Below are 57273 nucleotides of genomic sequence, written 5' to 3' on the forward strand. Positions count from 1 at the left end.
AAAGATCCACTAAATACGATTAGTGGAGTGCCATACCATCACAGACCGTTATCAGAGTACATCAATAAACTAGTTGAATCTGGTTTCGCTATTGATGGCTTTGACGAAACCTATCCAGAAGATGATATACAACTAAAATATGGAGCCAAATGGGAGTCGCCACGATATTGTGTGTTTACCTGCAGAAAGCTCTAACAAGCGCATGTTGTCGGACTTGGACTTCCCCCACTCCAGTATCCACTGCATCGGGGGGACGTCCAGGCCATGCAGGCGTCAAAGATTAAGCCCCGGATCGTCCGACGGCAGCTTGTCATCACGCGGGCGAGAAACCTCTTTCTGATCGATGCTGCCGAGCAAGGCAACAATAAGGATCGCAGCTGCGGCAAGGGAGAAGACGAATAGCGGGACCATCGACCAACTGGCCGCGCCAGCGATGCCGCCCGCGACGGCCGGGCCGACCATGAGCCCAATGTTATTTCCCTGCATGGCGAAGCCGAGCGTGACTCCGAGCAGTTCGGGGCGCGGGGCGTAGCGTGGCGCTGCGTCGAAGACGATCACTGGAATCAGCCCGCTTGCGAACGCGAAGACGACGCATAAGCCGTAGGAAACCGCACCGGGTAAGGTTTCAGAGAGAATGCCTACGCTGGCAAAGGCCAAGACCCCGAAGCTCGTAACCAGTAGCCGCAACGGTCGATAGCCACGCGCCAGTAACTGTCCACAGGCCAGATTGCCAACCCCGCTTATGGCGACGGCAACGGCAGTTAAAATGCTGGCGGTTTCCAGGCTCACACCCAATCGGTCCGAAAGTATCGACGGCAGAAAGCCGAATATGGCGAAAAACGCTGCGGAGAATGCCGCGAAGATCCCCCCCAAGAGCCACGGGCCGGGAGAAACCAATGCTTGCTTCATGTCGGTGCGGATACTGCGCCGCTCCGTGGCAGCCGGGCCAAGGCCTCGCGTGCCACGACCAGCGAGAACCGCATAGCCGAATAGAATCCCCGCGTTGAGCAACCAGAAACCGCGCCACTCGAGCGAGGCCAATAGCGGTGCGGCAAGCATAACCAGAGTCATACCTACCGGCATGAACGTCGCCCAGACCGCGACCGCGCGGTCCCGGGCTTGCGTCGGCGCCACGGCAACGATCAAAGCCGGTGCGGCAACGATCACCGCAAGAAATCCCACCCCCTCAAGGGCTCGCGTTGTTAGAAGTGCAGGAGCGCTCGTTGCGAGCGCCCCGAGCGCGGAGCCCGCCGCCTGCAGCAGCAGGCCTCCAACGACCATGCGCCTGGCACCGATGTGATCGACGGCAAGCCCGGCGGGAGCGCCGGCGACCGCGCCAATAAGCGCGAACGCCGAGATCAGCCAGGCCGCCGTCGCGAGGCTGATAGCAAGATCCGCCTGTATGGCGGCCAGTGCCATTGGGGCCTTTCCAACCTGAAAGGCCGACACGACACCTGCGCCAACCAGGAGCAGAACGGCAAACCAGCGTGAGTTGCCGGCGTGTTGGGCTGACGCTGTCGCAGGCGGACGGCGATGGGCGATCTTCATTCAGTCTTTTCCGCTTGCAGATGCCGCCGGCCATGGACCAATGCCATCGCAAGCTCGGCAACGTGCCTGCCCTGAAAGCGGGCCCCGTCGAGTTCGTTGTCGCTAGGTTGGCGATCGCCGCCATCGGCGTCTTCGGCCAAGGTAGATGCGCCATACGGCGAACCGCCGGTAATCTCGTCCATCCGCAGCTGGCCCTTGAAGGTGTAGGGAAGGCCGACGATCACCATTCCCAGGTGCATAAGCACGATGTGCGTCGAGAGAATGGTCGACTCCTGGCCGCCATGCTGGCTCCCGGTCGAGGTGAAGACACTTGCGATCTTGCCGACGAGCTTGTCTCGGAACCAGAGCCCGCCTGCTTGATCGAGAAAGTTCTTCATCTGTGCGGCCATATTCCCGAAGCGGGTTGGCGTGCCGATGATGATCGCATCGTAATCCGCCAGTTCGGCAACGGTCGCGACCGGCGCCGCCTGTGCCAGCCCGTATCCCGATTCCCTGGCTACCTCGTCGCTAACAAGCTCCGGCACCTGCTTCACCGACACGTTGGCGCCGGCTTGCCGGACGCCGTCGGCCACTGCCGACGCCATGGCCTCGATATGGCCGTAGGACGAGTAGTAGAGCACGAGCACGTTGGTCATATGAAAATCCTTTTATCTGCGGCCCGCCGGCGGCGGGACTACTGGAAACCCATGCTGACACCTTGAATTGATCAGTACAATTGAGAAATAATTCATTAAGTTGATCGATGAGATAGATCATGCTAGACGCACTAACCTTGGACCAGATGCGCATCTTCGTTGCCGTTGTGGAAGCCGGCAGTTTTCGTGGCGCCGCCAGCCGCCTGTTACGTGTTCAATCGGCGGTGAGCCACTCAATCGCGAATCTTGAGGCGCAACTCGGCGTTACTCTCTTCGACCGCTCCGGCCACCGCCCAACCCTCACGCGCGAAGGGCAGGCACTGCTGGCTGACGCGCGCGCCATCCTACTGAAAGTCGACAGCATGCGTGCCCGAGCCCGCGGACTGGGCGAAGGCGTTGAACTTGAGCTGCCTATCGTCGTCGACACTCTGTTCCCCATTGCTACGGTTGCGGCTGCACTGCGCCACATGCGTAAGGCCTATCCATCAGTAGGCGTTCGGCTATCCATCGCTGCGCTGGGTGGCCCGCTCACGGCCTTGATGGAGAGACGCTGCACGCTGGGGATCATGGTAGGGGAGGATTTTCGCGATCCGCGCATCGAGCTTGAAGCGCTCTCGTCCTTTCCTCTCATTGCGGTTGCAGCTAGCGACCATCCATTGGCTGTGCGCGCCGAAACCGAGAACCTGAGTGGAGACGAGTTGATGGAGCACCTGCAGATCGTTCAGCAGGATCCGACTCCGCTATCGGAGGGACGTGACTTCGGGGTACTGTCCCCAGGAACCTGGCGGGTGAGCAGCCAGGAAGCCAAACATGCCCTGATTCTCGGCGGGCTCGGCTGGGGGCGGCTGCCCTTGTGGTTGGTCGAGCGCGATCTGGCCGAGAGACGCCTGGTTCGGCTGCCCGCGGCCGCCTTGGGCCCGCGCGGAGAGGCGCCGGTACACGCTTATCTTGCGCGTCGCATCGATGAACCGCTGGGCCCCGCCGGAAGAGTCTTGCGCGAAGCGCTGCTTGGGTGCGCCGGCGGAGCGTTACCCGGATTTCTGCCGTAGCCACGGTGATCAACCCGACCACGGCAGAGTTGTGCCGGTTGACTCAGGCAGGTTCCATGGACGGAGTGTGAGTGCTGGGCGCCAGGCTCAGCCAGCGCGGCGGCCTTGTCTGCTGAACTGTTCCAGACGGTTTCCTTCAAGCCATGCTTCAACGTGACAACAACGGCCATCGAGTCGTTACCACCCTCGTCGCTGAATACAAAACCCTATAGATGCTGCATGATCAGCTTGTGTCAGCCGCTGGAGCTTCTTTCCAAATCTTGCGGCGTGAGTAAAAAAGGAATAATTTGTACTCATGGATGAATTTGAGTTCGACGAAACCAAAAGTCAGACCAATCTGGATAAGCACGGTATTGATTTCTTTACTGCCCAAGGGTTGTGGAAAGATCCGTATCTGCTGGAAGTCCGTGCAAAATCAGAGGGTGAGCCGAGGTTTTTGCTGATAGGCAAGATTGGTGAAAAGCACTGGTCGGCTGTCGTCACATACAGGGATGCTCGTATTCGCCTTATTTCGGTAAGGCGTTCCCGCAAGAAGGAGGTTGAGCTCTATGAAGGCTAAAGACTTCGATAAAAAATTTGAGGAAGATCAGGAAGATGTAATTGATGACCTTGATCTTTCCTCTGCGCGGCGTGTCAATCTGGAGCAAAAGCGAATTAACGTCGATTTCCCGGCTTGGGTCGTAGAGTCGTTGGATCGCGAGGCTGCGCGTATTGGGGTTACCCGCCAATCTATCATCAAGGTGTGGTTGGTGGAGCGGCTGCAAGCAGAGTCTGCTAAAAAGCCGTTTAACGGTGACGCTGAGCTTCCTCGCTAATAGACATCCCGGCAGCATAAAAAAATCCGACACCAGTCGCCCGGTATCGGATTTCTCAGAACCCCGCGCGAAGGCGGGGTTGCTTATCGGGTCTGACCCTTACAGCTGAGCGACCGGGATGGACGCTGCGGCTTTCTGGTAGGACTCGATTTCGTTGAAGTTCATGTAGCGATAGATATCGCCAGCCATGCTGTCGATTTCGGCAGCGTAGCTCATGTATTCCTCAACGCTCGGCAGGCGGCCCAGGATGGACGCTACCGAGGCCAGTTCGGCGGAGGCCAGGTACACGTCGGCGCCATCGCCCAGGCGGTTCGGGAAGTTCCGCGTGGAAGTGGAGACAACGGTGGACTTGGCAGCTACGCGGGCCTGGTTACCCATGCACAGCGAGCAGCCCGGCATTTCCATACGAGCGCCGGCCTTGCCGTAGATGCCGTAGTAGCCTTCTTCGGTCAGCTGGTACTGATCCATCTTGGTCGGCGGAGCCAGCCACAGACGGGTCGGGATGGCACCCTTGTTCTTCTCCAGCAGTTTACCGGCGGCGCGGAAGTGACCGATGTTGGTCATGCACGAGCCGATGAAGACTTCGTCGATCTTGTCACCAGCTACCTGCGACAGCAGGCGGGCGTCGTCCGGATCGTTCGGGGCGCACAGTACCGGCTCCTTGACGTCGGCCAGATCGATTTCGATCACGGCGGCGTATTCGGCGTCGGCGTCGGCCTGCATCAGGCTCGGGTTGGCCAGCCAGGCTTCCATGGCTTGGGCGCGACGCTCCAGGGTGCGGGCGTCCTGGTAGCCGTTGGCGATCATCCAGCGCAGCAGGACGATGTTCGACTTCAGGTACTCGGCAACCGACTCTTCGCTCAGCTTGATGGTACAGCCGGCAGCGGAACGCTCGGCGGAGGCGTCAGACAGCTCGAACGCTTGCTCGGCGGTCAGGTGCTCCAGGCCTTCGATCTCGAGGATGCGGCCAGAGAAGATGTTCTTCTTGCCTTTCTTCTCGACGGTCAGCAGGCCTTGCTGGATGGCGTAGTAGGGGATGGCATGAACCAGGTCGCGCAGGGTGATGCCGGGTTGCATTTTGCCCTTGAAGCGCACCAGTACCGATTCGGGCATGTCCAGCGGCATAACGCCGGTGGCAGCAGCGAAGGCGACCAGACCGGAACCAGCCGGGAACGAGATGCCCAGCGGGAAGCGGGTGTGCGAGTCACCACCGGTACCGACGGTGTCAGGCAGCAGCATGCGGTTCAGCCAGCTGTGGATGATGCCGTCACCCGGACGCAGCGCGACACCACCACGGGTGTGGATGAAGTCGGGCAGGGTGTGGTGGGTGGTGACGTCGATCGGCTTCGGATAGGCCGCAGTGTGGCAGAAAGACTGCATGACCAGATCAGCGGAGAAGCCCAGGCAGGCCAGGTCTTTCAGCTCGTCACGGGTCATCGGGCCAGTGGTGTCCTGGGAACCGACGGTGGTCATCTTCGGCTCGCAGTAGGTGCCGGGGCGGATGCCTTCGACGCCACAGGCTTTGCCGACCATCTTCTGCGCCAGGGTGAAGCCCTTGGTGCTGGCGGCCGGTACGTCAGGCTTGCGGAACAGGTCAGAGTGACCCAGACCCAGTTCGGCACGGGCCTTCTCGGTCAGACCGCGGCCGATGATCAGCGGAATACGGCCACCGGCGCGTACTTCGTCGAGCAGCACCTGGGTCTTCAGTTCGAAGGTGGTGATGACTTCATCGGTGCCGTGTTTGCAGACCTTGCCTTCGTAGGGGTAGACGTCGATGGCGTCGCCCATGTTCAGGTTGCTGCAATCGAATTCGATCGGCAGAGCGCCGGCATCTTCCATGGTGTTGTAGAAGATCGGGGCGATCTTGGTGCCGAAGCAGAAACCACCGGCACGCTTGTTCGGAACGTAGGGGATGTCGTCGCCGAAGAACCACAGCACCGAGTTGGTGGCGGACTTGCGCGAGGAACCGGTACCAACCACGTCACCTACGTAGGCAACCGGCAGGCCTTTGGCTTTCATGGCTTCGATCTGGTTCAGCGGGCCAATGGCGCCAGGCTCGACCGGCTCGATGCCGTCACGGGCCATTTTCAGCATGGCCAGGGCGTGCAGCGGGATGTCCGGGCGCGACCAGGCGTCAGGAGCCGGCGACAGGTCGTCGGTGTTGGTTTCGCCAGGAACCTTGAACACGGTCAGGGAGATTTTTTCGGCGACAGCCGGGCGCTTGGTGAACCACTCGCCATCAGCCCAGGACTGCAGCACGGCTTTGGCGTTGGCGTTGCCAGCCTTGGCCTTGCCGGCTACGTCGTGGAAGGCATCAAACATCAGCAGGGTGTGCTTGAGCTGTTCGGCGGCGACAGCGGCCAGTTCGGCGTTGTCGAGCAGTTCGACCATGGTGGCGATGTTGTAGCCGCCCTGCATGGTGCCCAGCAGTTCAACGGCACGCTCTTTGGTCAGCAGCGGGGAGGTGGCTTCACCCTTGGCGACTGCAGACAGGAAACCAGCCTTGACGTAGGCGGCTTCGTCAACCCCCGGGGGGACGCGGTTGGTCAGCAGATCAAGCAGGAATTCTTCTTCACCGGCCGGCGGGTTTTTCAATAGTTCTATGAGACCGGCGGTTTGTTCGGCGTTCAGCGGCTGAGGCACAACGCCTTGGGCGGCGCGTTCTTCAACGTGTTTGCGATAGGCTTCAAGCACAGTAATTACCCTCATCAGTCTGTTCCGCTTGTGACGGAACGGTCATCCTCACGGACCAGGGAAGCACTGAATAATCGCCTTCAGCCTAAGTAAACTATTCAGTGCTCCCCAACATGCCGGGAAGGCTGGGGTACAAACGCAAGCCCGTTTCTGAGTGGACAACCTGGGTAACTGGGTTGGCAGATACGAATCGGGTTGCGGGCAAACGCCTGACACACAGCCCTAACGGCGGGCCGATTCTACAGTAGTTGCCGGGTAAAGTTAAGTTGCAGAGCTGTTTGACCTTCGTATGAGACAATACCGGCGGTCCGATTGCCGGACCGGGTCACTTTTGCGGGAAACCCTGAGAAATGGGCGGGATATCACTTCATGGTTGCTAGTTATACCGACAAGACACCGTGCGTAGGGCGTTGTTCGACGGTGTTCGGGGACACGGTCTGCCGTGGTTGCAAACGTTTCAGTCATGAAATCATCGACTGGAACCGCTATAGCGCCGAGCAGCGGGCGGCGATCTGGCGGCGGCTGGAGCAGTTGCTTGGGCAGGTGCTGACGGCGCGCCTGGCTTTGGACTCGGTGTTGGCGCTGGAGCAGGCGCTGGAGCGCTGGCGGGTGGCTTGTGACCCAGGTCAGCCGTGGACCAGCAAGGCCTACCAGTTGCTGGTGCGCGCTGGCGACGAGGCGCTGAGTGGATGTGGTTTGAAAGTGTTGCCGAGCAGGCTGGGACTAAGTGCGCGGCAGTTGCGCGATGAAATCGATCATGACTTTCAGGCTTTGTCGCAAGCCTATTACGAGCGACACACAATTTTGCCGGGGATGCCTGGCGCGCCCTTGGGCGGTCAGTGACTCATGGCATGGGGAGGCGGGAGCTGGGCTCCCGCTTCCGGTTCCTTGGTTATTTTTCCAGCAGTTCTTCCAGGTGGGCGATCATGTCGTCTGGCTTGAGCACCAGCACGTCGCTTTCCAGTTGGTCGAGAATCACCTCGGCAGTGTTGCCGATCAGGGCGCCGGAGATCCCTTTGCGCGCGACGGTGCCGATGACCGTGACACTGGCGCCGACCTGCTTGGCGACCTTGGGAATCAGGGTGTCGGCTGGGCCTTCGTCGATATGCAGGCGTTCGTTGTCCAGTTCGTACTGGTCGATGTACTTGCGTGCTTCTTCGACATAACGGGCGGCAATGTTTTCGCGCAACTGATAGACCGGGTCGGCAGCCGACAGCATGGGTGCCGGGTGGGCGCTGACCAGATGAAGCTCGCCGTTGATCATCTCGACGATATCGGCTGCGTGGCTGACGATGGTGTCATGCAGTATGTGGTGCTGGTCGTCATGGTTGCCGAGATCTACGGCAGCCAGTACTGCGCCGCGCATCCAGGACTCGGTGGTCTTGACCATCAGCACCGGGGCAGGGCAGTAGCGCAGGATTTTCCAGTCATCCGGGGTCAGCAGTGCTTTTTTCAGCGGGTTGTCTGGTAGATGTTGCTTGATCACCAGGCCGCAGCCTTGTGCACTGGTGGCTTGAACGATGGTATCGGTCAGGTTGCCGTGCCAGGATTGCGAGGCGGAGGCTTTGAAACCAGCTGCTTCCAGTTCGGTGCAGAACTTGTCGAGCAGCGGCTTGTGATCCTGGCGGTTTTCGCAAACCAGCAGATGCAGCTCCGATTCGATGACTCCGGCAATCAGCTTGGCACGATTCAAAGCCAGTTGTTCGGTCTGGCTTGGGTCGATGATAACCAGAATACGTTTGATGGCCTGCATGGCGTTCTCCCTATGGCGGTTTTGCTGTTCTACTTTCAATGTAGCTGGTTTTTTGGGGCCTGCTGTTGATATGGGTCAAGGTGCTAGAGCGCTGATATATCCGTATAATTTGCGCTCATTGATTGCTAACGCCACGTGATTCCATGACCTTGCCGCAAGAACTGCTCGATTTTCTCCGCTGCTCAACGCCTGATGCCTGGGTTGCCCAAGCGCTGGAGCACCCTGAAGAGCTGCTGATCGATCACGCCAACTGTGAAAAGAAAGCCGCCTCGACAGCACTTAATCTGATGTTTCGCTATACCGACAAGCCCGATTTGCTGCAGAAAATGTCGCGTTTGGCCCGTGAGGAGTTGCGTCATTTCGAGCAGGTGACTGCACTGATGCAGCGACGCGGGGTTGTTTATCGTGGCTTGTCCGCCAGCCAATATGCTCAGCGTTTGCGTCAACATGTGCGTACTACCGAGCCTGGGCGGTTGATTGACACTCTGATTGTCGGGGCGTTTATCGAGGCGCGCTCGTGTGAGCGCTTCGCCAAGCTGGCACCGCATCTGGATGCTGAACTGGGCGATTTTTACCGTTCGCTGCTCAAGTCCGAGGCCCGGCATTACCAGGATTACCTGAAGCTGGCGGGCAAGTATGCCCAAGGTCCGATTGATGAGCGGGTAGCGTTCTTTGCCGAGGTAGAGGCCGAGGCCGTGATGGCCGACGATTCCGAATTTCGTTTCCACAGCGGCGTTGCCGCCCAGGCTTGCTGAGTCCGGGTGTAAGATCGAGACAGTTGTCTATAATGAGTCACTGTTGTGGTGTTTCGAGGCTAGGGAGGGGATGCATGAGGTTTGTCCGAACAGGTTGCCGCGCGTCGCTTGCTGGTTTGTTGTTGGCGGCCTTGCTGAGCTCTACCCCAGCCTGGGCAACAGGTACTTGCGAACGAGTGGTCGTTGCCGGCAACCCTCAGTATCCACCGTTGTTATGGGTTGATCCGCAGGATGACAAGCGGCTGATTGGCGCCGGTGTTGAGCTGTTGGAGATGGCCCTGGCCGATGCCGGGGTAAAGGTCGAGGTGCTGAATGTCGGCCCTTGGGCGCGGGCCCAGGATGAGGTGCGCAGTGGGCGGGTGGACATGCTGGCTGGGGCCTTTCTGACTCACGAGCGGTTGGGCTACATGGATTATGTGTATCCGGCCTATATAGAGGTACCCAGCGTGGTTTTTGTCAGACGCGGCAGCGCCTTTCCTTACTCCGGCTGGGACGATCTGCGAGACAAGCGCGGCAGTACTTTGGTCAATAACAGTTATGGCCAGGCTTTCGATACCTACGCCAGGGACCATTTGCGGATCGAAAAGGTGTCTTCGATTGAGCAGTCATTTCGCACTCTGCTGCTGGGGCGGGTCGATTACGTGGTCTATGAGCGCTACCAGGGGCTGGCAGTGGCCGAACAGTTGGGCATTGCCGATCAGCTCGACATCATCGATGGCTCGCTGATCAGCGAGCAGTTGTATTACACCATTTCCCATCGCAGTGCCTGTAACTCTCCGGCGTTGCGCTCGGCCCTGGCCCTGGCCATGCAGGATCTGGTCGGCAGGGGCGAGCCGAGGCGCTTGCTGGAGAAGTATCAGGCTATCTGGTCTGCGCAGTTTGGAGTGTCTTCAGGTCTTGCTGAGGAGCCGGCGGTTTTTGACTGATTAATTGCCTCAGGTGTTTCAAAACAGTTACATCTGAAATTCTTTGGACCGCAACAGTCCTTGCTCTGCTAATCTGTATTGGTGTTTTTCCCGATAACTGTACGGTGTTCTGCTGCCCTGTGCTGGATTAGGGTGTTAGGCCATACGGAGGGAGCGGTTATGAGCAATCTGTTGTACCAGCAAATTGCCCAGCAGTTGGCTGAGGACATTCAAAAGGGTTTCTATCAGCCTGGCGAACGGGTGCCATCGGTGCGCAAGCTCAGCACCCAGAAAGGTGTGAGCCATGCCACGGTACTGCAGGCCTACGCCACCCTTGAGGATCAGGGGCTGATTCGTGCCCGCCCGCAGTCCGGCTATTATGTGCATCAGACTCCGGCACTGACCGCGCCTACGCCACAGATTGCCCGGGTTGAGCATCCCTACGCGGTGACCCGCAGCAGCATCATCAGCGAGATTCTGCGTCAGGCCCGGCGCGATGGCGTCATGCCGTTGGGCGCGGCGGTACCCTCCAGCGACTTTCTGCCATTGCGGGCGCTGCATCAGCAGATGAGCAAGGTCACCCGTTTTCACAGTCAGAAAGCCTTCAGCTATACCTTTAGCCCAGGCTATGAGCCCCTGCGCCGGCAGGTTGCGATTCGGATGCGCGATGCCGGAGCGATGGTCGACCCCGAGGGCGTGGTGATCACCAATGGCTGTGTCGAAGCATTGCAGTTGTGCCTGCGGGCGATTACCAGCCCCGGCGACCTGATCGCCACTGAATCACCCAGCTACTATGGCTTGCTGCAGTTGTGCGAGTTGCTTGGGCTCAAGGTGATTGAGATTCCCACCGACCCGGAAACCGGCTTGAGTCTGGAAACGCTGCAGAAAGCCACTGAGAAGTGGCCGATCAAGGCTCTGGTGGTGACCTCGCGGGCCGGTAACCCGATGGGTGCGACCATGCCGGAAAACCGCCAGCGCAAGCTGGTGGCGATGATGGCTCAGTTGAGCATTCCGATCATCGAAGATGATATCTATGGCGAGTTGATGTTTGACCACGGTCGCTCGCGGGCGCTCAAGGCCTTCGACTGTTCGGATACGGTGATGTATTGCTCAAGCTTTTCCAAGACCATTTCGCCGGGCGTGCGCACTGGTTGGGTGGTGGCCGGCAAGCATCAGGACACCATTGAAAAGCTGCAAACCTTTACCACGCTGTCGGCCTGCAGCGTTAGCCAGATGGCGGTTGCTGCCTATCTGGAGAACGGGGGCTATGACCGGCATCTGCGGCATATCCGTCAGGAGTATCGCAAGAACCTGAGCAGCTTCCAGTTGGCGGTTCAGCAGTACTTTCCCGAAGGGACCCAGATTACCCGGCCCAAGGGCGGCTTCATTCTCTGGGTCAGTCTGCCGGGCGGGGTGGATACCCAGGTGCTGTTTACCAGGGCGCTGGAGCAGGGGATCAGTATTGCACCGGGGGTTGTGTTCAGTAACTCGGACCAGTTCAACCACTGCTTGCGCCTGAACTGCGGTATACCTTGGAATCGCAATGCCGAGAGGGCGGTGATGACCTTGGGGGTGCTGGCTCAGCAGTTGCTGATCGAGCGCCAGACGCTGGAGCCGGCGCTGGCTGGCTAGTGCTCGCGCGCTTGCTGAGCGCTCCTGCCGGCGGGGTAGGAGCGCTTCTTCCGGAGGAGTTCAGACTACTGCGGTGGCCTTTTCCTTGTGTTCCTGGCGCTGAATCTGTTGCGACAGCTCAATGATCTGCTCACGCATCCAGCGGTTGGCTGGATCCTGATCGGTGCTTTCATGCCAGAAAATGTGGGTTTCGATGGCTGGTACGTCATCGATCGGCAACTGGGCGAAATGCAAGTGGTGGCGTTTGGCGAAACGCTCATGCACGGTCATCACCAGATCGGTGTTGTCCAGCACCAGCGGTGCCATCTGATAATGCTGTGAACGCAGTACCACATTGCGCTGAATACCCATCTTGCCCAGAGCCAGATCGACATGCCCGAGGCCGTTGCGGCGGCTGGAAATGTGGATATGCGACTGGGCCAGGTAATCATCCAGGCTGAGCCGCTCCTTGCTGGCCAGCGGATGGCCCTGGCGCATCACGCAGACATAGCGGTCTTCGAACAGTTTGACGTGACGAACCTGGGTATCAGTGTTGAGCGGCGCGTCAATCGCGAAGTCCAGGCGGCCGGCGGCCAGTTCCTTGGTGGTTTCCCGGCGCTTGGCCAGGAAGCTGTCAATCTTGATGCCGGGAGCCAGGCGGCGAATGCGCGCGGCCAGCTGGGGCAGAATGACTGCCTCGTTGGCGTCGGTCATGCTGATGCGATAGGTCTTGGTTGCCTGTTCGGGATTGAAGCTGCGGCTTTCCTGAACCGAAACGCGCAACAGCTGCAACGCCTGACGCACCGGCGTAATGATGTTCTGGGCCATGGGAGTGGGGACCATGCCCTGGGCGGTCCGCACGAACAGCGGGTCATTGAAGGTCTCGCGCAGGCGGGCGAGGGCGTTGCTCACTGCAGGTTGGGTGATGCCGACAATCTGCCCGGCACGGGTCAGGTTGGCCTCGGTATAGATGGCATCAAATACAATGAACAGGTTCAGATCAACTTTGCTGAGGTTCATCGCAACATCCTTCGGTTGATTGGCTCAAGGTCGAGACATGTGCTTTATACTTTTGGCCAAGTATATATCGCTTATGAATGTTTATACACACCAAAAATAGGTTAGATAAATCCCTCAGCCTCAACTAGCATTTTTCTGGTCGCAATCTTCGTTTGATAACCAGAAAAGGCAGGCAATCATGGATTTTGGATATTCTCCCAAGGTGAAAGAGCTGCGCGAGCGCGTCGATGCGTTCATGCAGGAGCATGTGTTCCCGGCTGAGCCGATTTTTCACCAGCAAGTGGCTGAAGGTGATCGCTGGCAGCCTACCGCCATTGTTGAAGAGCTCAAGGTCAAGGCCAAGGCTGAGGGGCTATGGAACCTGTTCCTGCCTGAGTCGGAACTGGGCGCCGGCCTGACCAACCTCGAATATGCGCCGCTGGCTGAGCTGATGGGTCGTTCGGGCCTGGCTTCGGAAGCCTTCAACTGCAGCGCGCCGGATACCGGCAACATGGAAACTATCGTTCGCTACGGCAGCGAAGAGCACAAGGAAAAATGGCTCAAGCCGCTGCTGGCTGGTGAAATCCGCTCCTGCTTCGGTATGACCGAGCCGGGCGTAGCCTCTTCCGACGCTACCAACATGCAGGCCAATGCCCGCCGCGAAGGTGATGAGTGGGTAATCAACGGTCGCAAGTGGTGGACTTCCGGTGCCTGTGATCCGCGTTGCAAGATCATGATCTTCATGGGTCTGACCAATCCCGATGCGCCGCGTCACCAGCAGCACTCGATGATTCTGGTGCCGATGGATACCCCCGGCGTCAAGGTAATCCGCCCGCTGCCGGTCTTCGGTTACGACGATGCCCCGCATGGTCATGCTGAAGTTGTGCTGGAAAATGTCCGGGTCCCCTACAGCAACGTGCTGCTGGGTGAGGGTCGTGGCTTTGAAATCGCTCAGGGTCGCCTCGGGCCGGGCCGTATTCACCACTGCATGCGTTCGATCGGTGCTGCCGAGCGTGCTCTGGAGCTGATGTGCCGCCGTTCGGTCGAGCGTGAGGCCTTCGGTAAGCGTCTGGCGCAACTGGGTGGCAACATTGACCTGATTGCCGAGTCGCGCATCGAAATCAACCAGGCGCGCCTGCTGACCCTGCAAGCGGCTTATATGATGGATACCGTAGGCAACAAGGTAGCCAAGAGCGAGATCGCCCAGATCAAGGTCGTGGCTCCGAATGTGGCTCTGCGCGTCATTGATCGTGCGATCCAGATGCACGGTGGTGCCGGGGTCTCGGAAGACTTCCCGCTGGCTCACATGTACGCCATGCAGCGCACCCTGCGTCTGGCCGACGGCCCGGATGAGGTACACCGCGCGGCCATCGGCAAGCACGAGCTGGGCAAGTACATGGCTCGTTAAGCCGGTACTGCTAACAAAAAACCCGCCGTGTTTGGCGGGTTTTTTTTGGCCGTGGCCGAAGGGACAGCGCGGGCGTTAGGCCCTGATCGGCTTAACGGGCGCGATAGGTGATGCGACCCTTGGTCAGGTCATAGGGGGTCAGTTCAACCCGCACCTTGTCACCGGTCAGGATGCGGATGTAGTTCTTGCGCATCTTGCCTGAAATATGGGCAGTCACGACGTGGCCGTTCTCCAGCTCCACACGGAACATGGTGTTCGGCAAGGTGTCGATGATGGTGCCTTCCATTTCAATACTGTCTTCTTTCGCCATTCAGCAAGGGCCTCTCAGGTATCTGTTTGCAGGCGGGCAAATAGAGGTGCCCGCAAAAAAGGTGAGCAATTGTGCCTTAAAAGCAACGAAGAGCCAAGTTTAGCCGGGTTTATTTTGCAGGTTGATGGCCTGACGGCAGTTCAGTTGATCAGGATCCAACGTTGGTTGACCAGCATTTCCAGCGGCCGATACTCGGTCTTGTAGTTCATTTTCCGGCAGCTCTTGATCCAGTAGCCCAGATATACAGCTTCCAGTTGGCAGCGTTTGGCCTCTTCGATCTGCCAGAGAATTGCATAGCGTCCCAGGCTGCGTTTGGGCAGTTCGGGGGCGTAGAAGGTGTAGACCGCCGACAGGCCGTTGTTCATGCGGTCGGTGACAGCTACCGCGACGAGGTGGCCATCCAGGCGAAACTCGTAGAATATGCTGAACGACCAGTCACGGACCAGGAACGAGCTGAACTGCTCACGGCTGGGTGGGTACATGTCACCATCGGCATGTCGCGCTTCGATATAGCGCGCGTACAGGTGATAGGCTTCATCGCTGAGATGCGGGCGACAGGACGTGACGGTGATGTCGCGGTTGCGCTTGATGATGCGGCGCTGCTGGCTGCTGGGTTTGAAAGCTGTGACCGGGATTCTGGCAGCGATGCAGGCGTTACAGTGCCGGCAATGCGGACGATAGAGGTGATCGCCGCTGCGGCGAAACCCCAGTTCGGACAGTTGGCTGTAGGTGGTCAGGTCAATGGGTTGTTGGGGGTCGAGAAACAGGGTGGTCGCCTGCTCGTCTGGCAGGTAACTGCAGGTATGCGGTTGGGTCGCATAGAACTTGAGTTGGGCCAGGTCTGTCATGGGAGTGTGTCGCGCTTCAGGCTACTCCGCCAAGTATAGAGCGGGGCTTGCGGGGCTTCAAAGGCAACCTGTCCATGGCCAGTGATTATCTGCATTTTCAGGGCAGAACTGACGCAAGAGCTGGAGAAAGTCGGATCGTTCGATCGATTCGGCGCCCAGGCTGAACAGGTGATCGGTAGGCATCTGGCAGTCGATCAGGGCAAACCCGGCGCGCTGCAAGTCACCGGTCAGATGGATGAAGCCGGTCTTTGAAGCGTTGCTGCGCAGGCTGAACATCGACTCGCCGAAAAAGACCCGGCCCAGCGCGAGGCCGTAAAGTCCGCCAACCAGTTCATCTTGATCCCAGACTTCGACGGAGTGGGCAATACCCATCCGGTGCAGTTGCCGATAGGCCTGCTGCATCTCGTCGGTGATCCAGGTGCCCTCCGAGTAGGGGCGGGGGGCCGCGCACTGCCTCAATACCTGGTCGAAGCAGCGGTCATAGCTGATGCTGAAGGTGGTGTGTCGGAGGAACTTGTTCATGCTGCGCGAGATGTGCAGCTTATCGGGAAACAGCACGGTACGCGGGTTGGGGCACCACCAGAGCAAGGGTTGACCATCCTGGTACCAGGGGAAAATACCCAGTCGATAAGCGCGGATCAGCCGTTGTGGCGAGAGGTCGCCGCCCAGTGCCAATAGGCCATTAGGGTCATCCAGCGCCATGTCGGCGGAAGGAAACTCCAGTGTGTGCGGATTAAGCCAGGTCAGGTGGCCCATGTGTGCAATGTCCGGCCTTTCAAACGGTTTATCAAGAAGCGTGTATAAGCTATTGTCCCTTATCAAGATAGTGTCAATGCGTGATGGAACGCAAACGCGCGTGGGTGGTCAATCGTTATAATCCTGACTCCCACTGTTACAATAGCTGATTGAATTGATACGGAAGACTGCGTTTTGAAGGATACCCAAGCACAGAAAGCCCCGATTGCCTGGCGTGAGCAGTTGAGTCTGCGCCTGCGTGAGGGCGCCCTGTTGGCGATGATTGCACTGTGTCTGTACTTGTTCATGGCGCTGTCCACTTACCATACAGCTGACCCGGGCTGGACCCGCAGCGGTGATGTTGTGGATGTGCACAACGCCGGTGGGCGGATGGGCGCCTGGATCGCCGATGTGCTGCTGCTGGTACTCGGGTACCTGGCTTATCTGTTTCCGGTGATTGTTGCGGTCAAGGTCTGGCAGATGTTCCGTCGCCGCCATCAGCCGCTGGTCTGGAATGGTTGGCTGTTTTCCTGGAGGCTGATCGGTTTTGTGCTGACGCTGCTGGCCGGTACGGCCCTGGCGGCTCTGCATGGTGGTGTGCCTGCTGGTTTTCCAGAAGGTGCCGGGGCGGGCGGGGTGCTGGGTCAACTGCTGCGCGAGATCAGTTATCCGGTGCTGAACATGCAAGGCAGCACCTTGCTGTTTCTGACGTTGTTCCTGTTCGGCATCACGGTTTTCACCAATCTGTCCTGGTTCAAGGTTATGGACCTGACCGGGCGCATTACCCTGGATCTGCTCGATCTGCTCAAGCGTGCCTGGCTCAACTGGCGGGCGCGCAAGGCTGACCAGCGCCTGGCTGAAGGCGAGCCGGTGCGCAGTGCGCCGCGCCGTGAGCCGGCGGTGTCGGCTGAGGAGCAAAAGCGCGCCGAACAGGCTCGTTCGCAGCGTCAGGAAGCGTTGGCCAAGCATGTGGCCGCCCAGGAGCATCGCCAGCCGCCGCAGATTGTGCCGCCGGACCCGAAACCGGCGCAGGCCAGTGTGCGGTTGCAGAAGGAGAAGCAGTCCAAGCTGTTCGATGCGGTTGAGCCCGGCTCGTTGCCGCCGATTTCGTTGCTGGACCCGGCCAGCAAGAAGACCAAGGGCTTTTCCCCCGAGTCGCTGGAAGGCATGTCGCGGCTGCTGGAACTCAAGCTCAAGGATTTCGGGGTCGAAGCCGAGGTCGAAAAGGTTCAGCCTGGTCCGGTCATTACCCGTTTTGAAATTCAGCCTGCGCCTGGGGTCAAGGTCAGCAAAATTTCCAATCTGGCCAAGGATCTGGCGCGCTCGCTGGCGGTCATAAGTGTACGGGTGGTTGAAGTGATTCCCGGCAAGACCACGGTGGGCATCGAGATTCCCAACGAAGACCGTGAAATCGTGCGGTTGTCCGAGGTGTTGGAGACCCGTGAATTCGACGAGGCGCAGTCGCCGGTTACCCTGGCGCTGGGCCACGATATTGGCGGCCACCCGGTGATGGCTGACCTGGCCAAGATGCCGCACTTGCTGGTGGCCGGTACCACGGGCTCGGGTAAGTCGGTTGGGGTCAACGCCATGCTGCTGTCGATCCTGTTCAAGGCCGGCCCGGATGAAGTGCGGCTGATCATGATCGACCCGAAGATGCTTGAACTGTCGATCTACGAGGGTATCCCGCATCTATTGGCGCCGGTGGTGACCGACATGAAAGAAGCAGCCAATGCGCTGCGTTGGTGCGTGGCCGAGATGGAGCGCCGCTACAAGCTGATGGCGGCCATGGGGGTGCGTAACCTGGCTGGCTTCAACCGCAAGGTCAAGGATGCCCAGAAGGCCGGCACGCCGCTGACCGACCCGCTGTACCGGCGCGAGTCGATGGAAGATGAGCCGCCCTTGCTGGAAAGCCTGCCGATCATCGTGGTGGTGATCGACGAGTTCGCTGACATGATGATGATCGTCGGCAAGAAGGTCGAAGAGCTGATCGCGCGGATCGCCCAGAAGGCCCGGGCGGCTGGCATCCACCTGATTCTGGCGACCCAGCGGCCATCGGTGGACGTGATCACCGGTCTGATCAAGGCCAATATCCCGACCCGGATGGCGTTCCAGGTGTCGAGCAAGATCGATTCGCGCACCATTCTCGATCAGGGTGGTGCCGAGCAGTTGCTGGGGCATGGTGACATGCTGTTCATGCCGCCGGGCACCAGCCTGCCGGTGCGTGTGCATGGCGCCTTTGTTTCCGACGATGAAGTGCACCGGCTGGTGGATGAGTGGAAGCAGCGCGGCGAGCCTGACTACATACAGGATATCGTCGACGGTGTGGATGACGGCGGTGGCGGCAGCTACGAGAGTGGCGGCTCCGGTGGTGGCGGTGATGACCTGGAAGACGATCCGCTTTACGACCAGGCCGTGCAGTTCGTCACCGAGAGTCGCCGGGCTTCGATTTCGGCCGTGCAGCGCAAGCTGAAAATCGGTTATAACCGCGCCGCGAGAATGATCGAGGCCATGGAAATGGCTGGCGTGGTGACACCCATGAATACCAACGGCTCGCGCGAGGTGATCGCGCCAGCCCCCTTACGTGATTAACGGAGAACCCTCCTATCATGCTGAAAACACTGTTGCGTCCGCTGCTTGCCGGTGTCTGCCTGGCTGCCATGCCGTTGCTGGCCCAGGCTGATGATCAGGCCAAGGCGGCTGAGCGCCTCAATCAGCTGCTGTCCCAGGCTCAAACCCTGACTGCCAACTTCTCCCAGATGACCCTCAGTAGCAATGGCGCCAGCCTGCAGGAAACTACGGGCAGCATGACGCTCAAGCGTCCGGGGAAGTTTCGCTGGCACACTGATCCGCCGCTGGAGCAGTTGCTGGTGTCCGATGGCCGGCAGGTCTGGCTGTATGACCCGGACCTGATGCAGGTTACCGTTCAGGAAATGGATCAGCGCCTGACCCATACCCCGGCGCTGCTGCTGTCCGGTGATGTCAGCACCCTGCAGGACAATTTCGAGATTGCCTGGACCGAAGGCGGCAGCGTGGTCGATTTCACCCTGACGCCCAAGGCGGCCGACACGCTGTTTGAAACCTTGCGGCTGTCGTTCCGTGATGGGCTGATCAACGATATGCAGATGAGCGATCCCATTGGTCAGCGGACCAATATCCTGTTCACCAATGTCCAGCTCAACCCAGCCATGGATGAAGCCCAGTTCACCTTCGAGATTCCGGAAGGTGTCGATGTGATCAGCGAGTAAGTCGTGGCCGGCCTGTTTCCTGATACGCCGGCTCATCAGCCGTTGGCAGCGCGGATGCGTCCGCGCAGTCTGGATGAGTACGCTGGCCAGAGCCATCTGCTGGGCCCGGGGCGGCCATTGCGGGTGGCATTGGAGCAGGGCGCCCTGCATTCGATGATTTTCTGGGGGCCGCCAGGGGTAGGCAAGACCACCTTGGCCAAACTCCTGGCGACCCTGGCTGATGCCCATTTCGTGACCCTGTCGGCGGTGCTGGCAGGGGTCAAGGATATTCGCGCGGCGGTCGATGAAGCCCGCCAGCATGCGGCCCAGAGTGGACGTCAGACCATTCTGTTCGTCGATGAAGTGCATCGCTTCAACAAGGCTCAGCAGGATGCCTTTCTGCCCTATGTCGAAGACGGCACCGTGCTGTTCATTGGTGCTACTACCGAAAACCCGTCGTTTGAGCTGAACAACGCCTTGCTGTCGCGTGCCAGGGTCTATGTGCTCAAGTCGCTGGATGAGCAGGCGTTGGCTGATTTGCTCAAGCGTGCGCTAAGCGATGCCGAGCGCGGGCTGGGTCAGCACCAGCTGTCGATCAGCGACGAAGCGCAGCAGATTTTGTTGGGAGCCGCCGATGGCGATGCCCGCCGGCTGCTCAACCTGCTGGAGATCGCCGCCGATCTGGTCGAGGATGGCGGCACGATTGGTACCGAGCTGGTCGCTGATCTGCTCAATGACACTCGTCGACGTTTCGACAAGGGTGGCGAGGCTTTTTACGATCAGATTTCCGCACTACACAAATCGGTGCGCGGCTCCAACCCTGACGCGACTCTGTACTGGTTCGCCCGGATGCTCGATGGTGGCTGCGATCCGCTCTATATCGCTCGCCGGGTAGTGCGCATGGCCAGTGAGGATATCGGCAATGCCGACCCACGGGCCCTGACCCTGGCGCTCAATGCCTGGGATGTGCAGGAGCGCCTTGGCAGCCCGGAAGGCGAGCTGGCGGTGGCACAGGCGCTGGTGTATCTGGCCTGCGCGCCCAAGAGCAATGCGGTGTACAAGGCCTTCAACAGCGCTATGAAGGATGTGTCTGAGCAGCCTTCGCATGAGCCACCGCTGCACCTGCGTAATGCGCCGACCAAATTGATGAAGGAGCTGGGTTACAGCGAAGGCTATCGCTACGCCCATGACGAGCCGGAGGCCTATGCCGCCGGTGAAGACTACTTCCCCGAGGCGCTGGAGCCTCGTCAGTACTACCATCCGGTGCCGCGTGGGCTGGAAAGCAAGATCGCCCAGAAGCTTGAGCACCTGCGCAGCCTGGACAAGGCCAGCAGCAGGCAACGCCGTTAAACCGGACCCACCGTCGCTCTTAAGCCGCACCCGCCGTCATTGCGAGAAGCGTAGCGCCGAAGCAATCCATTCACAGGCCATGGATCACCACGCGGCTGCGCCGCTGGTGATGACGAAAGAGAACAAACGCCGACTCTCTGTACTGCGTATGCGGTTCGCAGCCCGGGCGGATCGGTATACACTAGCCAGCCTATTCACCCGTAACTGAAAAGATGATGCCTCATGCTTGATCCGAAACTGGTCCGCAGCCAAACGCAACAGATCGCTGAACGCCTTGCCACCCGCGGTTATGCCCTTGATGTCAGTCTGTTGGAGTCGCTGGAATCACGGCGCAAGACCGTCCAGACTCGCACCGAGAGCCTGCAGGCTGAGCGTAACAGTCGTTCCAAGGCGATTGGCCAGGCCAAGGCGCGCGGTGAGGATATCCAGCCGCTGCTGGCGGATGTCGATCGCATGGGGCAGGAGCTGAGCGATGCCAAGCATGAGCTGGATCAGATCCAGGCCGAGCTGGATGCGCTGCTGCTGACCATTCCCAACCTGCCGGACGACAGCGTGCCGGTGGGTGAGGACGAAGAGGCCAACGTTGAAATACGACGCTGGGGTACTCCGCGCGAGTTCGATTTCGAGGTGAGTGATCATGTCGCCATTGGTGAGCGGCATGGCTATCTGGACTTTGAAACAGCGGCAAAGCTGTCCGGCGCCCGGTTCGCCCTGATGCGCGGGCCGATTGCCCGTCTGCATCGGGCTCTGGCCCAGTTCATGCTGGACTTGCATGTCAACGAGCACGGCTATGAAGAAGTCTATACGCCTTATCTGGTACAGGCTGAAGCCTTGCAGGGCACGGGCCAGTTGCCCAAGTTCGAAGAGGATCTGTTCAAGGTGCCGCGTGGTGAAGACCAGCGCGATCTGTACCTGATCCCCACCGCTGAGGTGTCGCTGACCAATATGGTCAGCGGTGAAATCCTCGATGCTGCCAAGCTGCCGCTGCGCCTGACTGCGCATACGCCGTGTTTCCGCAGTGAAGCCGGCTCGGCTGGTCGTGATACCCGTGGGATGATTCGCCAGCACCAGTTCGACAAGGTCGAGATGGTGCAGATTGTTCAGCCGGAAACCTCAGCCCAGGCGCTGGAGGAGCTGACTGGCCATGCCGAGGATGTGCTCAAGCGGCTGGAACTGCCATTCCGGACCCTGGCGCTGTGTACCGGCGACATGGGCTTTGGCGCGACCAAGACTTACGATCTGGAAGTCTGGATTCCCAGCCAGGGCAAATACCGGGAAATTTCTTCCTGCTCCAATTGTGGCGACTTCCAGGCCCGGCGCATGCAGGCGCGCTGGCGTAACCCTGAAACCGGCAAGCCGGAACTGGTTCATACCCTCAATGGCTCTGGGCTGGCGGTTGGGCGGACGCTGGTGGCGATTCTGGAAAACTACCAGCAGGCCGATGGCAGCGTGACCGTTCCCGAGGCGCTGCGTGGTTACATGGGCGGGCTTGAGCGGATTGGTTAGGAAACACTGATGGAATATCTCCCGCTATTTCACAATCTGCAGGGCCGCCTGGTCCTGGTGGTTGGTGGTGGAGAAATTGCCCTGCGCAAGGCTCGACTGCTGAGCGAGGCCGGCGCACGTTTGCGCGTGGTGGCGCCGCAGATTGAGCCGCAGCTCGAAACCCTGGTTGAGCAGGGCGGTGGCGAGTGTCTGGTGCGGGGGTATCAGTCGGCTGATCTGAATGATACCCAACTGGTGATAGCCGCCACTGATGATCAGGCACTGAACGCTCAGGTTTCGGCAGATGCCCAGGCGCGCCAGCTACCGGTCAACGCGGTGGATGCGCCGCAACTGTGTACGGTGATCTTTCCCGCGATTGTCGACCGTTCCCCCTTGATGATCGCGGTGTCCAGCGGCAGTCATGCGCCAGTGCTGGCGCGCCTGACCCGGGCCCGGATCGAAACCCTGTTTCCGCACAGCTACGGCAGGCTGGCGCAATTGGCCAAGCGTTTTCGTGACAAGGTCAAGGCGGCCTTCCCGCAGATCAATCAGCGCCGGGTATTCTGGGAGAACGTATTCCAGGGCGATATTGCTGAGCGGATTTTTGCCGGTCAGGATGAGGCGGCCGAACGTTTGCTGGAGCGTCGCCTGGCCGAGCAGGCCGGGCAGGGCTATCAGGGCGAGGTTTATCTGGTTGGTGCTGGCCCCGGTGATCCCGATTTGCTCACGTTCCGGGCGCTGCGTCTGATGCAGCAGGCGGATGTGGTGCTCTACGACCGCCTGGTGGCTCCGGCGATCATCGACCTGTGCCGGCGTGACGCCGAGCGCATTTATGTCGGCAAGGCCCGGGCCGAGCATGCGGTGCCGCAGGAGCAGATCAACCAGTTGCTGGTCGATCTGGCCAGGCAGGGCAAGCGTGTATTGCGCCTGAAGGGCGGCGACCCGTTCATTTTCGGTCGTGGTGGTGAAGAAATCGAAGAACTGGCGGCCAATGGCGTAGCCTTTCAGGTTGTGCCGGGGATTACCGCCGCCAATGGCTGTTCGGCCTATGCTGGCATTCCGCTGACCCACCGCGACCATGCCCAATCGGTGCGCTTTGTCACCGGCCATCGCAAGGATGGCAGTACCGATTTGCCCTGGAACGATCTGGTTGCCCCGGGACAGACGCTGGTATTTTACATGGGGCTGGTTGGCCTGGCTGATATCTGTGCCGGCCTGATAAGCCATGGGCGTGATGAAAATACCCCGATGGCGCTGGTTCAGCAGGGTACGACCAGCAACCAGAAAGTCTTGATAGGAACACTCAAGACTATGCCTCAACTGGTTGAAAATACAGAAATTAAGCCACCTACATTACTTTTCGTTGGTGAAGTGGTGCAACTGCATGACAAGCTCAAGTGGTTCAAGCCGGAGCAGGTGGAATCCGGGGCTGGTGGGGTTCTGTAACCCTGCCGTGCTGTCTGGTTATTGCTGCTAGGCTGCAAGTGACGCTCAGGGACAAGGAATAATCGATGGCACGCAAGCTGGTAGCCAAACGCAGTCGCAAAGCCGGCAAGGCCCCCGGCACCTTGATGCATATCGGCCAGCCCCGTGATGATCTGGCGGCGATCAGGGTGATTGAGTATGACGCCGAAGGGCTCGATGACCGGCGCATCCATGATGCCGGTCAGTACCATGAGCCCAATGGAGGCCGGGTCGCCTGGCTCAATGTCGATGGTGTGCATCAGGCCGACGTGATCGAGGCCCTGGGCAAGGGCTTCAAGCTGCATCCACTGGTCATGGAAGATATCCTCAATACTGACCAGCGACCCAAGGTCGAAGATTACGACGGCTATCTCTACCTGGTGTTGCGAATGCTGCGTTTCGATGAGCAGGAACAGCAGATTCACTCCGAGCAACTCAGCCTGATCCTGGGCCAGCACTTTGTTCTGTCACTCCAGGAGCATCCGGGCGATGTGTTTGATGGGGTCAGGGAGCGTTTGCGCAACGGCCGGCGGATTCGCTTCATGCAAGCCGACTACCTGGGTTATGCCTTGCTTGATGCGGTGGTCGATCACTACTTCGTAGTTCTGGAACAGCTCAGCGAGCATATCGAGCGGCTCGAGGATGAGCTGATCGACAACCCGACCCCGACGACACTGGGTCGTATCCATCACTTCAAGCGGGAAATGCTGCTGCTGCGCAAGTCGATCTGGCCGCTGCGCGAGGTGCTGAGTCGACTGTCACGTGATGAGAGTCCGCTGATCAGCGCCGAAACCCGGTTGTTCCTGCGTGATGTTTACGACCACACCATCCATGTGCTCGATACCATCGACACCCTGCGTGAGCTGCTGGTTGGCATGCTTGATCTCTATCTGTCCAGCACCAGCAACCGGATGAACCAGGTGATGAAGGTGCTGACCATCATCGCCACGCTGTTCATGCCGCTGACGTTTCTGGCAGGTGTCTATGGCATGAATTTCGAGCATATGCCGGAATTGGCCTGGCCATGGGCCTATCCGGCAGTGCTGGTGTTGATGCTGATGATCGCGATTGGTCTGCTGATTGCGTTCCGACGCAGGCACTGGCTCTGATCAGCGCCGCCGACGGCGCCAGCGGGCATGCAGACGCCAGCCGAAAAACAGCAGCACAATGATGGCGCCCAGCAGTAACTTGTCTGCATGGCGGGCGAGCAATTGTTCCCGGGCGTTGCGATTCAATTGATCCCAGGCGTTGTAGTCATCCGGCACCTCAACCAGCCCGTGCTCGGCCACGAAACTGCGATAGGCCTGCATCAGTGCCGCCACCCGCTCAGGTTGCTGCTCTGACAGGTCATGGCGCTCCAGTGGGTCATCACGCAGGTTGAACAGCAGGGTGCCGGGGCGGGCGGCAATGGCGCTTGAACGCGATGTCACTAGTTTGTAGTCACCCTGCCAGATGGCGATGCCACCCGCCAGCTCATAGACAATGACCTCCTCGGGGGCATGGATACGCTCACTCTCACCGCGCAGCAGCGGAACCATGCTGGTGCCCATGATGCGATGCACTGGGCGGCCCTGGTACTCGCCGTCCGGCGCTGGGGTGTTGGTCAGCTCCAGCAGGGTTGGGGCGATATCGGTCACATAGCCGAAAGCACCGGTGCGTGAGCCAGGCTCGATGACGCCGGGGTAACGCATGATCATAGGTACCCGCAAGCCGCCGTTGAACGGTGATCCCTTGTAGGAGTAGAACGGCGAGTTGGAGGCGTAGGCCCAGCCAGGGCCGTACTCGCTCCAGCTACCGGGGCGCCCCAGGTCTGTGTAGTCGTGGTCGTAACGCAGGCGATAGAACAGCGGTGCTATCTCGGTCAGCACCGTAGATTCGCCGCCGTTGTCGCTCATGAAGATGACCAGGGTGTTGTCATATTCGCCGCTGGCCTTGAGGTGCTCAATGACCCGGCCGATGCTTTCATCCATGGCTTCGGCCATGGCGGCGAATACTGCCATCTGGCGAGCACGATAGGCGCGCTCGTCATCACTGAGGCTGTCCCAGTCGATGGACGGCGTGTCATAGAAGGTCCCCCAGTCACTGGTGACTACCGATTCTGCGGTGCGGGGCAGTACTCCCATGGCAGTCAGCCGCTCATAGCGGCGCTGGCGAATGACATCCCAGCCGTCCTGGTAGGTCTCGGCGTATTTTTCTACATAGGCTTCCGGAGCATGATGCGGCGCATGCACGGCCTGGAAGGCAAGATAGGCGAAGAACGGCTTGTCGCTGTCCGGTTCGCTGCTCAGGTATTCGATCAGCTTGTCGGCATAGTAGAACGAGGAATAGAAGTCATCCGGCAGGTTGATCGGTTGGCCATCCTCGAGCCAGGTTGCGGTTCCGGCAGGCAGATAGTGTTTGGCTTCCCAGTTGTCGGCGCCGCTTTCGAGCAGGGCGACCGAGCGCTGGAAACCTCTGGCGCTGGGCAGGCTTTGCGCCCGTTCGCCCAGATGCCATTTCCCGGCCATGTAGGTGCGGTAGCCAGCGTCGCTTAGCAAGGTTGGTAGGGTAACGGCCTGATCGTTGAGCCAGGTTTCGTAGCCGGGCTGGCCTTTCTGGTTGTCGGCCATGATCTCCTTCATGTTGCCCATGCCGACCTTGTGACTGGTGACGCCGGTCATCAGCATTGCCCGGGTTGGTGAGCAGGTGGCTGACACGTTGAAGTTGCTGAACTGCAGGCCTTCGGCGGCCAGCGCGTCGATATTCGGGGTGCTGATCTCGCCGCCATAAACACCGGGGTCGGAGAATCCCAGGTCATCGGCAACGATCAGCAGAATGTTGGGGCGGGTGTCTGCCAGGGCGGATAACGGCGCCAGTAATGCAAGAGCGCCCAACAGCCGGGCCAGGGGAGGGAGTCTGAACATGCAAGTAGTCCGCTTTGTCGTTGTTGTTATGGGTGCACTGGTTAGATCGAGTTCAGAGTCTGCCCGATTGGCGCTGACCTGTTCTGGACACGCCGTAAACCCTTCCCTGAGGGCTCGTAGATGCCATCCCTGGCATCTAACGGTCCAGAACAGGTCAGCGCCAACCGGGCTACTGAGCTTTCGTGCAGCTAATCAGTGTTTCTCTGGAGCATAGCGCAGAGTTGGCTCATGGCCGAGCATTCGTTGGCACTGTTTCTTAAACACAATGTTCCGGGGAAAGGCCTGCACTGCTACATTGACAGCCCTGTTCAGCGCTTTTGCCAGGAGGATGCATGCGCGCCCATTATCTCCAACACGCACCCTTTGAAGGATTGGGGCGGCTTGAGCCGGCTCTGCTTGCCCGGGGCTATCAGATTAGCGTTACCCGGCTGTTTGCCAATGAGAGCCTGCCGGCATTGGCCGATATCGATCTGCTGATCGTGATGGGCGGGCCAATGAGCGTCAATGATGAGGCCCAGTTTCCCTGGCTGGTCGCCGAAAAGGCCTTTATTGCCGGGGCGATAGCCGCAGGCCTGCCGGTCCTGGGAATTTGCCTGGGCGCTCAGTTGATTGCCTGTAGTCAGGGGGCCAGGGTGTACCCCAATCATCTGCGGGAAATTGGCTGGTTTCCGGTCCAGGCTGTTGGGGCCGGAGCCGAGAACTGGCAGTTTCCGGCGCAGGTACTGGTGTTGCACTGGCATGGTGAGACCTTTGACTTGCCACCTGGTGCAGTGCATCTGGCCCGCAGCCCGGGTTGCGAGCACCAGGCATTCCAGTTGGGGCGCAATGTGATTGGCTTGCAGTTCCACCCCGAAGCCACGCCGGAGCTGTTGCGCGAGTTCGTCGAGCAGGCCGAGGATGACCTGACGGCTGATCAGTATGTGCAGCCGGCCGAGCGCATTCTGGCTGTCAGTACCGAGCAATTGGCCCAGACCGGCGCCTTGCTGGAAAATCTGCTCGACTATCTTCTGGCGTAGCTCGTCCACTGACGAGCACGGCCAAGGCTGTGCCGGTATCTATGCTTTGTCCGAGTATTCACTCTGGAATGGGGCTTTGGGAGGAGTTTGCGGGTCATTGGTTTGACCTATTTGTGGAGTTCTGGCTGAATTCGGCACGATCAATACGACCTTTGTCTATATTGAACTGGTGGGGCAGGTCTTTGAAGCTTGCGAGTTCATAACTAAACCAATAAGCAGGAGCCTTGCATGAGTGCCATGATCGTGATGTTCGCGGGTCTGGCCATGATGGCGCTGGGGTATTTCATTTACTCCAAGTTCATCGCGGAAAAGATCTATCGCCTCGATCCCGATTTCAAAACACCCGCCCATGAATACGAAGATGGCGTCGATTTTGTTCCGACCAACAAATTCGTGCTCTGGGGTCACCATTTTACTTCGGTAGCTGGTGCGGCGCCGATTGTCGGCCCGGCGATCGCGGTGATCTGGGGCTGGGGGCCGGCGTTTGCCTGGGTCGTTCTTGGTACTATCTTCTTTGCCGGTGTGCACGATACCGGGGCGATCTGGGCCAGCGTGCGCAATAAGGCCAAGTCGGTCGGCGCCTTGACCGGCGATGTGGTCGGCAAGCGGGCTCGCAGCATTTTCATGATCGTGATCTTCCTCGTGCTGCTGATGGTCAATGCGGTGTTCGCGGTGGTTATCGCGCGTTTGATGATGAGCTTTCCGACGGCGGTGGTGCCGGTCTGGGGGGCGATCTTCGTTGCCTTGATCATCGGTCAGGTGATCTATCGGCGGATTCTCAGCCTGCCGGTGGTCTCAATCCTCGGGGTGATTGCCCTGTACGCGCTGATCTGGGCAGGCCCTTCCATGCCGCTGCAAATGCCGGCTGAAGTGCTGCCGGGCGTGTCCGGCAACGCTACCTGGATCCTGCTGTTGTTCGTCTATGCCGCGATTGCTTCGGTACTGCCGGTCTGGGTACTGCTGCAGCCGCGTGACTATATCAACGGCCTGCAACTGTTCGTCGGTCTGTTCGTGCTGTATGGCGCGGTGGTGATGCTGAATCCGACCATGGTCGCGCCGATGTTCAACAGCGATGTACCGCCGGGAACGCCTTCGCTGGTTCCCTTGCTGTTTGTGACCATCGCCTGTGGTGCGATTTCTGGCTTCCATGGTCTGGTGTCCTCGGGTACTACCTCCAAGCAGCTCAATCGTGAGCCTGACGCCCGGTTTGTCGGTTACTTCGGTGCCATGGGCGAAGGCGGTCTGGCGCTGGCCGCGATTCTGGTCGCCACTGCCGGCTTTGCCAGCCTGGCTGATTGGCAAGCCATGTACCATGCCTTCGGCCAGGGCGGTGTAACTGCCTTCGTACAGGGCGGTGCCTACATCATTCACCATGGTTTGGGTATGCCGGAAGTTACCGCAGCAACCTTGCTGACCGTAATGGCTGCGCTGTTTGCCGGTACCACTATGGATACCGGCCTGCGTCTGCAGCGCTACATCTTCCAGGAGTGGGGTGAAATCTATAAGCAGGAATGGATGAAGAAGCCGCTGCCGGCAACTCTGCTGGCCGTAGGTTCCTGTCTGTTGCTGGCCTTTGGTGCCGGTGGTGCCGATGGTTCAGGCGGCATGATCATCTGGCCGCTGTTCGGTACTACCAACCAGTTGCTGGCGGGCCTGACTCTGCTGGTGATCACTGTCATGCTGGTTCACCTGCGCCGGCCCATGTGGTTTACCCTGGTACCGCTGTGCTTCCTGCTGGTGATGACCGTGACGGCGCTGCTGTTCCAGTTGCGCACCTTCTACGAGCAGGGCAACTACTTCCTGCTGGGGCTGGATATCGTGGTGCTGATTGCCGCGATACTGGTGGCACTGGAATGTGCCGCGGCGCTCAAACGTCATCGCGCTGCGGTGGCCAGCGAGTCTCAGTAGCATGAAGGCTTCCAAGCCTCCGAAAGATATGCGGGCCTGGCTCAGCCAGGCCCGCTTCTTTGCTGAAGAGGTCTACAGCTCACGCTATCGGGGTGCCATAGCCCGGGCCCGGCGCGATGAGGATGACCTGTTCATGTTGCTGGTGTTCTCTGAATTGATGGGCGTGCCGAATCCCGCTTCGTATTACACCCTAGAGTTGCAACCACTGCTGCTCGAGCGCTTCCATGACTGGCATCGACGGATGGGGATGGAACATTCGCCGCTGGATCATTTTCGTTGTTGCTGAGCCGCATACGGCAGGGATATTCGCATGTTCGATTTGCTAGACCGACGCTTGGTCTGGGTTGGTGGAAAGGGTGGGGTGGGCAAGACCACCGTATCTTCAGCTCTGGCGGTGTTGGCCGCCTCCCGGGGTAAACGTTGCCTGGTGGTGTCGACCGACCCGGCGCACAGCCTGGGGGATGCCCTGGGCCGTGAGCTGGACGACAGTGCTACCCGGGTGTTGCCTAATCTGGATGCCATTGAGATTGATCCTGATGCCGAGGTGGACAGCCATCTCAAGCGGGTGCTGGGGCAGATGCGCCGCTTTGCTTCCTCAACCATGATGCCGGAGCTGGAGCGGCAGATGCAGTTGACCCGCCAGTCGCCCGGTACTCAGGAAGCAGCTTTGTTGGAACGGATCGCCCGGTTGATCAATGATCGGGAGTCTGAGTATGACCTGATCATCTTCGATACCGCTCCGACCGGACACACCCTGCGGCTGCTGACCTTGCCGGAGGCCATGGCGGCCTGGACCGATGGTCTGCTGGCACACAATCGCAAATCCCAGGAGTTGGGCAAGGTGCTCAAGCATCTGACGCCGAAAAGCGGCCGGGATATGCCAACCCCGTTCGATGATCCGGACAAGGACCAGTTCAGTGATCTGGATGAGCGCACCCGTGAGGTGGCGCAGACCCTGATCAACCGGCGACGGCTGTTCCATCAGGCCCGGCGTCATCTGGAAGATCCGAAGGAAAGTGGCTTTCTGTTCGTGCTTACGCCCGAGCGGTTGCCGATTCTGGAAACCGTTCGAGCGGTGGCGACGCTTGAATCCGTAGGTATTCCGGTGGTGGCGACCTTGGTCAACCGGGTGATTCCCGAAGATGCCGATGGCGAGTTTCTGCGCCGTCGGCGGGAGCAGGAAGCGACCTATCTGGAGCGGATCGATCAGGAACTGGCCCGCTTGCCTCGGCCGCGCCTGCCCTGGATGGAGACCGACGTGCAGGGGTTGGAGGCTTTGCAGGAGGTGGCCGGGCAATTAGAACGCCTGGGGTTTTAGGTTCCTTAGCTACGTGAGTGAGCGCGCAATAGCAGATCTACCCCGCGTTCGACCCGGCGCCGGCGTGCGGCACTGTCCGGCACGTCGCAGCCATTCATCATCAGCCCGGTAATCAACGAACCTTTCCACAGGCCGATCAGTTGTTCGGCACTTTCAACGGGGTCATCAAGCTGGATCTGCCCACGGGCCGCTGCGGTTTCCAGATACTGTGCCGCACGCAGGACAAAGGCCCAGGGACCGTCTCGGTAGATCATGCGACCGTGTTCGCCATGTCGTGCACCATGGGCAATGATCGAGCGCATGATTTTGATGCCCCGTTCACTAGTCAGAAAATCCAGCAGGTGCTCGCCCAGAGCGACCAACTGCGTGCGCAGGTCATCCAGTGAACCGTTGTGTTCGGGCAGGTGCCCGACCATGGTCTGGTGATGGCGTTCCAGCACTGCCTGCAACAGCGCTTCGGCATTGTCGAAATAACGGTAGAGCGTGCCCTTGGCCACACCGGCGCGGCGCGCCACCGACTCCATGCCAAATTGCGGATCACCCTCGGCAATGCTTTCCAGCGCCGCTTCAAGGATGTCATCCAACTTGCGTGGATCTACTGGGCGACCGGGTCCATTGCCACTGGATCGTTTACCGGAAAGCTTGCTGGCTGGGGCCATATTGTTATCCATCTATGCGAGTAATGCTCCGGTCATGCTATTTACTGCACGGCACCGTTCTGTAATTATCGGCCTGACTAAAGCCAACAACAAGGTTAACAGGCTATGCGTATTTTCGTCCCGGTTATGGGCTTGGTTTTGCTGGCTGGTTGCGGTTCTGATGCGGCAGCGCCGCCAACTCAACAGGTAGTCAAAGTCCGAGCAGTCGAGGTGCAGGCGGGTGCGGAGCGGCACTGGACGTTGAACGGTACGGTACAAGCCCGGCATCAGGCCAGCCTGGCATTCCGTCTGCCTGGCGAAATCAGTGAGCGGCTGGTGCAGGCTGGCGAGCGGGTTGAGGCTGGCGATGTGTTGTTGCGACTGGACCCAAGGGACATTCGCCAGCAACTCAATGCGGCCCAGGCGGCTTTGAGCGCGGCCAGGGCTCAGGCTGATAACGCCGAGGCCAATCGGCGCCGGCTGGAAACCCTGCGTGAACAGCATCTGGTGCCATTGCAGGTGTACGAGGATGCTGCCGCCAGTGCCCGGGCTGCGCGTGAAGCCATGCGCAGCGCCGAAGCGGCACTTGAGCAGGCCCGCAGTGCTCGGGATTATGCCGAGTTGCGAGCGCCGGCCAGTGGCATTCTGGTTGAGGTCAGTGGCCAGGTCGGGCAGGTGGTGGCGGCCGGGCAGAGTGTGGCTCAACTGGCCTATGACGGGCTCCGCGAGGTCGAGGCATTCATTCCCGAGCTGCGTCGGCGCAGCATCCCACAGCAGGGCCGTGTAGAGCTGTTTGGCAATGGCCAACAAGCCAATGTGACACTGCGTGAAATGGCCGGTTCGGCCGATCCCCAGACCCGTAGTTGGCGGGCCCGTTTCGTGATCGAGCAGCAAGCCAGCGACTGGCCTCTGGGAAGCAGTGTAACGCTGCACCTGAATGGTCAAACCGGCACGGACAGTGAGTTGTTGCTGAGCTTGCCTTTGGGCGCCCTGATTGATCGTGGCCAGGGGCTCGGGGTCTGGGTTATCGAAGAAGGGCGGGTACACCGACAGCCGGTCGAACTGGTTCGCACTGACACCGAGCAAGCCTACGTGCGCAGTGCTCTGGCTGCTGGAGCGCAGGTGGTGGCGCTGGGCGCGCACCTGCTCGAGGATGGTCAGCGGGTCGAGGTGCTGCCATGAGTCTTGACCCTTTGCGCTTCAACGTCTCGGCCCTGGCAGTACGCGAGCGCTCGGTCACCCTGTTTTTCCTGCTGTTGATCTCGCTGGCCGGGCTGTATGCCTTTCTGGCCCTGGGGCGCGCCGAAGATCCGAGCTTTACCGTACGCACCACGGTGGTAACTGCGGCCTGGCCGGGCGCCAGTGCGCTGCAGATGCAGCAGCAGGTGGCAGACCCGCTGGAAAAGCGCCTGCAGGAAGTGGCCTATTTCGACAAGGTGCAAACCACGGCTCGTCCCGGCCGGGTCGATATGCAGGTGACTTTTCAGGACTACACCCCCTCCAGTGCCTTGCCGCAATTGTTCTACGAAATTCGCAAGCGCATGCAGGACGAAGTGGCCAACCTGCCGCCGGGGGTTCAGGGGCCATTCGTCAATGATGACTTTTCCGATGTGTACTTTTCGCTGTATGCCCTCACAGCACCGGGCCTGCCGGCCCGGCAACTGGTGCGTGAGGCCGAGCAACTGCGCGATCAGTTCAGCCGGGTAGCCGGGGTGCAGAAAGTGCGGGTAATCGGTGAGCGCCGTGAACAGGTGTTTGTCGATGTCGATCAGCACCAACTGGCGCAAATGGGAGTTACCCTGGAGCAGATCGGCGATGCACTGGATGCCTATAACCGCTTGCTGCCGGCAGGCCTGATCGAGACAGCCGGGCCTCGTCTGTACTGGCGTCTGGATGCCGATCTGGCCGACCTTGAAGCCATTGCGGCGGTGCCGTTGCGTATCGGTGAGCGGCTGATTCGGCTGGGCGATGTCGCTGAGGTTCAGCGTGGTTACGAGGAGCCCGCGAGCTATCTGGTACGCGCCTTCGGTGAAGAGGCGTTGTTGATCGGGGTAGTAATGCAGGCTGGCGAGAATGGTCTGGAAGTGGGCCAGCGCCTGGCCGAGAAGCATCAGCAACTGGTGGCCGGTATGCCGCTGGGTATGGAGCTGCGCCAGGTCACCAACCAGCGCGAGGCCATCACCCGGGCGGTTGAGCTGTTCCAGTACAAGTTCTTGCTGGCGGTGCTGGTGGTGATGCTGGTCAGCTTTGCCAGTATCGGTTTGCGCCCGGGTCTGATTGTCGGCATTGCCGTGCCGCTGACTCTGGGCATCACCTTCATGTTGATGCTGATGCGCGGGATGAATCTGGACCGGATCACCCTGGGGGCGTTGATCATTGCTCTGGGCTTGCTGGTGGATGATGCGATCATCGCCATCGAGATGATGTTGGTGAAAATGGAGGAGGGCTGGGACCGGGTCAAGGCCGCCGCCCATGCCTGGACGGTGACCGCCGCGCCCATGCTGTCTGGCACCCTGGTGACCATTATCGGCTTTGTGCCTATTGGTTTTGCCCGCTCCGGTGTAGGTGAGTACACCGGCAATATTTTCTGGGTATTGGCCTTTGCGCTGCTGGCCTCATGGCTGGTGGCGGTGGTGTTTACCCCGTTTCTGGGCGTGGTTCTGCTCAAGGACGTGCCCAAGTCTTCTCAGTCACACCAGGGCCAGTACCAGAGCGCCGGTTATCAGCGGTTTCGCCAACTGATCCAGAACTGTGTGCGTTACCGCAAGACGGTAGTGCTGGCCACCTTTGGTTTGTTTGTGCTGGCAGTATTGGGAATGATGGGGCCGGTACAGAAGCAATTTTTCCCCTCATCGGACCGACCCGAAGTGCTGGTCGATATCTACATGCCCGAAGGCTCCAGCATGACCACCACCGAGGCGCTGGCACGGCGGGTTGAGGCGGTTCTGGTGGAAGACCCGGATGTACTGTCACTGTCGAGCTATATCGGTGCCGGGGCGCCGCGGTTCTTCCTGTCATTGAATCCGGAACAGGCCAACCCGGCCTTTGCCAAACTGATTGCGATTGCCGAGGATGCTGCCGGGCGTGATCGGATCATGCAGGCTTTACGGCAACGGGTTGCCGCCGGCGAGTTTGGCGAGGCTCGGGTGCGGGTGCATCGGCTGGTATTTGGCCCGCCAGTGACCTGGCCGGTGAGTTTCAGAGTGCTTGGTCCTGACCCAATGCAACTGCGTGCCTTCGCTGCTCAGGTGCGTGAGGTGCTGCAGGCTCATCCGCATATCGTTGATGCCCACCTGGACTGGGGCGAGCGGGTACCTTCGGTGCGTCTGGATATTGACCCTGAACGCCTGCGCGCGATTGGTCTGACACCCCGTGAGCTGGCGCGCCAGCTACAGCTGCAATGGGGTGGGGTGCCGGTCACCCAACTGCGTCAGGACGTGCGCAGTGTGCAGTTGGTGCTGCGTGGCGATGGCAGTGGTCTGGGCGAACTGGCGGACCTGCCGATTCGCACGGCCGACGGGCGCAGTATCAGCCTGGCCCAGGCAGGGTTGATTCGGCTCGACAGCGAAGACCCGGTACTCAAGCGTTACACCCGTGAACCCTATATCACCGTGCAGGCCGATGTTCAGGGTGCCCAGCCGCCGGACGTGACCTGGGCCCTGTGGCGTGATCTGGCTGAACTGCGAGCAGCCTTGCCGCCGGGCTACTACCTGGATATTGGCGGCACTGTGGAGCAATCGGCCAAGGGGCAGGAGTCGATCCGCAAGGTTCAGCCGGTGATGCTGGCGCTGATGTTGGTGGTGATCATGCTGCAGATGCGCAGCTTCTCCGGGACTTTCATGGTACTGGCAACTGCGCCGCTGGGGGTGATCGGGGCAACGCTGGCCCTGTTGGTCGGAAATCAGCCGTTCGGGTTTGTTGCGCTGCTGGGGCTGACCGGGCTGGCTGGAATCCTGATGCGCAACACGCTGATTCTGGCCCAGCAGATCGATGACAACCTGCAAGCTGGCATGGCCCGGCATACGGCTCTGGTCGAAGCGACGGTACAGCGTACCCGGCCGGTTCTGTTGACCGCGTTGGCGGCGGCACTGGCCTTCGTCCCCCTGACTTTCGATGCGTTCTGGGGGCCGATGGCCTATGTGCTGATCGGCGGAACCTTGGTCGGGACCCTGATTACCCTGTTTTTCCTGCCGGCGCTCTATGCGCTGTGGTTCCGGGTAAGGGCTACCTGAGTTGTTCCGGCTGGCCGTGGGCACGGCGCTCGGCCAGCCACTCCGGGTGTGAGATAACGGCCTGTTCACCGGCCAGCCGGCTGACGATCTCGAAATAGTCCTGGCGCATGGGGTCGCGCATGACCTCAGCCCGGGGCTTGATCCGCACAGCATAGACGCTTTGCACATTCTGGTGATCAAACCCGCGCCAGCGCTGTGCGTCTTTGAGCAGTTGATACTCATGGTCTTCCAGAGCACTGATCAGTGCTTCACTGGCCAGTGTGCCGTTGCGGGTAACCGCCTCTGCCCATTGATAGACAATGCTGTAAGCTGAGGCCGCCGAGGTTGACGGGTAGCTCTGATAGCGCTCGGCGAAGTCGCGAACAAAAGCCTGGCCGCGCTGATTGCCCAGCTCGAAGGGCAGGTTCCAGGTCCAGGCGGAGCCAGCCAGCACGCCCTCCATGATCGCCGGGCCAACCTGCTCGACCATGCTCAAGGTAATGTTGGGAACCACGATCTGGGAGTTGCGAGTCAGGCCGAACTCATGGGCCACGCGCATGGCCTTGACCATCTGATCACCGAACAGCACCAGTACCAGCACATCCGGCTTGGCGTCGGCAGCTTGACGCAAGGCGGCACGCAGCTCGCTCTGGGTGGCGCCGGGGAATGACAGCAGGCTGGCGGGATGCTGGCGGCTGTCTTCGGTGGCGGTGAAGCGGCGCATTGAGGCTTCAGTGGTATGGCCCCAGGTATAGTCAGCGGTCACGTAGTAGTAACTGCGTCCTGGCAGTTGCTCCTGCAAATAGCCGCCCAGAACCTTGGAGGCCATCCAGGCGTTGTAACTCTCGCGGAACATGTAGCGATGGGCATCCTTGCCGGTAGTATCGTTGGAGTAGGTCAGGGTGCCGAAATACACCACGCCACGCTGGGCGGCACGTTTGCCGGCGGCGATGGCAACTGCGCTGGAGGCGCCCCCAAACAGCATCCTTGCGCCCTGATCGACCAACGAATCGACATTGGCAACGGCCTGGGCCGGACGCGAGGCGCTATCGGCTTCGATCAGTTGCAGAGGCCGGCCAAGTACGCCGCCGCGATTGTTGAGTTCTTCCACCGCCATCAGCGCGCCACGGATCTGCATCAGTCCCTCTTCACGGTATTCGCCGCTACGCGGAACATTCAGACCCAGCACGATGGGCTCGGCAGCCAGGGCAGGGAAGGCTGCCAGCAGGGCCACAACCAACAACAGGTGTTTCAGTGGGGCGAAGAAAAAAATGCTCAGTGAGGGGCGACTCATGGCCTATCCTTGTTTTGTTGTTGTTTGAGTGTCACCTGTCTGGATAACACGGACTGGCACCAGCCCGGCATTACCTATTGGTCGAGTGTTTACAGGGTTGTGAAGTCGATCAATGAACTGGTATCCGCTGCGTGCAGGCATTAGGATGGCGGCCATTACAATACGCCAAGGAACCCGGCGACCTTCATGCTTGATATCAAAACCCTCATGCTGGTGTTGGCACTTGCCACGGTGGTTTCCGTGGTGGGCTTGCTGATCGCCAGTTTGCTTAACCGCCAGGTGCTGGCCATTCGTTATTGGGCGGCGGGTCTGGCCTGCTTCTTTACCGGTCTTTTCCTCCAGGTTGCCAGCCCGCCATTGCCGTTGTGGTTGAGTGCTGTAGCCATTACCCAGGCCTATTTCGTGATCTGGTGGGGCACCCGCTGTTACCGCTTCTCGCAACGGCTGCCGCGTTTCTGGCTGGTCATGATGCTGATAGGCCTGGCTCAGGGCCTGACGTTCTTCATACTCAGTGATTCGTTGCGTTGGAGCATCGTGTTCCACAGCTCAGTGGCAGTTGTTATGTGTGGGCTGACCATCCGCGAGCTGTGGAAGCTGAATCTTGGTCAGCCGCTGCTGCCATTGTTCTGGACTCTGCTTTGGGGCGTACACGGTCTGGTGTATCTGCGCCGGACGTTGCTGTACCTGTTCGACAGCCACTACAGCCAGGTGACCAGCTTCGAGCAGGCAATTGAGATTGAGGCGCTGAACTACCTGGAGGGCACGGTATTTCTCTATGGGTTCTCGCTGATGTGCGTGATTCTGACCACGCTGCGCCTGCAACAGGCTCTGCGTCGCCAGGCGACCCGTGACCCATTGACCGATCTGCTGAACCGTCGGGCTTTTGAAGAGGCAGCACTGAATGCACTGGCTTTGGGGCGGCGCGGGCAACGGCCGTTGACCTTGTTGCTTATGGATCTGGATAAATTCAAGTCGATCAATGATCAGCATGGTCACAAGACCGGTGATCAGGTGCTGGGCGCTTTCGCCGAACACTTGCACGCCCACGCCCGCACGGCTGACCTGATTTGCCGGTTCGGGGGGGAAGAGTTCGTGGTATTGCTGCCTGATACCGATCGGGACCAGGCGCAGAGCATGGCCGAGAGGATTCGACGCTCCTGGGCCGAGGTGGTGCTCGATACGCCCAACGGGCCGCTGGCTACCACGGTGTCGATTGGTCTGGCGCAAACCTGTCATGACCCGGCTGAAACGCTTTACAGCCTGTTGGAGCAGGCAGACCAGGCGCTATACCGGGCCAAACAGAATGGTCGCAACCGGACCGAACAGGCCGACGGCCTGCGACTGTCGGCGCTGGAGGGGGCGATCGTCTGAGGCAGGTCTATTCAGCCTGACTCAGCAGTTGGCGAACCGCCTGAAGATTGCCAGGTTGTTGCAGACGGCCGATTTCTTCACCTGCACCATTGAGCAATACCAGATCACCGTCGTAAGTGCTGTACCGGTCGGCAAAGGCCTGCCCGTCAGGCTGACCCTGGTGGGCGATGCGCATGTCCAGACGGGTCTGATACTCTGGGTTGAGCTGTTTGAGATACTCCAGGACTTCGGCCCCGCCCAGGTAATGGATGTCGCGGGTTAGTACCAGTACCGGCTTGCCCTGGCCTATGCCGGACAGATCGGTGGAAATGCCGGCTCTGGGCAGTTGCTGGATGACCACCGCGCTGACGCCGGCCAGCAGTACCAGCATGAATGTCCATTTGATCCAGGCGGGGATATGCCGTTGGGGCTTGCTGGTGGTCGAGTTCATGTGGCCTCTCAGGGTTAAAGACGCGGATTATCCCATATTCACGGCGCATGTCCGGGCTCGGTTAAAGCTCTGTTACCTTTTTATTAGCAGATGTTCAGGCATGGCCTTTTGATGGCGTTTGTCATGGTGCTGTCATCTTGATGACATAGAGTGATGCCCAACCTCGCAGTTGGAAATTCACTCGTATGACAATCGCAACCCGCCTGATGCTTGGCGTTTCGCTGCTCACTCTCATGGCCGTGGTCATCGCGGCGGGAATCACCGGTTGGCAGGCGCTGGAGCGCAGCTCCGAGGTGGTAGAGCACAGTGTCGAGCAGCAGTTTCAGGCAGTGGCCGCCGGTCGCCAGACCAGCCTCAGCCTGCAGCTTGAGAGTCACCATGACCTATTGCTGTCGATGGCCAACAACCGTCTGACCCAGGAAGCGGTCTATGGATTTGTTCGGCCCTTTGTGTCCTTTCGCTATGAAGTTTCGGCGCCGAGCCTGGATCAACTCAAGGCCAGCATGAAGGACTGGTACGCCAGTCACTATCAGCCCCTGTACGGAGCCCAGACACAGGGCCAGCGCGCTGATTATGAGAGCTGGATCGAAGCGACCCGCTATGAGGGACTGCTGATCCAACAGTTTTATGTGCACGACAACCCCAATCCGGCCGATCAGTTGGGTGAGTTGGTCGATCGGGACGATGCGACCATCTATGGCCAGCAACATCGCCGTTATCAGGAAAGCTACCGGGAAATCACCCAGCGCTATGGTTATCACGACCTGATGCTGATTGATGCTGCCAGCCTTGAGGTGATCTATAGCGTCAACAAGGGGCCGGTTTTCGCCACTTCATTGCGCGATGGACCATTCGCCACCAGCGCCCTGGCCGAACTGGTGCAGAGTATGCGTGAGCAGCCGCTCAAGGATGAGTTCAAAGTGTCACGCTTTTCCCGGTTCGACGCACACTTCAACCAGCATGTGGTGTTCTTCGGCGTGCCGGTATTCCACCCGGTTTATAGCCCCGACAAGCCATTGGGCTTTCTGGTAGTACAGATGCCGGCTGAGCGCTTCACACAGATCATGACTGCCGGTGGCAATTGGGCTGCAATTGGTCTGGGTGATACCGGCGACTCCTATCTGGTTGCCTCTGATGGACGTCTGATCACCGAACCGCGGGCAATGCTCGAACAGCCGGATGCCACGCTGGCACGCCTGAACCTGTCCGGTCAGCAAGCTGGTGACGCTCAGGCTATTCAGCGCTACCGTCAGCTCAATGGTCGGCTGCGGATCGACAGCCCTGCGCTGAAAGCGGCACTGGAGGGTGAGAGTGGCCTTGGCCGGCAAACCAACCTGCTGGGTGAGACGGTATTGATGAGTTGGCAACCGGTGATGCTGGGTGGTGAGCGCTATGCATTGATTACCGAACAGTCGCTGGCTGAGAGTTTTGGCGCGGTGGCGCGTCTGAGCCATGACATCATGCTGGCTGTGGGGCTGGCGGTGGTTGTGCTGGGGGCATTGGCAGCTCTGGCCTCTTGGTGGCTGACCCGAATGATTGCAACGCCGCTGACGCGCTTGAGCGGCACCATCGGGCAAAGCGCCCGTGAGCGGGATTTGCGTATTAGTCTGCCGGTACGTGGGCGTGATGAGATCGCTCAGATTGCCGCCTCACTGAACCAACTGTTCGAAACCTTTTCTGGATTGGTCGCCAGGATTCGTCAGACCGCCGAAGACACGGCCTCAGCCAGCACTCGCACGGTTGGTATCGGTAATGAGTGCCAGGCCGCCGCTGAGCGCCAGCAGCAGGCTTTGCAAGCATTGGATGCTGAATCCAGAGCCTTGCAGCGGGCGCTTCAGGCGATCACCGGGTTGGTGAGCCAAGCCGCTGAGCAGGCGCGGCTGGCCGATGATGGCGCTGTGCAGGGGCACGAAGCGGTACGCCAGGTGAGCCAGTTGATCCGGCAGTTGTCCGATGAAGTCACCCAGTCCTGTGACAGCATGCAGCAACTGGAGCAGGCCGCCGGCGCTATCGTGTCGGTACTCGATACCATTGAAGGGATTGCCGAGCAGACCAACCTGCTGGCGCTCAATGCTGCGATCGAAGCTGCCCGAGCCGGCGAGCATGGCCGTGGCTTTGCGGTAGTGGCCGATGAGGTCAGGCGGCTTTCCAGCAGTACTCAGGAGGCTACCGGTCAGATCCAGACCATGCTCGACCGCTTGCGCTCAACTGTAGCTGACGCTTCGGCAGGCTTGCGCAAGGAGCAGGATAGCGCGACCCAGTGTCTGCACGGGGCAGCCGAGGCCGAGGGGCTGCTGGTACGGATTCGTGATCAGGTTGGAGATATCAGTCAGGCAACCCGGGCCATCGACCGGGCGGTCCGGGATGAAAATCAGCGGGCTCAGGGCATGGGCCAGACCCTGGATGGCATTCGTCAGGATGCCGAACGCACCGCCCAGGCCATGGCCGAGCTGTCTCAGACTGCCACTGCCCAGGAGCGCCTGGCTCAGCAGGGCCGCGAGGCGGCCAACGCTTTCAGGGTGTGATAAGAACGAGTCCAGTGGGTATAAAAGATGACCGTGGGAGGCTGACTGACTAGAATGCCTGGATGACCACAGCCTACAGGGAATCATTGGCTTGAACGCATTCAGGAGCCCGCTGGGCTGGTTGTTGCTGGTCGTTCTGTTGAGCGGCTGTGCAACACGCCTGCCACCACAGGATCTGCCTCTTGAGCATGCCCAGCCTGCCGCCAGCGATGGCTTGATCGGGGGCTATGTCGAAGCAGCGGTGGCCGGCCAGGAGTCAGGGTTGTCGGGCTTCAGTCTGCTCTATCGCGGTATGGATGCGCTGGCCGCGCGCCTGCATCTGATCGAGCAGGCTCGCCAAAGCCTGGATATCCAGTACTACATCTACAATGGCGATGTAACCGGCGGGCTGATTGCAGAGCGCCTGCTGAGTGCGGCTGACCGTGGGGTGAGGGTGCGGCTGCTGCTGGATGATATTGGCAGTGGGGTCAATGAGTTCAAGATCGCTACCCTGGACCAGCACCCCAATATCGAGATTCGGCTGTTCAATCCGCTCAGTTTACGCCAGGGCTGGCTGCGTTATGTCAGCAAGGTTGGCGAGTTCGGACGGATCAATTATCGCATGCACAACAAGGTGCTGATCGCCGACAACCAGGCGATGATTACCGGTGGACGCAATATTGGCGATGAGTATTTCGCCTTGAGCGAGCTGGACTTTCAGGATATCGATGTGTTGGGTATCGGCCCGATCAGCCGAGCCGCCAGCAACAGTTTTGATGCCTACTGGAACAGCCACAAATCGGTACCTGTGCGTCTTTTGACCCGACGCCCCGGGCGTTCCGAACTGGTGCGGCTACGCAAGCGCCTGGAGTCTGTCAGTACCGACCTGCGCCAGGGCCCGTATCAGAAAGCGGTAGAAGGTTCTCCGTTTAATCAGCCGTTTACCGACAACAAGGTCAGTTGGCACTGGGGGGAGGCAACCTGGCTGGCTGACCCGCCGGACAAGGCCGACCCCCACGGCGACCATAATCAGGTTCCCTACCTGGGTATGCACCTGGCCCGGCAGGTGCGTGCCAGCCAGCATGAGCTGCAGTTGATGACGGCTTATTTCGTGCCGGGCGCCGACGGTCAGGGTTTTCTGATGGATATGGTCAATCAGGGGCTGGAGGTCTCGATTTTGACCAACTCGTTGGCCACCACTGATGTCCTGGCCGTACACAGTGGCTATGTGCGCTACCGCGAGCCGTTGCTGGCGCATGGGGTACGTATCTGGGAGTTACGCCCGCTGGCTGCCCAGCAGGAGCGTGCCAGCCCGTTTCTGGGTGAGTCGGTAGCCAGCCTGCATGCCAAAACCTTTGTGTTCGACCGCGAGCGGGTGTTCGTCGGTTCGATCAATCTGGACCCGCGCTCGATCAGCCTCAATACCGAGGCCGGAGTTCTGGTGCAGCAGCCGGCGCTGGCTGGGGAGATGGTCGAGCTGTTTGAGCGCTGGACTTCGGACGATTACGCCTACCGCCTGAGTCTGGATGAACAGGGGCGTCTGCAGTGGCACGCCGAGGGTCAGACCTGGACCCGAGAGCCCAAGGCAGGTCCGACCCGACGCATCATGACCTGGCTATTACGTCTGTTGCCGATCGAGAGCCAGCTGTAGCGTTACCCTAATGAACCAGTTGGCTCGATACCTTGAGGTAGTCCTGGCCATGTTTGCGCACGGCTTCTGCATCATAACGCTCCGAGGCCAGGTGCACTTCCTCCAGGGTTTCCGCCAGCTCTGCGCTGTCCTGGCGGATCCGTTCCAGGGCGTTCTCCAGGGTATAGGTGAGTTCGTGTACCTGGGTCATGGTCTCGGTGGTGAGCTCTCCGGCCAGGATGTTTTCCAGCCGCTTGTTGTATTCAACGAAGTTGCTCAGAGCCTGTTCCAGGCTATTGGCGGGCAGCCCCTTGAAGTGCTCGATATCGCCGCTGGCCAGCGCGGTATTGACTGACATCAGCGCAGCCGTGAGGGTTACAGGTAGCAGGAAGACTCTCATAATCACCTCGATAGTAAATGATAATCATACGCAATTGAGAATCTAGCAGTGCTTGCCTGCGTTGTCTAGCGGGCAGGGCGATAATGTACAGGCTGGGTAGTAGAGCGGCTTCAGAGTAGCGGACTCATGAAGAACATCAACCGCTCCAGTGCCCGTGCCGGGCGGCTGCGTTGTTGCCAGCGGTCCAGTTCAAGGGCCTCGCTGCGGGCCATATAGCCCCTGAGCAGCTGGCGAATATGTGCGCAGCTTTCCGGAGTGAACAGCGCTACGGTCAGTTCAAAATTGAGTTGCAGGCTGCGGATATCCAGGTTGACGCTGCCGACCAGGGCGAGTTGATCATCCATCAGCATCGCTTTGGTATGCAGCAGTCCACCATCGAACTGCAGAATCTCAACACCAGCCCGCAGCAACGGCTCGAAATAGGAACGGCTGGCCCAGCCGACCATCAGCGAGTCATTGTGCTTGGGTAGCAGCACCTGTACCCGCACACCGCGCTTGGCGGCCTGACATAGCGCCTCGAAAATGCTTTCCGAAGGCACAAAGTAGGGCGTGCTGATGACAATGCTTTCGTTGGCCCGGTAGATGCTCGATAGCACTGCCTGCCCGATCAGGTCATCACCAACACCGGGACCCGATGGAATGATCGACATCCACTGATGGCAGCCAAGCTGTCCGGCTTCCAGTTTGGGCAGCCGCCGCTGGCCGGTCTCGACCTCCCAGTCCCAGGCGAATACCTTGGCCAGCCCGGTTGCCGCCTGGCCCTCGATGCGCAGCATGATGTCGATCCAGGGGCCGACATCGGCTTCACGCTTGAAGAACGCCGGGTCAGCCATGTTCATAGAGCCGGTAAAGGCCAGCCGATCATCAATTACTATCAGCTTGCGGTGCATGCGCAGATCGATGCGGTGGACCAGGGCGCGCAACAGGCGCACCGGCAGCGCCGGCACCACGGCGATACCGGCATCGACCATGCGGGTGCGCCAGCGTGAGCGAAAGAATTTACGGCTGCCGGCATGGTCGATCAGCAGCGAGACCTTGACTCCACGCTGACTGGCCTCGATCAAGGCCTCGGCCAGTTCATCAACCCGGCCTCCGGGATGCCAGATGTAGGTCAGAATGTTGATGCTGTGCTGGGCGCTGCGGACATCGGTACAGAGCTGCTCGAAAATGCTCTCAGGGCTGTCGAGCAGGCGCATCTGTTCGTAACCCAGCGCACCGATGCCCATGCGATGAGACAGCAATTGGTGAATAGCCAGGGTAAGTTGCCCACCGGGCCATGGCCTGCGCAGCCCGGCGAACCCATTGGCCAGGTTTTCCAGGTAGGGTTCGACCATGGCCTCGGAGCGGGCTGCCCGCTTGCGGCCCAGGTTGAGCTCGCCAAACATCAGGTAAAACACTGCGCCCAACAGCGGCAGAATATAAATCACCAGCAGCCAGGCCAGGGTCACGCTGACCGGGCGACGACGGGTAATAACGCGAATGGTTACCGCGGCGGTAAACAACCAATACAACACCGCCCCAATCAGGCCCAGAATGGTTTGCAGGTTGTCCATTGCTCTCCCGGTAATGGCTGTTGGGCACGGTTACTGTAGCAGGCCTGGCAACTTCCGGCTGCTTACAAACAGTTGTCTGGCTTGGGCAGTCCGGCAATCTTGCTGGCCAGCTTGGCCGGGCTGCCGGGAAACAGCTTCATCAGATACATACTGTTGCCCTTGTCCGCTCCCAGTTCCTGGCCAATGTACTTGACCAGCGGGCGCATGGCCGGGGACAGCTGGAACTGCGCATAAAAGCGCCTAAGGGCATGAATGACCTCGAAATGCTCGGCGGAGAGCTCAATCCCTTCGCTGCGGGCCAGTTCAGCGGCTACCGCTTCGGACCAGTCCTCGAGGTTGACCAGAAAGCCGTGCTTGTCCAGCGGTACATTCAGCCCGTCGCTTTTAATCGATGTGGTCACCAGCTCACCACCTTGTCGTAACTAACGCACAGGTCGACCATCCGCTGATAATCGATACTGCTGACCCCTGCAGGCAGATCATCCAGCGCCAGCCCGCGGGCCAGCAGGTCAGGCTCAAGGGCAAACAGTTGTATGCCAGGGGCCAGCTGGCTCAGCTGTTGGCGAGCTTCACTGCCGGGCAACAGGGCGTACACCGCGTCTTCGATCAACAGTAGTCCCTGATCCTCGACCAGAACCTGCAGGCAGGAACTCAGACGCGGTTCGTTGTGGGGTGAGTGGCGAACAATATGCAGCATGGCAGGGCTCACAGGTTGATGATCTGATCGTAGTGTTCCATCAGCGTAGCGATCTCGACGCCTTCGAGTGCACGTACCGGCAGGGCGCAGTGCTCAAGTGTCAGCCCCCGGGCGCTGAGTGAGCGCTGACAGGCCAGCAGGTCTTCAACGCCGAACAGGGGCAGCGCCTGGAGGTTGGCAGCCAGGGACTTCTGCTCGATCAGACTGGCGTCCTGCCCCTTGAGCAGTTGCAGCACCCCGTCATCCATGAACAACATACCTACGGGGACGCCAAAGGCCGCAGCGGCCAGTGTCATGTCCAGGGCTTCACGGGCGGCGAGGCGGGTAGGGGGGTGGCGACTGATGATCAGCAGGCTTTTCATGTTCAGCTCCCAAAACTCACGGCCCGGTCAGCGCTTTGCAGCGCATCGACCCACTGGCCCAGCCCGGAAAGATCCCAAGGTGTGCCGGTATTGGCGGCGTGACGATCCCAGCGCTGGGCTTCTTCTTCATTCAGCACTCCACGGCGCAGCGCCGCGGCAATACACACCACCGCATCAAGCTTGTGTTCAGTGATGAACTGGCGCCACTCGTGGGTGATGTCGTTTTCATCCTGGGGCTGCACACCCAGATTCGAGGCGATATGCACCGCGTCCCGATAGAAAAACAAACGGTTGATCTCGTGCCCGGCATCTACTACTGCACGAGCAAAATTGAGTGCGGAGCGGGCCGCAGGATCTTGCGGGCCAGCCAGCAAGGCAATGGCGAAATTCATCGATAGACCACCTGAAGCAATGAGGCCCGCACTGGGCGGGCCTCATTAGTATAAACAAAAGCGTGCCGATCAATCGTTGTTGAACACACCCAGCAACTGCAGCAGGCTGAGGAACAGATTGTAGATGGACACGAACAGCGTCACAGTGGCCATGATGTAGTTGTCTTCACCGCCATGAATGATGGCGCTGGTCTGATACAGGATCACCGCCGAGGAGAACAGCACGAAGCCGGCGGAGATGGCCAGTTGCAGGCCGCTTATCTGGATGAAGAAGCTGGCAACAATGGCGCACAGCAGTACGATGAAGCCCGCCAGAATGAAGCCGGACAGGAAGCTGAAATCCTTGCGGGTAATAATCGCGTACGCCGACAGACCAAAGAACACCAACGCAGTCATGCCCAGCGCCATGCTGACCAGTTGGCCGCCGTTGGGCAAAGACAGGTAGACGTTGAGAATCGGCCCCAGGGTGTAACCCATGAACCCGGTCAGTGCGAAGGTCAGAACCAACCCCATGCCAGAGTTACGGAACTTGGAAATGGCGAACAGCAGCCCGTAGAAGCCAACCAGGGTGATGATCAGGCCGGGATGCGGCAGGTTCAGGCTCATCGACATCAGTGCAACGAAGGCACTGAATGCCAGGGTCATGGCCAGCAGGCTGTAGGTATTGCGAAACAGCTTGCTGACTTCCGCCTCGTTGACACCTGCATGGTGCAGGGCGTTATGGCGCTCTTGGATATTCATAAGTGCAGGGCTCCCCTTGGTCAATCCTTGATGGATGCTGTGATCATACCTGCTGGAAGCGTCAAATCAAGGCATGAGGGGTTTCGAGCTGTTTCATACGCCAACCGGTTAACAGTCTATTTGCGCAATAACACACGCAGGCCATTGACTAGGCTCAGCTTTCCGGTAGTATTGCGGGCCGTGGAGGGATGGCAGAGCGGTTGAATGCACCGGTCTTGAAAACCGGCGAAGGTGAAAGCCTTCCCAGGGTTCGAATCCCTGTCCCTCCGCCAAACAAATAAAAAAACCGGCCTTGTGCCGGTTTTTTATTTGTAATGCCCAGCCCTTTTGGCTTATCAGTACAACATTTCCGCCAGCCATCAAGCCCTCGGCATGCTCTGCTACGCTGGAGTTGTCAGGCGCGCTGCTGCCCTGCATTGCGCCCGAACCTGAAGCCAGCGAATCTACTACCTTGGAGGGATACAGCTCGTATTGAGCTGCAGCTAGACTTGCGTTACGACAATTAGACCGCAGGCACTACATATGTGCACGGACGGCACTACGGCTGCTCCTGAACCAGGGGGCTTACCGAATCATAACCGCGTCTGATTGCTCGTGCTGGCCGATCCCAGTGAGCCAATGACCGGTCTCAGGAGATCGACATGGACACTCTTTTGCGCAACATCCGCCTCAGCCGCAAGTTACTACTAATTCTAGCCTTGCCGATGCTGGGGTTCATCGTTCTGGCTGGTTTGCTCATCAATGACAGCCTCAAAGCGCTGAATATTAATCGCCAGATCGTCCAGGCGACTGTCCTCGCCGAGGATGTCAGCAACCTGGTCACCATGTTGCAGCGTGAACGTGGCGGCAGCGGGGTATTCATTGGTAGCCAGGGCCGTTCGATGCGCGAACAGTTGTCGGTCTTTCGCACCGATGTTGACCAAGCGTTAGCCAACCTGCGACGCAGCGCGGCGTCGGATCAACGAGTGCAGGGTATCCTCGGACAGTTTGGCGAGCTTGAGGTTTTGCGTCGCGAGGTCGATGGGCTTGGTATCAGCGGTCGTGACTCGGGAGCCCGTTACACCCGCCTGATCCTGGAGCTTATCGGTTTCACCCATGCTTTGGGGGAGGATGTGAACGATATGGCGCTGGCCCGGGCGTTGGGATCGCTCACCCAGTTTGTTGAGATGAAGGAACGGGCCGGGCGGGAACGGGCCTTGCTGGGCGTGGTCTTCAACCAGAATTACTTCGACTCGACGCTATTGTCGAGTTTTAGCCGTAATCTGGGCGAGTTTCAGGCTTATTGGGAAATCTTCCAGCGTAGTGCCGATGTTGCTTTTACCCGTCAGTATGAGCAGCTCATACAGCACCCTGGCGTTCAGGAAGTGGCGCAACTGCAGCAACTTGCCTTCAGCGTGAGCATGGGGGAGCCGTTGAACGTCAATGCTGAACACTGGTTTCAGAAATCTACCGAACGTATCGACATGATGGCCGAGATTGAGCTGGGCCTGGCGCAGGCGGCCAACCGCCTGGCAAGTGCAGGCTATGCAGCGGCCATGCGTTCGCTGGTGCTTGCCCTGGTGGCGGTCGGCGTGGCGTTGTTGGCCGTGCTGCTGCTGGCGTTCGTCATCATCCGCAATATCAATCAGGCGGTGACCGAACTCAATCGCTCGCTCGGCAGCCTGGCTCAGCGCGACCTGACCGCCCGTGCGAACTACCACGGCACCGATGAGTTCGGCCTGATCGCTGGCAACCTCAATCGTATGGCCGATGAGCTGAACCGGGTCATCATGGAAATCGGCGGGGCTACCGTTCAGGTCGCCACTGCAGCCGAGGAAGCCTCGACCGTCACCCTGCAGACCAGCCGGGGGCTGGACCAGCAACGCCAGAGCACCGAACTTGTAGTGACCGCCATGCACCAGATGAGTGCTACGGTGCGCGATGTGGCGCGCAGCACCAATGATGCTGCGGCGTTGTCCAGTCAGGTCAACGACCATGCTGCCCAGGGCCGGGAGGAAATTCGTCAGACGGTTGCACTGATTCAGCAACTGTCCGAACAAGCGCGAGAAACAGCCAAGACTATCGGCGAAGTGAAGAAAGAGAGCGCGTCGATATCTTCGGTAATTGACGTGATCCGTGGCATAGCTGAGCAGACCAATCTGCTGGCCTTGAACGCAGCCATTGAGGCTGCCCGTGCCGGCGAGCAGGGCAGAGGGTTCGCGGTGGTAGCCGACGAGGTGCGCTCGCTGGCACAGAAAACCCAGGAGTCGACAGGCTATATCCAGAATATGGTGTCCAACCTTCAAAGCGGCTCGGATAAGGCTACCCAGTCCATGGACATTACTCTGGCCACTGCCGAATCGGGTTCGGCGCGGGTGGCGCGGGCTGGTGAACTGCTGGCGGAAATCGCCGAAGGCGTGGCGGGTATCAATGACCGCAACATCCAAATCGCTTCGGCCGCCGAGGAGCAGAGTTCGGTAGCCGAAGACATCAACCACAATGTGTTGTCGATCAACGAAGTGGCCATCCAGGTCAGCGCTGGGGCTGAGCAGACCGCCGCGACCAGCCACGAGTTGGCTCGCCTTGCTGAGAAGCTGCAGGCGCTGGTCGAGCGTTTCAGGACTGCTTAGTTCAGGTCTTGGTGGAGTGGTAAGAGCGGTCGTCTGCAGGCTTTTAAACCTCCACAAACGACAATAGCGCCGTATTCACTTGCTCAACCGCTTCGCTCTGAATCCAGTGGCCTTTGCCTGGCAGCATGAGGATTTGCAGATCGGGGATTCGTTTGCCCATCATTTTTCTCAGCCTGTCTTCATCGGCACCGCGGATGGTGCTGTCGCCGCTGCCAACAAGGAATAGCACTGGGCAGGTAATCTGGTGCTCACGGTATGGCTGCATCAGGCGCCAGTTCTCATCCAGATTGCGGTAGTAATTGATGCCGCCAGCGAATCCACTATGCCGGTAGGTGTCGATGTAGTAGGCCAGTGCCTCGTCGCTCAGCCAGGCCGGCTGCTGGCGTGGTTTGCCCAGACGGCCGATCCAGCCACCACCTTCGCTGATTGAACGGCCAAGGATCGGCGGATGCCGAGGGGTATCCGGTGAACAGTAGAGCGCGCGCAAAATGCCCTCCGGGTCGGCATCGAATTCGGCTTCGGCGACACCCGGCTGCTGAAAGTAAAGCTGATAGAAGAAGTCGTTCTGGAAGTGTTCACGCAACTGGGTAATGGGCGAGCGCTCGGAGACCGGGTGCAACGGGACGCTCATATTGACGAGCCTGGAAACCAGTTCCGGGTGGCGCAGGGTGAATTGCCAGCAATTGATTGCGCCCCAGTCATGACCAATCAGCACTACTGGGGAGCCACCGCTGGCCTGGAGCAGTAGTTCGCGCATGAACTCGCAGATGCGCACCGCGTTGTACTGCTCAATCGAATCAAGCGCATCGGTTTCACCAAACCCGGGCATGTCCGGGGCAATGGCGCGGTAGCCGGCATTGGCCAGTGCGACCATCTGCCGGCGCCAGGAGTACCAGCACTCGGGCCAGCCGTGAATGAACAGCGCTACCGGCCCCTGACCCAAGCAAGCTACACGGGTACTCAGATTGCTGACAGTCCAGTTTTCGAGGGTGATGTCTTCAACAGTGTACATATCCGTTCCCTGACTTGTGATTGGGGGCTTAACGTGCCGATAGACAAAGCATGACAAATAGCTGGATCAAGAGCAGCCAATAACACCTGGGTCTATTGGAGGTCATAAGGTAGGGCGTCGGGGTGGCTCCCCCTTAAGGGGTACGCACCTGCCTCTTTTTAGTCGCCAGTGTGGTTGTTTCGGCTGCTAAGCTGGCTGCATTCGCCAGTAGAGGTCAGAGGCCATGACAATTCAATCCTATGCCGACTTTATTCAGGCCGCGCGCAGCCAGAGCGAGCCGCAGCGGCTGCTGTTCGTGTTCGCCAGGGCCGAGCTTCCGGAAGGGGCGACCGAAGAACAGCGCTTGCAGTTTGAGCAGGGCATCGGCGGGGCGCTGAGCCCGGTACTCTGTGTCGACAAGTTGCCACATCAGGCGGCGAACTTTGCCGATCTGGTGGCCGAGTCGCAGCAGACCGGGGTGCATTGGGATCTGGCGTTCGTTTCGGCCATGAGTGGACGTGGGGGCATAACGCCGAACAGTGATGAGGCTGAGCAGCCGCTGAAAATGATGATGGAGCAAATCCAGGCCGGCATGGTGGCGCAGTTTCTGGCGATCAGTCGTGCTGGTGAGCTGATCGAGCTTTACTGAATGTATGGTCCAGCTGGCCGGTCGCTGGGGGTGTTTGTAATACCAAACCTCCACGCGATCCGGCCATTAATCTGAATCAAAGTCGGGCCAGGGACTCTCTGGCTTGAGTGATTTCCGCACGCTCGCTGTCATGTGCTGCACTCATGGTGATCAGGCGCCGGTAATAATCACGAGCCTTGCTTGAGTCGCCACTGGCCTCAGCTGCACGGGCGGCGCCATAGAGACCACGGAATCGATTGGGGTCGCGTTGCAAGGAACGCTCAAACTCCTCCAGAGCCAGGGTAGCCTGCCCGTTGCTCAGCAGCATTTCGCCAAGCAATTCGCGCGAGGGTACAACATTACCGGGTGTTACTGGGCTCTTGTCGCTGGCGTCTTCAGCATCCGCCGCCGCACGCATCAGTTGTAGGGCTTCGTCAGTGTGCTGTTCGCCCAAAGCGATCCAGGCACGTACGGCGTTGATCTGAAAAGCACTCTGGCCGGCCCAATAGCTGTTGTTGGCCTCTGCCAGCTTGGCCTGTAGCGCCTCAAGCTGTTTCAGGTCGCGCCGTGCTGTGGCAAGATCGCCAGTGCGTGCTGCGCCCAGGGCGCGGGTGAATACCAGAATGCTTTCAGCTTGCGGAAACCGCTCCCAGGCCAGGCTGGATGGTTTTAAGGTGAGCGCGGCGGCCTGATGCCAGTCGCCCCGTTCACTCGCGTAACGGGCAGGCATGGCGGCAAAGGCATACGCGGCAACGAAATTTTCCACATTGACCTGCTGAATCGCTGCGGCTTCCTCAACCAGACGCAGCGCGGCCTGATCCTGGCCCTGTTGCATATGGCCGTAGACCATGTAATCCATGGCATGCAAGGCGTCGTAGGCTCCGATACCCAGAGTCGTCTCCTTGAGTTCGTTCTTGGCGGCCTGGTAAGAGGCCTGGTTGCTGTCGACCACCTCCTGCCACATACCAAGCCGGGTAAAGATGTGCGACGGCATATGCAGAGCATGGGGAACATCGGGAGCTATGTGGCTATAGGACTGCGCTGCCTCGAGGCCTTTATCAACCAGTTCGGCGTAGTCGTAAGTATGAATCAGGTAGTGTGCTACACCGGGGTGCTCAGGGTAACGCTCGAATAATGGTTCCAGAATCGCAGCAGCCTTGTACTGGTTGGAGAAGCTCTTGTCCGCTGGCTGCGCGGTGATGTTCAGGGCCAGGGCATAGAGGATTTGTGCTTCAACATCTTCCTGGTACTTGTTGGCCAGGGCCTCCATGGCTTGCTCGTAGGCCAGGGCGCGAGGGCGAAATTCGGTGGTTTCCCAGTTCTCGAAGAGATTGCCCAGCGCAGCGATGTAGTCGCGCTCGCGTTCGCTTGCGGCGCCAATCTTTCTGGCCAGTTCAGCATCCGGGGCACCTGCTTTTGAGGCGTTCGGGTTGGTTGCCCAGGCAAAGGGATTGCCCATGGACATTATTGATAACCCCCAGTGAGCCATGCCGCACTCAGGGTCCAGTTGCAAGACTGTGTTAAAGGCGGACTTGGCCGGGTCGAACCAGAACGAATGGAACAAGGCCATCGCTCGGTTAAAGGCCTGTTGCGCTTCGGGATTGCAGGATACTACGAAGTCTACTTCGCCTAGTCGCTCGACAGCCTGGTCTGGTTTGGTGTCAGCCAGAGCGGTACTGGAAAGCAAGCAGGATGCTGCGCTAAACATGAACGCGTTGATCAGATGTATGCATTTCATTTTGGGCCTCCCGGGGGGGCACGAGGAGTCTCGTGACAGGAAAAGGGTGGGAGAGTGTGGTGTAGCTGGTAGTGTTCTGTAAGGTTAGTTGAAATGCAGGGCTTGTCGATTTGCTGATCAGGCTAAGGGTTATCCAGTTGGTTATTTCAAATAGCGACCCGATGCAGAATGACGGCAAACACCGGGACCAGCATGCACAGTGCGCCAGCCCAGAGCATGCCGATGCCGCGTGGATTGTCGCGCAGGCCGAAACCCAGGCCGAGCAGGGTCAGGCCCAGCAGGAACAGTATCAGTGCGTACCAGAAGTAGTCGGTATCCATCAGCCAATCCTTGTGTTGCGGGCCATTAAAAGCCTGGCTTGTGGGCTCTGGCCGTGAAGTCAGAGCCCAGTTCATGCCGACAGTCTAGGCGCTGGCGCCGGAGCGGATGTTGATCCGGGTCATCTTTAGCCTGTTCTGCCTATTTTTATCGCCAATCAGCATAAGGCGACAGCGGCTCAACGGGCATTGGCAGGTTGCCGCGCCAGGGTTTGAGCGTATAGCGCAGGTACATGAAAGCCTGGCTGGGGGCGTAATCCTTGCTGTAGGCCCAGTTGATCCCACCGCCCAGCACCAGATGATCAGTCAGGCGGCGCTCGCCCATGCCCTGCATACGCAGGCCAACACCACTGCTGTTGCTTGAGTTGTTGAACTGGCGTGCGCCAGGGTCAGGGGTAAAGCCTGCGGCAGCGATGCGCTCAGCAGCGCTGCTCAGATACAACCGGTCACCGCCATCGTATTTGGAGGTTGACCAGCCAACCGAGCTCTCAAAGGCTACCGACCAGTTGGCGCTGCGTCGGGCATAACTGAAGGGTACTCCAACAGAGAAGTAGCGTTGGGGGCTGTAGTAGCCGCCCTGGCCCAGGGTGTATTCGTCTAGTCCTTTGTCGTAGCCCCAGTACATCAGGGTCAGGCCGGTGCGCATGCGCTCGTCGACCTGGTCGATCAGGCGGTAGTAATAGCCGGTCATGGCGGTCAGACGCTGATTGTCCTGAACCTTCTCGCCCAGTAGGCGGTGAAAGCCGAAGCTGGCCCAGATGCCATCAACGCCACCCTGATCATGGCTGAGACCCAGGGTCAGGCCATTGGCGGTGACGCCGCCCCAGGAGGTGCGAGTGACCGGATCCACTGCACCGGCATAGGACAGCACCGAGTTGCTCATGGGCCGACGCGAGGCGGTCAGGGTGTAACCCAGAGTGCGCCAGTCACCACGGTAACTTAGCCCGCCTAACCAGTTCGATAGTTCAAAGCCGAGCGGGGAGTGACCGATATCCCAGCCCCAGCGTTCACCAGCCCAGCCCACGGCCAGGCCGGTGCCGGAGGTGCTTTGTGAGGGGACCTGGCAACCTTCGATGGTGAAGTTACAGGTGCCGAACAGGCTGTTTTGCCCGGGCTTGCTGACATTCAGGTCGACATGCTCGGCCTGTAAAAAACCGGTCCCGCCATGCACCGGTGCATCGACGCGCAAGATGGTGGTCTGGCGCTTGAGGTCGGACAGCCCGGATACGTCGCTGTCGCTGCGCCAGCCGTAATCGTGTTGCAGTCGTACAGTCGGGTTCTGTTGTTGATACAGGCTGTCCACGCTGCTGCGCAGGCTGCGGGTCAGCCAGTCATCGTCGTCCTTGAGTCGGCTGGCGGCGGTCATTTGCCGATCATTGCGCGGGTTCACCGCGCCGGGGGCCAGCAAACCGTTGGTAGCCATACCCTGAGCGTAGAGGTCCAGTGCGCGCTGCGGGTCTTGCTGGGCGTGCAGGCGAGCGGCGTCACGGTAGAGCAGGGCGTCGGCCTGGCCGCTTTCGATCAATTCGTCGAATATTGCATTGGCGGCAGCCGGGTTGCCCAGGCCGGCCAGTGCGTTGGCGTAACGCCGGCGGTAGTTGACGCTGGTGTCTTCCGGGAGTTCCAGTTGCTCCAGTGTCTGGCGGGCTTGGACAGTCCGACCTTCTGCGGTCCAGGTTTCCACCAGCCCGAGGATGGCGTCCGGGTTGCCGGGCTCCATTTCCAGCGCTTGTTGGTAATAGGCTTCGGCCTGACGGTAATCCCCGGCCAGGTAACGCCAACTGGCGACGGTAGCCAGATCGCCGGCGGTGGGATTGTCCAGCAACATGGCGATGGCCTCGGGTTCCTGGCCGGCGTCGCGCAGTGCGTAGGCTTCGGCCAGGCGCTGTCTGCGGGCAATTCGCTCGGCCAGTGCCTGCATTCCTTCGTTCCAATCCGCTTGTGGAATGGGTTGCAGCGTCGCCAGCGCTTCCTGGTCGCGTTGCAGGCCGGCCAGGTAAAGGCCGTGAGCATAGCGGGCCTCGGGGTTGGTGCCCTGGCGTTGCAGCAGCCTGTTGAACTGGTCGTCGGCTTCAGGCATACGCCCTTGTTCGGCTAGCAGATTGGCCAGCCGATAGGTGGTCCAGGGGGCGTCGGGCGAGAGACGAACACTTTGCTGGAGCAGGGTGATGGCCCGGTCCCAGTCCTGTTGCTCCAAAGCGCTGTCAACCTGAGCCTGCAGTTGTTCCTGCACGACACTGTTGCGCAAGTCAGCGTAGCTGGCCCGTGTTCCTGCCGGCAGTGAATCAATGACCTGTAAAGCCTGGTCGGGCGAGCGCTGGCGATAGAAGTCAACCAAGGTATAGATGAGCCGACCGTTGGTGGGTTGTTGTCGTTGCGCCTGACGCAACAGTCGCTCGGCGGCCTGGTCGTTGCCCTGTGCCAATTCGACGTTGGCCAGACCGATCAGGCCATCGACGTGATCAGGCTTGGTTTGCTGGGCCTGCTGGTAGGCCTGGCGGGCGGCACTGTAGTTGCCGGCCTCAAGGGCGGCATGGCCCTGTTGCAGGAGCAGCAGGCTGCGGTTGAAGTTTTTCAGGTCTTCCCACTTGGCCAGCCAGGCGCTTTCCTGTTCGTATCGCAGAGCATTGGCAAATGAGTTGGCGGCCTCCTCATAACGGCCCTGATTCATCTGTACCTGAGCAAGATGGCCATGCAGATTGCCGTCATTGGGATAGTTGCGCAGGGCCTGGCGCAGCAGCGGTTCGGCGGCGGCATGTTCGCCGCGATCGACCAGGGCCTTGCCACGTGCGCCGGCTTGCCAGGCCGGATCGGCCAGCAGGCGTTGCTGACGGCTGAGGTTTTCCTGGGCGTTGGTCAGTAGCGGGGAATCGGGATAGCGCTCTACGAATGACTGCAGGGCCCGCACAGTGGATTGACTGATCGGCAGATCGCTGAGGTGGTTATATTCCAGCTCTGCGGCCTTTTCCCTGGCTTGCGGGTCGGTTGCTAGTGCCTGCAGTGTAGTGAGTGCTTCCTGAGGGCGATCCTCGGACATCAACAGGCGGGCCAGGAGTTCTCTCAGTTCCCGGTTGCCTGGGTATTGGCGGTCCAGCTCCTGAAGTTTCCGGATTGCTTGCGCACGTTGTGGCTGCACGCCGCTCAGGGTGCGCCAATACTCCAGTGATAGGGCAAAGTCCGGTGGCTCGTCGCCGAGTAAGGCCTGGTAGCCTGATGCAGCTTGCTCGGTGTGGCCTGCGGCGGCCAGCAGGCGGGTTTCCTGCAAGGCCTGTTGGCCCTCAGGCGTATACAGGTGGACCATGGTTTCGGCCCGCTTCAACAGGCTGGAGCCGGGCGCTCGCTGGCGCAATTCGGTGAGTCTGAACTCGGCCGCTTCCCGGTCACCCGCCTGCAACTCCTGCGTCAGCCTGGTTATGACAACGTCAGGGTGTTCCGGCGCTATCAGTTCGAGACGCCCTAAGGCGTCTTCAACCAGATCATCGCGATACATGGCCTGGCCTGTGCGCAGCCGCTCGACCAGCCATTGCTGTTGATCAACGGCTGCGTCCGGCTGTGCTACTGCTGTGCTTGACAGGCCGCTGAGCAGCAAAACCCAGGTGGCCAACAGCTTACGTCCGGCTAATTGTGACATGGCGCTGTCCAGGCCGGCTGTAACCGACCTGCCTCATCGAAGCGATAACGTTGTTCGTCCCAGCCTTGGCCAAACAGCAGCAATGACTGGTTGTAGTAGGCATCCTCGGCGGGAGGGTGCTGAATCAGGCGTTCACGTTGTGCGTTCAATTGGTCGTCGTAACCCTCCAAGGCTTGCAGCATGGGCAGTAGTGCTGCGGAAAATCCGGCCGGACCCCGACCCTGGGTTTCGCCGCTCAGGCTGTCGACTGCTTCCGGTGGTAGCCCCTGACTGCGGGTCTGTTCGAGCATGGGTTGAAAGTGGTTGAGCAGTTCCGCCCGACCGGGGGCCTGCGGTGCGAGCATGCCGATCCACAGATAGACCCGAATGGCGTCATAACTGCCCTGGGCCTGATCTTTGGGTA

50 protein-coding genes and 1 tRNA gene (2 of these 51 cut by a window edge) are annotated in these 57273 nt (G+C 59.7%); 27 read left to right on the forward strand and 24 right to left on the reverse strand.

Annotated features, from left to right (window positions below; genetic code table 11):
- Nucleotides 1–195, forward strand: partial view of a class I SAM-dependent methyltransferase gene (locus tag BVH74_RS13365; RefSeq protein WP_080050544.1) — the end only. It extends 513 nt beyond the left edge of the window; only the last 195 of its 708 coding nucleotides appear in the window; its start codon lies off the left edge, out of view; its stop codon occupies nucleotides 193–195.
- 78 nt (nucleotides 196–273) lie between these two features.
- On the opposite strand, the gene BVH74_RS13370 is transcribed toward BVH74_RS13365, so the two are convergent.
- Together BVH74_RS13370 and wrbA are read right to left on the reverse strand one after the other, a co-directional pair.
- Complete coding sequence (locus BVH74_RS13370; protein WP_080050545.1) at nucleotides 274–1548, reverse strand: MFS transporter; 1275 nt, start codon at nucleotides 1546–1548, stop codon at nucleotides 274–276.
- Nucleotides 1545–2183, reverse strand: a complete 639-nt coding sequence (wrbA, locus tag BVH74_RS13375) for an NAD(P)H:quinone oxidoreductase (RefSeq protein ID WP_080050546.1) — start codon at nucleotides 2181–2183, stop codon at nucleotides 1545–1547. The genes BVH74_RS13370 and wrbA overlap by 4 nt, the downstream gene beginning before the upstream one ends.
- 119 nt (nucleotides 2184–2302) lie before the next feature.
- Between wrbA and BVH74_RS13380 the strand changes: the two genes are divergently transcribed.
- The 3 genes from BVH74_RS13380 (at nucleotide 2303) to brnA (ending at nucleotide 4047) form a co-directional block, all read left to right on the forward strand.
- Entirely contained in the window at nucleotides 2303–3232 is a 930-nt protein-coding gene (locus BVH74_RS13380) for a LysR family transcriptional regulator (RefSeq protein WP_080050547.1), read from the forward strand.
- Between the two features lie 295 nt (nucleotides 3233–3527).
- On the forward strand, nucleotides 3528–3791 hold the full coding sequence (locus BVH74_RS13385) for a BrnT family toxin (RefSeq protein WP_080050548.1): 264 nt from the start codon (nucleotides 3528–3530) through the stop codon (nucleotides 3789–3791).
- A complete protein-coding gene (gene brnA / locus BVH74_RS13390) occupies nucleotides 3781–4047 on the forward strand; it encodes a type II toxin-antitoxin system BrnA family antitoxin (RefSeq protein WP_080050549.1) in 267 nt (88 codons plus the stop codon). Before BVH74_RS13385 ends, brnA begins: the two co-directional genes overlap by 11 nt.
- Nucleotides 4048–4146: 99 nt before the next feature.
- On the opposite strand, the gene acnB is transcribed toward brnA, so the two are convergent.
- Nucleotides 4147–6741 (reverse strand): bifunctional aconitate hydratase 2/2-methylisocitrate dehydratase, encoded by a 2595-nt coding sequence (gene acnB, locus BVH74_RS13395; protein WP_080051735.1) that lies wholly within the window; start codon nucleotides 6739–6741, stop codon nucleotides 4147–4149.
- 369 nt (nucleotides 6742–7110) lie between these two features.
- Between acnB and BVH74_RS13400 the strand changes: the two genes are divergently transcribed.
- On the forward strand, nucleotides 7111–7584 hold the full coding sequence (locus BVH74_RS13400) for a DUF1289 domain-containing protein (protein WP_080050550.1): 474 nt from the start codon (nucleotides 7111–7113) through the stop codon (nucleotides 7582–7584).
- Nucleotides 7585–7633: 49 nt separating this feature from the next.
- Here the strand turns inward: BVH74_RS13400 and BVH74_RS13405 are convergent, their stop codons facing one another.
- Nucleotides 7634–8494 carry a universal stress protein gene (locus BVH74_RS13405; RefSeq protein ID WP_080050551.1) on the reverse strand — a complete coding sequence of 287 codons (861 nt, stop codon included), beginning with the start codon at nucleotides 8492–8494 and terminating at the stop codon, nucleotides 7634–7636.
- A 143-nt stretch (nucleotides 8495–8637) separates the two neighbouring features.
- Between BVH74_RS13405 and BVH74_RS13410 the strand changes: the two genes are divergently transcribed.
- From BVH74_RS13410 to BVH74_RS13420, 3 genes are all read left to right on the forward strand, one after another.
- Nucleotides 8638–9249, forward strand: coding sequence for a MiaE family protein (locus tag BVH74_RS13410; RefSeq protein ID WP_080050552.1), 612 nt, complete (start codon nucleotides 8638–8640; stop codon nucleotides 9247–9249).
- 74 nt (nucleotides 9250–9323) lie between these two features.
- Nucleotides 9324–10175: a substrate-binding periplasmic protein gene (locus tag BVH74_RS13415; RefSeq protein WP_080050553.1), complete on the forward strand. Its 852-nt coding sequence runs from the start codon at nucleotides 9324–9326 to the stop codon at nucleotides 10173–10175.
- 159 nt (nucleotides 10176–10334) lie between these two features.
- Nucleotides 10335–11786 carry an aminotransferase-like domain-containing protein gene (locus BVH74_RS13420; RefSeq protein ID WP_080050554.1) on the forward strand — a complete coding sequence of 484 codons (1452 nt, stop codon included), beginning with the start codon at nucleotides 10335–10337 and terminating at the stop codon, nucleotides 11784–11786.
- A gap of 60 nt (nucleotides 11787–11846) precedes the next feature.
- On the opposite strand, the gene BVH74_RS13425 is transcribed toward BVH74_RS13420, so the two are convergent.
- A complete protein-coding gene (locus tag BVH74_RS13425) occupies nucleotides 11847–12785 on the reverse strand; it encodes a LysR family transcriptional regulator (protein ID WP_080050555.1) in 939 nt (312 codons plus the stop codon).
- A 178-nt stretch (nucleotides 12786–12963) separates the two neighbouring features.
- Here BVH74_RS13425 and BVH74_RS13430 point away from each other — a divergent pair, with 178 nt between their 5' ends.
- The gene (locus tag BVH74_RS13430; protein WP_080050556.1) at nucleotides 12964–14172 is read left to right on the forward strand and encodes an acyl-CoA dehydrogenase; all 1209 of its coding nucleotides are present in this window, start codon (nucleotides 12964–12966) and stop codon (nucleotides 14170–14172) included.
- A gap of 91 nt (nucleotides 14173–14263) precedes the next feature.
- Here BVH74_RS13430 and infA read toward each other — a convergent pair whose 3' ends face one another.
- The 3 genes from infA to aat all read right to left on the reverse strand — a co-directional run bounded on the left by infA (nucleotide 14264) and on the right by aat (nucleotide 16086).
- A complete protein-coding gene (gene infA / locus BVH74_RS13435; RefSeq protein ID WP_080050557.1) occupies nucleotides 14264–14482 on the reverse strand; it encodes a translation initiation factor IF-1 in 219 nt (72 codons plus the stop codon).
- Between the two features lie 140 nt (nucleotides 14483–14622).
- Nucleotides 14623–15330 carry an arginyltransferase gene (locus tag BVH74_RS13440; protein WP_080050558.1) on the reverse strand — a complete coding sequence of 236 codons (708 nt, stop codon included), beginning with the start codon at nucleotides 15328–15330 and terminating at the stop codon, nucleotides 14623–14625.
- 57 nt (nucleotides 15331–15387) lie between these two features.
- A complete protein-coding gene (gene aat, locus BVH74_RS13445) occupies nucleotides 15388–16086 on the reverse strand; it encodes a leucyl/phenylalanyl-tRNA--protein transferase (protein ID WP_080050559.1) in 699 nt (232 codons plus the stop codon).
- 174 nt (nucleotides 16087–16260) lie between these two features.
- Between aat and BVH74_RS13450 the strand changes: the two genes are divergently transcribed.
- From BVH74_RS13450 to corA, 6 genes are all read left to right on the forward strand, one after another.
- On the forward strand, nucleotides 16261–18654 hold the full coding sequence (locus BVH74_RS13450; protein WP_080050560.1) for a DNA translocase FtsK: 2394 nt from the start codon (nucleotides 16261–16263) through the stop codon (nucleotides 18652–18654).
- A 17-nt stretch (nucleotides 18655–18671) separates the two neighbouring features.
- Complete coding sequence (gene lolA, locus BVH74_RS13455) at nucleotides 18672–19310, forward strand: outer membrane lipoprotein periplasmic chaperone LolA (protein ID WP_080050561.1); 639 nt, start codon at nucleotides 18672–18674, stop codon at nucleotides 19308–19310.
- Nucleotides 19311–19364: 54 nt separating this feature from the next.
- On the forward strand, nucleotides 19365–20639 hold the full coding sequence (locus tag BVH74_RS13460) for a replication-associated recombination protein A (RefSeq protein WP_080051736.1): 1275 nt from the start codon (nucleotides 19365–19367) through the stop codon (nucleotides 20637–20639).
- Between the two features lie 222 nt (nucleotides 20640–20861).
- Nucleotides 20862–22145, forward strand: a complete 1284-nt coding sequence (serS, locus tag BVH74_RS13465) for a serine--tRNA ligase (protein ID WP_080050562.1) — start codon at nucleotides 20862–20864, stop codon at nucleotides 22143–22145.
- 9 nt (nucleotides 22146–22154) lie between these two features.
- On the forward strand, nucleotides 22155–23570 hold the full coding sequence (gene cysG / locus BVH74_RS13470; protein ID WP_080050563.1) for a siroheme synthase CysG: 1416 nt from the start codon (nucleotides 22155–22157) through the stop codon (nucleotides 23568–23570).
- Nucleotides 23571–23635: 65 nt separating this feature from the next.
- Entirely contained in the window at nucleotides 23636–24697 is a 1062-nt protein-coding gene (gene corA, locus BVH74_RS13475; RefSeq protein ID WP_080050564.1) for a magnesium/cobalt transporter CorA, read from the forward strand.
- On the opposite strand, the gene BVH74_RS13480 is transcribed toward corA, so the two are convergent.
- Nucleotides 24698–26491, reverse strand: a complete 1794-nt coding sequence (locus BVH74_RS13480; RefSeq protein WP_080050565.1) for an arylsulfatase — start codon at nucleotides 26489–26491, stop codon at nucleotides 24698–24700.
- Between the two features lie 332 nt (nucleotides 26492–26823).
- On the opposite strand from BVH74_RS13480, the gene BVH74_RS13485 reads away from it, so the two are divergent.
- From BVH74_RS13485 to BVH74_RS13500, 4 genes are all read left to right on the forward strand, one after another.
- On the forward strand, nucleotides 26824–27507 hold the full coding sequence (locus tag BVH74_RS13485) for a type 1 glutamine amidotransferase (RefSeq protein ID WP_080050566.1): 684 nt from the start codon (nucleotides 26824–26826) through the stop codon (nucleotides 27505–27507).
- A 228-nt stretch (nucleotides 27508–27735) separates the two neighbouring features.
- Nucleotides 27736–29415: a carbon starvation CstA family protein gene (locus BVH74_RS13490; RefSeq protein WP_080050567.1), complete on the forward strand. Its 1680-nt coding sequence runs from the start codon at nucleotides 27736–27738 to the stop codon at nucleotides 29413–29415.
- Nucleotides 29416–29443: 28 nt separating this feature from the next.
- The gene (locus BVH74_RS13495) at nucleotides 29444–29701 is read left to right on the forward strand and encodes a cory-CC-star protein (RefSeq protein WP_095625468.1); all 258 of its coding nucleotides are present in this window, start codon (nucleotides 29444–29446) and stop codon (nucleotides 29699–29701) included.
- A 24-nt stretch (nucleotides 29702–29725) separates the two neighbouring features.
- Nucleotides 29726–30733: an ArsA family ATPase gene (locus BVH74_RS13500; protein WP_080050569.1), complete on the forward strand. Its 1008-nt coding sequence runs from the start codon at nucleotides 29726–29728 to the stop codon at nucleotides 30731–30733.
- Nucleotides 30734–30738: 5 nt separating this feature from the next.
- Here BVH74_RS13500 and BVH74_RS13505 read toward each other — a convergent pair whose 3' ends face one another.
- Nucleotides 30739–31392: a TetR/AcrR family transcriptional regulator gene (locus BVH74_RS13505; RefSeq protein WP_165443747.1), complete on the reverse strand. Its 654-nt coding sequence runs from the start codon at nucleotides 31390–31392 to the stop codon at nucleotides 30739–30741.
- 105 nt (nucleotides 31393–31497) lie between these two features.
- Between BVH74_RS13505 and BVH74_RS13510 the strand changes: the two genes are divergently transcribed.
- Together BVH74_RS13510 and BVH74_RS13515 are read left to right on the forward strand one after the other, a co-directional pair.
- The gene (locus tag BVH74_RS13510) at nucleotides 31498–32553 is read left to right on the forward strand and encodes an efflux RND transporter periplasmic adaptor subunit (protein WP_080050571.1); all 1056 of its coding nucleotides are present in this window, start codon (nucleotides 31498–31500) and stop codon (nucleotides 32551–32553) included.
- The gene (locus BVH74_RS13515; protein ID WP_080050572.1) at nucleotides 32550–35603 is read left to right on the forward strand and encodes an efflux RND transporter permease subunit; all 3054 of its coding nucleotides are present in this window, start codon (nucleotides 32550–32552) and stop codon (nucleotides 35601–35603) included. The genes BVH74_RS13510 and BVH74_RS13515 overlap by 4 nt, the downstream gene beginning before the upstream one ends.
- Here the strand turns inward: BVH74_RS13515 and BVH74_RS13520 are convergent.
- A complete protein-coding gene (locus BVH74_RS13520) occupies nucleotides 35596–36876 on the reverse strand; it encodes an ABC transporter substrate-binding protein (protein WP_080050573.1) in 1281 nt (426 codons plus the stop codon). The genes BVH74_RS13515 and BVH74_RS13520 overlap by 8 nt on opposite strands.
- A gap of 186 nt (nucleotides 36877–37062) precedes the next feature.
- Between BVH74_RS13520 and BVH74_RS13525 the strand changes: the two genes are divergently transcribed.
- Entirely contained in the window at nucleotides 37063–38247 is a 1185-nt protein-coding gene (locus tag BVH74_RS13525) for a GGDEF domain-containing protein (protein ID WP_080050574.1), read from the forward strand.
- A gap of 7 nt (nucleotides 38248–38254) precedes the next feature.
- Here BVH74_RS13525 and BVH74_RS13530 read toward each other — a convergent pair whose 3' ends face one another.
- Nucleotides 38255–38677, reverse strand: coding sequence for a hypothetical protein (locus BVH74_RS13530; protein WP_080050575.1), 423 nt, complete (start codon nucleotides 38675–38677; stop codon nucleotides 38255–38257).
- Nucleotides 38678–38862: 185 nt separating this feature from the next.
- On the opposite strand from BVH74_RS13530, the gene BVH74_RS13535 reads away from it, so the two are divergent.
- A complete protein-coding gene (locus tag BVH74_RS13535) occupies nucleotides 38863–41202 on the forward strand; it encodes a methyl-accepting chemotaxis protein (protein WP_080050576.1) in 2340 nt (779 codons plus the stop codon).
- 91 nt (nucleotides 41203–41293) lie between these two features.
- Nucleotides 41294–42832 carry a phospholipase D family protein gene (locus tag BVH74_RS13540; protein WP_080050577.1) on the forward strand — a complete coding sequence of 513 codons (1539 nt, stop codon included), beginning with the start codon at nucleotides 41294–41296 and terminating at the stop codon, nucleotides 42830–42832.
- A 7-nt stretch (nucleotides 42833–42839) separates the two neighbouring features.
- Here BVH74_RS13540 and BVH74_RS13545 read toward each other — a convergent pair whose 3' ends face one another.
- The 7 genes from BVH74_RS13545 to BVH74_RS13575 form a co-directional block, all read right to left on the reverse strand.
- Complete coding sequence (locus BVH74_RS13545) at nucleotides 42840–43211, reverse strand: DUF6746 family protein (protein WP_080050578.1); 372 nt, start codon at nucleotides 43209–43211, stop codon at nucleotides 42840–42842.
- Between the two features lie 110 nt (nucleotides 43212–43321).
- Nucleotides 43322–44764, reverse strand: a complete 1443-nt coding sequence (cls, locus tag BVH74_RS13550) for a cardiolipin synthase (protein ID WP_080050579.1) — start codon at nucleotides 44762–44764, stop codon at nucleotides 43322–43324.
- Between the two features lie 62 nt (nucleotides 44765–44826).
- A complete protein-coding gene (locus tag BVH74_RS13555) occupies nucleotides 44827–45165 on the reverse strand; it encodes a TusE/DsrC/DsvC family sulfur relay protein (RefSeq protein WP_095625457.1) in 339 nt (112 codons plus the stop codon).
- Nucleotides 45162–45461 carry a sulfurtransferase complex subunit TusB gene (tusB, locus tag BVH74_RS13560; RefSeq protein WP_080051737.1) on the reverse strand — a complete coding sequence of 100 codons (300 nt, stop codon included), beginning with the start codon at nucleotides 45459–45461 and terminating at the stop codon, nucleotides 45162–45164. The genes BVH74_RS13555 and tusB overlap by 4 nt, the downstream gene beginning before the upstream one ends.
- Nucleotides 45462–45469: 8 nt before the next feature.
- Entirely contained in the window at nucleotides 45470–45823 is a 354-nt protein-coding gene (gene tusC / locus BVH74_RS13565; protein WP_080050581.1) for a sulfurtransferase complex subunit TusC, read from the reverse strand.
- 2 nt (nucleotides 45824–45825) lie between these two features.
- Nucleotides 45826–46215 carry a sulfurtransferase complex subunit TusD gene (gene tusD, locus BVH74_RS13570; RefSeq protein ID WP_080050582.1) on the reverse strand — a complete coding sequence of 130 codons (390 nt, stop codon included), beginning with the start codon at nucleotides 46213–46215 and terminating at the stop codon, nucleotides 45826–45828.
- A gap of 69 nt (nucleotides 46216–46284) precedes the next feature.
- A complete protein-coding gene (locus BVH74_RS13575) occupies nucleotides 46285–46950 on the reverse strand; it encodes a Bax inhibitor-1/YccA family protein (protein ID WP_231705622.1) in 666 nt (221 codons plus the stop codon).
- Nucleotides 46951–47138: 188 nt separating this feature from the next.
- On the opposite strand from BVH74_RS13575, the gene BVH74_RS13580 reads away from it, so the two are divergent.
- Together BVH74_RS13580 and BVH74_RS13585 are read left to right on the forward strand one after the other, a co-directional pair.
- Nucleotides 47139–47228: transfer RNA gene (locus BVH74_RS13580), tRNA-Ser, on the forward strand.
- A gap of 369 nt (nucleotides 47229–47597) precedes the next feature.
- Complete coding sequence (locus tag BVH74_RS13585) at nucleotides 47598–49565, forward strand: methyl-accepting chemotaxis protein (protein WP_231705521.1); 1968 nt, start codon at nucleotides 47598–47600, stop codon at nucleotides 49563–49565.
- 43 nt (nucleotides 49566–49608) lie between these two features.
- Here BVH74_RS13585 and BVH74_RS13590 read toward each other — a convergent pair whose 3' ends face one another.
- Entirely contained in the window at nucleotides 49609–50577 is a 969-nt protein-coding gene (locus BVH74_RS13590; RefSeq protein WP_080050584.1) for an alpha/beta fold hydrolase, read from the reverse strand.
- 223 nt (nucleotides 50578–50800) lie between these two features.
- On the opposite strand from BVH74_RS13590, the gene BVH74_RS13595 reads away from it, so the two are divergent.
- Nucleotides 50801–51205: a ribonucleotide reductase subunit alpha gene (locus BVH74_RS13595; protein WP_080050585.1), complete on the forward strand. Its 405-nt coding sequence runs from the start codon at nucleotides 50801–50803 to the stop codon at nucleotides 51203–51205.
- Between the two features lie 76 nt (nucleotides 51206–51281).
- Here BVH74_RS13595 and BVH74_RS13600 read toward each other — a convergent pair whose 3' ends face one another.
- From BVH74_RS13600 to bcsZ, 4 genes are all read right to left on the reverse strand, one after another.
- Complete coding sequence (locus BVH74_RS13600) at nucleotides 51282–52922, reverse strand: tetratricopeptide repeat protein (RefSeq protein WP_080050586.1); 1641 nt, start codon at nucleotides 52920–52922, stop codon at nucleotides 51282–51284.
- A 146-nt stretch (nucleotides 52923–53068) separates the two neighbouring features.
- Nucleotides 53069–53242: a hypothetical protein gene (locus tag BVH74_RS18875; RefSeq protein WP_165443748.1), complete on the reverse strand. Its 174-nt coding sequence runs from the start codon at nucleotides 53240–53242 to the stop codon at nucleotides 53069–53071.
- 145 nt (nucleotides 53243–53387) lie between these two features.
- Nucleotides 53388–56870 (reverse strand): cellulose synthase complex outer membrane protein BcsC, encoded by a 3483-nt coding sequence (gene bcsC / locus BVH74_RS13605; RefSeq protein WP_080050587.1) that lies wholly within the window; start codon nucleotides 56868–56870, stop codon nucleotides 53388–53390.
- Nucleotides 56858–57273 carry the end of a cellulose synthase complex periplasmic endoglucanase BcsZ gene (gene bcsZ / locus BVH74_RS13610; protein WP_080050588.1) on the reverse strand. The gene runs 688 nt beyond the window's last position, so the window shows 416 of its 1104 coding nt (coding positions 689–1104); its start codon lies off the right edge, out of view; it ends in the stop codon at nucleotides 56858–56860. Before bcsZ ends, bcsC begins: the two co-directional genes overlap by 13 nt.

The organism is Halopseudomonas phragmitis (assembly GCF_002056295.1).
Lineage (GTDB): Bacteria > Pseudomonadota > Gammaproteobacteria > Pseudomonadales > Pseudomonadaceae > Halopseudomonas > Halopseudomonas phragmitis.

Bases quoted from the DNA above. Each gene is read 5' to 3' on its own strand.
- tusB (WP_080051737.1), bottom strand. From the start codon at position 45,461: ATGCTGCATATTGTTCGCCACTCACCCCACAACGAACCGCGTCTGAGT.
- BVH74_RS13505 (WP_165443747.1), bottom strand. From the start codon at position 31,392: ATGGCCCCAGCCAGCAAGCTTTCCGGTAAACGATCCAGTGGCAATGGA.
- aat (WP_080050559.1), bottom strand. From the start codon at position 16,086: ATGGGCCACCTGACCTGGCTTAATCCGCACACACTGGAGTTTCCTTCC.
- lolA (WP_080050561.1), top strand. From the start codon at position 18,672: ATGCTGAAAACACTGTTGCGTCCGCTGCTTGCCGGTGTCTGCCTGGCT.
- corA (WP_080050564.1), top strand. From the start codon at position 23,636: ATGGCACGCAAGCTGGTAGCCAAACGCAGTCGCAAAGCCGGCAAGGCC.
- BVH74_RS13490 (WP_080050567.1), top strand. From the start codon at position 27,736: ATGAGTGCCATGATCGTGATGTTCGCGGGTCTGGCCATGATGGCGCTG.
- bcsC (WP_080050587.1), bottom strand. From the start codon at position 56,870: ATGTCACAATTAGCCGGACGTAAGCTGTTGGCCACCTGGGTTTTGCTG.
- cls (WP_080050579.1), bottom strand. From the start codon at position 44,764: ATGGACAACCTGCAAACCATTCTGGGCCTGATTGGGGCGGTGTTGTAT.
- BVH74_RS13585 (WP_231705521.1), top strand. From the start codon at position 47,598: ATGGACACTCTTTTGCGCAACATCCGCCTCAGCCGCAAGTTACTACTA.
- serS (WP_080050562.1), top strand. From the start codon at position 20,862: ATGCTTGATCCGAAACTGGTCCGCAGCCAAACGCAACAGATCGCTGAA.
- BVH74_RS13410 (WP_080050552.1), top strand. From the start codon at position 8,638: ATGACCTTGCCGCAAGAACTGCTCGATTTTCTCCGCTGCTCAACGCCT.
- BVH74_RS13535 (WP_080050576.1), top strand. From the start codon at position 38,863: ATGACAATCGCAACCCGCCTGATGCTTGGCGTTTCGCTGCTCACTCTC.
- BVH74_RS13480 (WP_080050565.1), bottom strand. From the start codon at position 26,491: ATGTTCAGACTCCCTCCCCTGGCCCGGCTGTTGGGCGCTCTTGCATTA.
- tusC (WP_080050581.1), bottom strand. From the start codon at position 45,823: ATGAAAAGCCTGCTGATCATCAGTCGCCACCCCCCTACCCGCCTCGCC.
- BVH74_RS13485 (WP_080050566.1), top strand. From the start codon at position 26,824: ATGCGCGCCCATTATCTCCAACACGCACCCTTTGAAGGATTGGGGCGG.
- BVH74_RS13520 (WP_080050573.1), bottom strand. From the start codon at position 36,876: ATGAGTCGCCCCTCACTGAGCATTTTTTTCTTCGCCCCACTGAAACAC.
- BVH74_RS13495 (WP_095625468.1), top strand. From the start codon at position 29,444: ATGCGGGCCTGGCTCAGCCAGGCCCGCTTCTTTGCTGAAGAGGTCTAC.
- BVH74_RS13405 (WP_080050551.1), bottom strand. From the start codon at position 8,494: ATGCAGGCCATCAAACGTATTCTGGTTATCATCGACCCAAGCCAGACC.
- BVH74_RS13440 (WP_080050558.1), bottom strand. From the start codon at position 15,330: ATGACAGACCTGGCCCAACTCAAGTTCTATGCGACCCAACCGCATACC.
- brnA (WP_080050549.1), top strand. From the start codon at position 3,781: ATGAAGGCTAAAGACTTCGATAAAAAATTTGAGGAAGATCAGGAAGAT.
- infA (WP_080050557.1), bottom strand. From the start codon at position 14,482: ATGGCGAAAGAAGACAGTATTGAAATGGAAGGCACCATCATCGACACC.
- BVH74_RS13600 (WP_080050586.1), bottom strand. From the start codon at position 52,922: ATGAAATGCATACATCTGATCAACGCGTTCATGTTTAGCGCAGCATCC.
- BVH74_RS13500 (WP_080050569.1), top strand. From the start codon at position 29,726: ATGTTCGATTTGCTAGACCGACGCTTGGTCTGGGTTGGTGGAAAGGGT.
- BVH74_RS13515 (WP_080050572.1), top strand. From the start codon at position 32,550: ATGAGTCTTGACCCTTTGCGCTTCAACGTCTCGGCCCTGGCAGTACGC.
- BVH74_RS13385 (WP_080050548.1), top strand. From the start codon at position 3,528: ATGGATGAATTTGAGTTCGACGAAACCAAAAGTCAGACCAATCTGGAT.
- BVH74_RS13590 (WP_080050584.1), bottom strand. From the start codon at position 50,577: ATGTACACTGTTGAAGACATCACCCTCGAAAACTGGACTGTCAGCAAT.
- BVH74_RS13420 (WP_080050554.1), top strand. From the start codon at position 10,335: ATGAGCAATCTGTTGTACCAGCAAATTGCCCAGCAGTTGGCTGAGGAC.
- BVH74_RS13430 (WP_080050556.1), top strand. From the start codon at position 12,964: ATGGATTTTGGATATTCTCCCAAGGTGAAAGAGCTGCGCGAGCGCGTC.
- BVH74_RS18875 (WP_165443748.1), bottom strand. From the start codon at position 53,242: ATGGATACCGACTACTTCTGGTACGCACTGATACTGTTCCTGCTGGGC.
- BVH74_RS13380 (WP_080050547.1), top strand. From the start codon at position 2,303: ATGCTAGACGCACTAACCTTGGACCAGATGCGCATCTTCGTTGCCGTT.
- wrbA (WP_080050546.1), bottom strand. From the start codon at position 2,183: ATGACCAACGTGCTCGTGCTCTACTACTCGTCCTACGGCCATATCGAG.
- BVH74_RS13460 (WP_080051736.1), top strand. From the start codon at position 19,365: ATGCGTCCGCGCAGTCTGGATGAGTACGCTGGCCAGAGCCATCTGCTG.
- BVH74_RS13525 (WP_080050574.1), top strand. From the start codon at position 37,063: ATGCTTGATATCAAAACCCTCATGCTGGTGTTGGCACTTGCCACGGTG.
- BVH74_RS13595 (WP_080050585.1), top strand. From the start codon at position 50,801: ATGACAATTCAATCCTATGCCGACTTTATTCAGGCCGCGCGCAGCCAG.
- BVH74_RS13425 (WP_080050555.1), bottom strand. From the start codon at position 12,785: ATGAACCTCAGCAAAGTTGATCTGAACCTGTTCATTGTATTTGATGCC.
- BVH74_RS13415 (WP_080050553.1), top strand. From the start codon at position 9,324: ATGAGGTTTGTCCGAACAGGTTGCCGCGCGTCGCTTGCTGGTTTGTTG.
- BVH74_RS13400 (WP_080050550.1), top strand. From the start codon at position 7,111: ATGGTTGCTAGTTATACCGACAAGACACCGTGCGTAGGGCGTTGTTCG.
- BVH74_RS13510 (WP_080050571.1), top strand. From the start codon at position 31,498: ATGCGTATTTTCGTCCCGGTTATGGGCTTGGTTTTGCTGGCTGGTTGC.
- BVH74_RS13370 (WP_080050545.1), bottom strand. From the start codon at position 1,548: ATGAAGATCGCCCATCGCCGTCCGCCTGCGACAGCGTCAGCCCAACAC.
- tusD (WP_080050582.1), bottom strand. From the start codon at position 46,215: ATGAATTTCGCCATTGCCTTGCTGGCTGGCCCGCAAGATCCTGCGGCC.
- cysG (WP_080050563.1), top strand. From the start codon at position 22,155: ATGGAATATCTCCCGCTATTTCACAATCTGCAGGGCCGCCTGGTCCTG.
- BVH74_RS13530 (WP_080050575.1), bottom strand. From the start codon at position 38,677: ATGAACTCGACCACCAGCAAGCCCCAACGGCATATCCCCGCCTGGATC.
- BVH74_RS13545 (WP_080050578.1), bottom strand. From the start codon at position 43,211: ATGAGAGTCTTCCTGCTACCTGTAACCCTCACGGCTGCGCTGATGTCA.